The sequence below is a fragment of the Microbulbifer hydrolyticus genome (assembly GCF_009931115.1).
Classification (GTDB): Bacteria; Pseudomonadota; Gammaproteobacteria; order Pseudomonadales; family Cellvibrionaceae; genus Microbulbifer; species Microbulbifer hydrolyticus.
Window position 1 is genome coordinate 2,876,237 of sequence record NZ_CP047491.1, and the last position, 57,000, is coordinate 2,933,236.

Genomic DNA, 57,000 nt, shown 5'->3' on the forward strand with positions numbered 1-57,000 from the left:
CCATCAAGGTCCGCAAACAGTGTGTGCACACCGCTGTCGGTTCCAGCAGGGACTTTCGCATCGATCACGGGACCAAACCCATTACCGGTCCAGAGTTTCACTTTCAGATTACTTTCCTGCCAGGCAATATCCAGAAATCCGTCATTGTTATAGTCAACAAAATTTGCCTTATCACCTTTGACATCAGCAAGGGCTTTCCGATTGGCGAATGGAACCCCCGTCACTGAGATAGAATAAAACCAGCTACCCCCCTCCCCTCTCCATACAAAATCTGTACGACCATCACGGTTAAGGTCCGCGGGCATCCAGATAAATCCTGACTGATTCTTCCCCCAATCTATAGGGGTAGAATGATAACCGAGGTCGTCCGACGTCAACGTTGACAAAGCCCAAGCATAAGACTCCTCCCCAAATTCGGTATGTTTTACCGGAAAGAATAAATCAGCTTGTCCGTTCCCATCAAAATCGATAATTCTTGTTGCCTGCAGGTCAGCGATTTCTTGCGAAAAGTACTCATAATTAAATCGGGTCTCGAGAACTTTGTCAGGGGAGGCCCTGAATTGACTCAATCCGTCTGCTCGGGCCTTTGAATGAAAAATATTGAGCGCCTTTCCATCTGACCTCTTAAGGATAAGGTCTGCACGGCCATCCCCATTTTCATCCGCCAGAATCGACTGCCATCCCCCGGATGTCGGTATTCCGATGCTGGAGTACCCTGCCTGAAAACCCTGACCGGTAAACAGCTTTACCCTCCAGCCATCACTCGTCCGATATATAAGATCAAGTTTTCCGTCACCATCATAATCAAACAGGTTCCAATCTTCTTTTGCTGTTGAACCCATTGACAACCGATAACCTGTCGGCACCCATTTTTCACCATCAGAAAGAGACAAGTTAAGTTCATACAATGCACGGGATCTCCGGACCCAGAGATTATCCATCTTGCCATCGCCGTTGATATCGGCGATGCGGCCATGATTGAATGCTCCGCTAATGGAGGTCGAAACTGTTGCGTAACTTGATGAATTAAACCCATCCTCGTCAGTAACACGCCAATTGAATGCCACCGCCTCCAGGCAGGACCCTCCCACACATTCCTGTATACTGCTTACCCGGCTGACATCCATTCGGGTGCTGTAGGGTGATCTCTTCCTGTAGTTGATGAAGTATGTCCGATACACTTCACCACCACTCTTGACATCAATCTTTGACAGCCTCCTTTTCAAGCCATAGGCGCCCATGACTGCATTTTTTGGAATTGAATCCGGACGCGACTGGTAGTCGAAATGGATACTGGCATCTGCAGCTTGATTGCCACCAAAGGCATATTCAATTTTTTCCAGCCTGAAACCGGCGGTATCGTGCAGGTATTGGTAACGAACCAAATTTTTACCTGTACTGTCATAACGCTCTGACAGAGGGAATAGATGGCTTCCGCCATGGATATTGCCCGCAAAGGAATATTTCGACAGGGCCCCATCTTTACCCTCCACCTCGAAATATGGTGTACCTCCCGATTCCTCACGGAAAGTAAATTTCCTAAAACTGTTTATTTCCGTCTTATAGACAGACCCGTCATCGCCATATTCTCCTGTGCCATCCAGCTGAACAAGCCTTTGCCCGTCAATGCAGAACCTGTCCTTCTTGCCTTTTGGCTTCTCGTCATGTAGCGGAGTACGGTGGCAGTAGACTATTGCTGAAACACCAGACAGGGCCCACCCCAGGCCAAGAACCCCATTTCCACCCAGGCTGGAGTAGCCGAGTGAGAGAGAAGGTGCATGCCCTCCCGATCCCGCGGGAAGCGATATTGGAAGGTTATAGCTTGCGGAGCCGGAGGGCGATACGCTGGCCATGCCCTGGCTTTTCCCCGCAATTGTGACTGGTCTGGTCTCTGGCTCAGTAACTTCAAACTTCTGTGACGGCATGTTGCCATCTGACACGTATGCGATATCAGCAATGAAGCTGCTCCCGGACGGGAATACGATATCGTCCCTGCCGTCCGCATTCACATCTCGGACAATAAACGAATTATTACGATCGGCTATCAACGTTTCAAGTTGACCGGAGAAATGCGAAATAGTAGACGGCACACCGCCACCGTCCACACCGAAAACTATATATGGAACCTCAATAGTGTTGACCAGGCCGCGAATCAAGTAATCTTCTACTCCATCGCCATCAAAGTCGCCGATCAGGTAGTCTTCGCCATATTCCAGCAGAGTAAGGCCATCCAGCTCCTGCTCTGGCAGTAACTTAGAGACCGGATCCCCATGATAGAAAGCGGGAGGATTATAGGGCGCGCCTCCCATCGAATACCCCGGTATGGCAAAGGTTTTATTGGCCGCGCTGATTATCGGTATGGCTATTTCGCCATGTATCAGGACAGGCAGGCCACGACTGTAAAAATAATAGTCAATGACACCATCGTTGCCGTCAAAATCACCCGAAAAAACAGCATAGCCATGGGGATCGAGAGGATATTCACTGGCCTGCGCATATGCACGTGCGCCAAAAATACTGTACATCGCAACCACTACAATGCAGATGCGCAGAACCGCTATCGATATATTTATCACGTGAAAAATCCTTCTCATAAACGATACTTCCCGCCTGGCCAGGGATATCCATCCCTACCGCTTTCGTGCGACCCTAATAGTAAGTAGCGTTATTAAAAATATTTGCAGGTAATCGATATTTCCACCCAGGAACAGGGAAGCACAACCTCCCGGAAAAGTCGAAAACTGAACCTGGTTAGCATTCGAAACTCCCAATGCGGAATTCAAACAACCGAAGGGATACTGTGACTTTTACGAAAGCCTCTCAGCTGTTCAGGCATATAGAGTATCACTCCAGGTACACACGCCAGCCGGAGTTACAATCCTCTGAATCCTGGAAATCGACACGCACAGTTGATCTAGCCAATTTTGCGGCCATCAAAACAGACAGTGATTTTTGAGTATCCGCATTCTGCTCTTTGAATCGTACAAAATTACAACCACATTGATTTTTTTCTGAAACCAGAGAGCCGTAAACCAGGTTACCGCTTGCGGAATCAACCCCCACCAGTCCATTCAGCTGGTTTTCGGTCTGGGTGCAAGTTTCCGCGAACACGACCCTAGACAGCATTAAAACAATAATTGAAACACAAAATTTCATATTTTTCTCCAGGTGGGAAAATCATTGAAGACTGTATAAAAGCAAAATTCGAGCCAGCGCTCGCCCAAGGGTTTTACAACCCCTGGATTGGGCTCGCGTTTATAACATGCCACGTACCGACACAGGATTGCCGTCCAACACTTGTATTCAGAACGGATGTCAGGGATAGGCACCCATAAAAATTTAGCTCTGGACGAAACTGGCAGTGATTATCATAGAGGTGAATGCGCAACTATTCATCTAGCTCCACCTGCCCCTGCAGAAACCAAGTGCAATCCGACATGTTCACTAGCGATAATTGACGTAAATGTAATTCGGGGACTCGCGGTCCGGCCAGGAACATGTGTTCGACCCGACCACGGTTACTGAATGGTTCTGGGAAGCCGCGGATAAAAGTAGCGCATACATCGCGCGCCCTTTCTCTGAACTCAAGGACAATGCCCAGTCAGCACCAGCGGTACTACAGGAAGGTTTGTCATGATGGGCGCCGACCCTGAACATCACATAATCGCCCTGGTGCACCATAATCTGTTCAATTTTTCCCGCGCTGTTTCCGGCAAAACAGAAAGTGGAAAGCAGAAAAAGAACGACAAAAGCAGAAAACCTCACAACCTCCTCCCTGGAAAAATGCCACTGCCCGGAAATCCTGGTTTTACCATAGGTGTATGCAGCCGCACTGAACTCCAACCGGTGAGACCCGCAGAATCCACTGTGCGGGCTTGCAAATACCAGGCGTCCTGCCGCTTCCGGCTCAACTGGACCGAGAGCTTATTCCCCAGGAGTACACAAGCTTAAATTTGCAATTACCGCAGTCGCATAAAAAATTCTTTTAGCGCAGCAGGTTTACGGCGATGCTTACGCAATTCATTTTTGCACATCCGATCCGTGAATTCAGCCGGCAAAAAATGATCCAATCTGATGCCAATTAACTTCGACCGCCGAATTAGGGGAGCAATATACCCGCTTCACAAAACCCGATCTATATATTTTTGCTTTTGGCGCCAACATGGCGCGAAAATTAACACCTCGATCGAATGCGACGGTAGTGCACCATCCCTTCTGTAAATTCGGCTGCACATGATTAGGAGTGTAATCTCCCCATTTTTAACCGCCCTTATAAGTAGAGAACCAACCAACCTGTAGTAGTTGGGCTGGAGGTACACCACCGACAGCTGAGTTCGGCCGCTCGTTATTGTATTGCCACAGCCACTGAGCAGCTAATAGCTGGGCAACTAGGAATGCAAACACCCAAAGCTCGGGTGAGCGAAGCGTACAGCACCGAGTTCGCGGCCACGCCTTTAAGCGGCCAAATGATGCCTTTACTTGTTAAACTCTAATTCGAAATCTTCAAGTAGGTTAGCAGAGCAATATTACTTTGATAGGCCGGGCAATCTGAATCATCTACACTTCCACTTACTTTGGATCCGCTAGCAAAAGCAGTTAAAAATAAAGTAAGTTTTTGCTTTCCGGACTAAGTTGCCCTATCAAATCCAACGTATTCTTCAGCAACTGCACACCCAGGCCTTGGCGTCACCATGCAATCCAACCTCACATGACCATTTCTGTCATCGGCGCCAAAACGAGCGTCCACCACCCGACAATTCTGAAAATCTTTACCGTAAGCACAGATGGATGCAATGGCAAATAAGAAAATAGTCATTATCAAAGCTTTATGAAACACATCTTCGCTCTCGATCTAAAAAAGGGCTTACCAATTATAAGTAGACAGTTCAACTATGTACATTTGCAATCAAACTCAGAAAGGTTGACGCACTCAAACGCGGAGTCTCTACCACTCAGTTACAGAACACTTCGATACTCGATGATACGACTCTTAGCGCTCTCGACACACTCGTGCTGTTCCACGTATAACAGCTCGACTTTGAGCCGACTAAAAAACGATTCCATCGCTGCATTGTCTCAGCCAAGTTCCATCCTGGCCACTACGACGAACCGCCTCCCGGCGAAACTCTTCCGTATATGCTGCCGCCCTCTTCTTACCCATGGTACACCTCCGTGTTAGGCCGAAACCTAACTATTCAGGGTGTCTACTTTCTGTGGGTCACACTGGCAGCTAACGCAGAGAGAACCGCCGCATACAATTTATCCGCGACATTACTTTCAAGAGGTGCACGCACCTCAGCACTGGAACATATCTCGCTTGAAACAGCCCCACTAAGTCCGATGCAGACTGTTTTAGAGCTTTCGCTTACACCTACGTAAGCAACTGAAATCTCATCGCTCACGAGAACAGAGTGAAAACACAATCCTACAGGCATAGTAATCAACGGCTTATTACCAAAAGGTATTTACGCTAATTAATTACGCGCACCCCATTTATCGCCTCCTTACCAACATTACTGCACACACCCGAACCAATAAATACCACTTCCTTGTTCGCCACCATAGCAGCCATCACCAAGCTGATAATTAAATCGCGATTTTCTAGCCCATTGAAAACTTCTACCGCAGATTTACTTGAGCAAGCGGCTGTGTCGCCCAATTCAGGTGATACATTTATCCATGTTCGGTTATGTTGAACTTGAATACTGGTGATTCTGACCTAGTTTGTTGCGCCTGCTGCGCTAAACGCGATCGCCAAACCACTCACAAGCAGTACATTTATTACTAGTTTTAACCTTAATAACACCAACTTTTCTCCTACTCAAATCGAAAGCATTTAGCGTCCGAAAATCTGAATCCAAGCATCCATTCAAACAAGTTTGCGAAACTCCTAACGGCGACATCTAATCTTCAAATCCTACAGCCACAATCTGGGGGCGATTTACCGAACAGCCATCACCGTAAATAGCAAGCTTAACTGGTTTACCAGCAATATATGCGCTAATCAGTATGCTGCGCGACAAATCTGAAGATTCAGAAGGAAGGTGATAACTTGAAACATTGGAGCAACCAGCGGGGTTTGTCTTCGTTGACTGATCCGTTTTTATGTACAACCCCGATCCTGACACCCAGTTCTCAAGAAATGTGATTCGCACTTTACCCGTTCCCTGATTCGCAGCATTTGCCATCACCGAACAAGACAACGCAAAAATACACGCCAACATCTTTACGTACATCATCCAAAACCCCACCCTATCAATGCTAATGAAATATCAAACCGATTGAGCACGGTTAAATGGCCTGACATACCGAATAAGCTCGATCGAAAGTTAAATGCGGAAAATCCAAATCAGGCCTGGTGCTATGAGAGCCGCGCTTTCCGGCAGCCGCTTTAGCGCTACCATGTCAGGCAAAAACCGCTCCTCAATTCAATTTTCGCAGTTTGCGATTTGTATAGATTACCTAACCGTGCCCATGCAACAAAGCCCAAATTTCACACAGCAAGTGGCTCATCTACGGAACATCGACGCCCCGACACACGAAATTCTATTTAAGCATGGGGGCTGGAATGTATAACCCTCGGAGACAGCTAGCGAGATCGCAACTTTGAACATAATTTCACGACGAGGACAGTTGCCCGAGGTTCTCCGAACAGGCAATCTGTCTTGCTTAAACTCACGTTTACTTCCTCCCAGCAGCTAACACAGAGAGGACCCCTGCGTGCATCTTATCCGCAACGATACTTTCAAGAGGTACACGCACCTCTGTACTGGAACAAACGTCGCTTGAAACAGTCCCATCAAGTCCGATGTAGACTGTTTTAGAGCTTTCGCTTACACCTACATGAGCAACTGAAAACACTTCGCTCGCGAGAACAGGGTGAGAAAACAATCCTAAGAGCATTATCATCGAAAGATATCTTGGCGCGCTCATCAATAATCACACTTTCGTTGAAAAAAGAACGTAAGATACATCGCGGAAAAAATAATTTAAAGAATTTTTATTCACACCCGAATAACATACGGAGTTTCGCGCATCACTATGTTAAGCATGCGAATAATTTCTCTAAGTTTAAAACTAAGGTGCAACTCCTAACATACCCAGCACTTCAACAATTTCAATGACAAAAACAGTACACCTGTACCAAATAGAATAAGAAAAGTATGTCTCGGTAAGCCAAAACACGAGCTTGAGCAACCAAAAACTCCTGACACTAGGCCCCCGTAAAATTAAACAGAGCTAATACAATGAACACCAAAGCGAACAAATTCCTAAAAACACGCTTGACTCTATTCGGCTTGCTCTTCAATGCCCTATTTATTTTTCCCGCATTAGCTGAGAAAGGATGGATTGCAACTTCAGTTGAGGTAGTCGAGATCACCAACACCGGGTCGAATGGGAAAAACTTCACCGTAAAGGTTAGTGGTGGAGACAACAACTATCCCTGTGAAAACGGGCAGATCACGTTTCCACTAGCGAATGCGGGCAATACCGGAAACGACATTCATATACACAACAGAGCATTTAGCATGGCTCTTACCGCTCTCACAACAGGAAGTAAAGTTAGCATCTTTAGCTACGAAGATAACTCGGTATGCAATCGTGCGGCTCATATCAAGATAGTAAAACCGTAGGTCTATCAATTTTTTACGGGGGTAAAAGACTGTTATCGCAGACATTTTTGGACCACACCAGCACCAGCCGTGCTTATCCATGTGCCATTTTGCGTATAACAATACTACCTATGTCAGGCCTGCTTCACGCTGATGCCACCTTGCCACGGCGATAGACGCCTACGGCCGCCGCATCGTCGGTTGGGCGGTCTCATCGACACCCGGTGCGGGTTTCACGGTAAAGCCCCTGAAAATGGCCTGGGAGCAGCGGGGTGGCCCACACAGTGTCATGCTCCATTCTGACCAGGGCAGCCTCTATCGGAGCCGCCTGATTCGGCTGCGGCTGTGGCGCGACCAAATGGTGCAAAGTATGAGTCGTCGTGGAAACTGCCGGGACAATGCCCCGACAAAAAGGCTGTTTCGCAGCTTGAAAAGTGAGCGGATCCCACCTCTTGGCTACGATTCAATTGTCAAGGCAAGAGGCCCCGCAGCAGGAAGCGAGCTTTGTAGTGTTAGCAGGGAACTACTTAATTGAAGGGCATGTACTGCCCATTTTTTAGATGTTACGACTGAGTCGGGCGTCGCCGGAAACGACAGGCACAAAAAAACCCGCCGAAGCGGGTTCTTTACGACAAATGGCCCACTACATGGACCACTGCACTACTCATGCAACCTAAAAGCCGTAAATATCAACAGCTTATAGATTTTGAATGGCGGTGAGGGAGGGATTCGAACCCTCGATGCCTTTCGACATACACACTTTCCAGGCGTGCTCCTTCGGCCACTCGGACACCTCACCGAAACTGATTGTTGCGTATTTAGCGGAGTATTTTGCGAGCTCTCCGTCCGCACGCCTGCGGGCTCGTCGGCGTTTTGCCTTGCTAATCAGTAACATAGCGCCCGATCAGCGAGCGCGAACTTTACAGAAAGGCGGCGGCAGGTGCAAGTTTATTTCGGAAATTTTCCCGCCAGTCGCCCTTTCTTTAGCGGTTACTCGCCGGTCCAGTTTGCGAAGAAATCTTCGACCGCCAGCTCTGGCGCGGCTCTCGGCGGCTTCTGCGGGGTGCCCATGTAGATAAAACCACTGATCTCTTCGTTGTCGGCAAGGCCGAGCCCCCTTGCGACAGCGCGGTTCTCGGCGAGCGCGCCGGTACGCCAGTAGGCGCCGACACCCTGGGCGAAGGCTGCCGTCAGCATGGCCTGCACCGCACCGGCGGTAGACATGCGCTGCTCATCAAAGGGCACCTTGGGGTGATCCTGCAGGCGGGTAATGGCCACGATCACCATTGGTGCCCGCAGGGGCATGGCGAGGGTGCGCTCGCGCTGGGTCTCGCTCAGGGGCTCGCCGGTTTCACTGGCTTTGAGGTAGAGCTCGCCCATGCGGGCGCGGGCGTCGCCCTCGACCACCAGGAACCGCCAGGGTCGCAGGTTACCGTGGTCGGCGGCGCGCAGTGCGGCGCGGAAGATAGCCTCGCGCTGCTGACCGTCGGGTGCTGGCTCAGTCAGCCCCCCAATTGATACCCGGTTGTGGAGTGCCTCCAGCGCGTCCATCCATTCTCTCCTGTCTCAGTGATTACTTGCCAACACCCACCATAGGGGCCGGAGAATTCTACCGCAAATACGACAAAGGCCGACCTGGAACGACCGTACAACATAGGATCGTATCCTGATTTACCGTCGCTTTCGTGAAGACTTGAGGGTAAACTTTGCGCCTGTCAGTGATCCAGGCCTCGTTATAATCAAAAAAACTGAAAGGCTCTGGTTGTACGAACAAACGCCAGCCTCCAGGGCAAGCGCCGATACACCAGTAATTGACGGGGACGAGAAGAAAACAAAATGCTCCCGGATCAACACAGTTACCGATAAGACCCAGCGTTCATGCAGACTCAGCCAGAAGAAACCAGCGGCCGCCAGCAAGACTCCAAATACCCGCTCTATTTCCGCGCTCTAATCTGTTTTGCAGCTTCCGGCACGCTGCTCAACAGTATCAACTGGTCGGCGCTCATCACCCAGGCCACGATGTTACAGCTGGCGATGGCCGCGGTGCTGCTGGCGTACATTCCGATTGCCTACCAGATATCCCGCCGCAGCGTTCCGGAGAATGCCGAGCAAGTCCGCCGCTGGCTGTCGTTTACGGATGCACTGCTGATCGGCATGGCCATGGCAATGTCGAATTTCAGCATTCTGCCAAGCCTGCTGTTTCTCACCATGGTGCAGTTCAACGCGCTTACCCAGGGCGGTGGCCGCTGCTGGTTTGAGCACAATACCGCAATGCTGATGGGTGTTGGCGTAGGCTATCTGGTGCACCGCCCCGCTCTGGTGGTGAATGCCGACCTCAACATCAGCGCCGCCAGCCTGATCGGTGTATTTACCTATTTCTGCTGCTACGCCTTTTATACCCACAAACAGATTGCGCGCCTCAAACAAGACAACCAGCAACTGCAAAAAGAACAGCGTATCGCCAACCTGGCGAGCTACAAGCTCTCCCGCTACCTGCCCAAGCGGCTGTGGCGCGCAGTCACCACGGGCAAGGAAAAAGAGATCGTCACCGAACGCAAGCTGCTGACCGTGTTCTTTTCCGACATCAAGGATTTCAGCCAGCTGACCGAGGAGATGGAAGCGGAGACGCTCACCCGCCTGCTGAACACGTACCTGACCGAGATGTCCCGTATCGTCGCCCATTACGGCGGCACCATCGACAAGTTCATCGGTGATGCGGTGATGGTGGTGTTCGGGGACGACCAGAGCAAGGGCCCCAAGTCGGACGCACTGCGCTGTGTCGCCATGGCACTGGCCATGCGCAAGCGGGTACGCGAGATGATGCAGGAGTGGTACGACCAGGGCATCTCACATCCCCTGCAGATTCGCATGGGAATCAATACCGGTTACTGTACCGTCGGCGTTTTCGGTACCGCTGATCATCAGACCTACACGGTCATGGGCACCCACGTGAACCTCGCGGCTCGCCTGGAAAGTGCTGCCGACCCGGGCGAGGTACTGATCAGCCACGAGACCTGGGCCATGATCAAGCAAACTGTTATGTGCCGGGACAAGGGCCACGTCAGCGTGAAGGGCTTCAGCACACCGGTGAAGGTCTACTCTGTGACCGACCTGCGCAAAAACCTGGGTGGACAGCAGAGCTACCTGGAAGAACATGCCCCCGGGTTCGCCATGCACCTGGATCTGGAAAAAGTGCGCAATTACGACAAGGAAAAGGTCCTGCAGGCACTGCAGAAGGCGCAGGCGCGCCTGAAAAGCAAAGTCATTATCTGAGCCGGCGGCGGCCATCCGGCCGCCCCATCAACCGGTACCCGCCCCGGGCACCGCACTCGTCAATCAAACCCCATAAATTCCAGCGAGCGCGACTCCAGCCAGTCGTAAAACGGGTTCCAGCGCAGCCGCAATTGTGTCGAGGCACTGATCGCCAACGCACCGCGCTCTCCGCGCAGGGCGAGATTACCCAACTGCACTCCCGGGCCGGGCCCCGGCGGACGCCCACCATAAATGAAATCCGTCGGTGCGAACGGCAGGGCCACGTGGGAAAGCGAATACACGCCCGGTGGCCACTGCAAGGCCAGTCTCTCCTCGGAGGAATCCACCACACCGGGAGCCCAGTGGCGTGCGACCACTTCGGCGGAGGCGGCATCCGCGTTGGTCACCAGCGTCAAGGTATAGCGCCTGTCCGGCATCTCCCGGATCGCCCGCAACATTTTCGCCGGCTCCCAGGTCAGCAGGGGCTCAATCCCGGCCTGCCGGTTGATATCAAACAGCACCAGCTCGTGCCCACCCGCAGGCAGCAGGTTAAACAGGTTTTGCACCACCGCCGGCGCGTCGACCGTAGCATCAATCAGTGATGAGAAGGAGAGTATTGGGGGCAGCTCCTGCAGGCCGTCGCTGGCCGCCAGCGTGCGGATGCGGCGCTTGATCTCGCCGGTAAGCTGATGGGTGATGGTGCCGCCGTTGACCGCGAAAGAACCGTATTTGAACGGCTCATATTCCAGCGGGTGGATACTTTCCCACTGGAGCTTTTCAATGCCGAGCAGGCGGCCCAGCCGCGCCTGCCACTCCGCCAGTGCGGCAACCCTGGCCACACTGATTTCCGGCGACAGCAGCACCAGACGCGCCGGCTTTGGCAACTCGGGATCATCCAGGGTTTTGAGGGCGTAGTGCACCGCGAGTGCAGCGCCGTTGGAGTAACCGACGATGTGGATGGGCCGCGAACCTCCGTCCCTGGCCAGGTGCTCCATCGCCAACGTGACCGCCGCGGCCATATCCCGCCAGTGCGTCGTCACCAGCCCGGACGGCGCCGTACCGTGACCGGGAATGCGCAGCCCGAGAACCGTAGCGCCGGAAGCGTGCAACCGCTCACCCAGCTGCCGCAGGCTGTAGGGCGCATCGGTAAGCCCGTGCAACAGCAGCACGGAGGCCCGTGCATTGTCGGCCTCCCGGAAAAAACTGCGGTTCCAGTTGTGCGGCCAGCGCCCGGGGTCCGCCAGGCTACCGCGCCGAAAGCGGTTGACCGTAGCCGGCCCCGCCGGCTCGGTACGCCCGTATACCTCTCGCTCCAGCTGGGCGAACAGGCGCTCCTCCAGTTCCAGGTACTGCGAAAAGCTGTTAACCGCGGAGTCGCGGGTAAACTCCTCGCTCAGGCTTGCGGTGTGCCATACCTGCAACTCCGGCTGCCGCTGCAGGTACAAGGCCAGCAGGACCAGTACCGTCGCCAGCCCACCCAACAGTGCAAACCCGATAGGCCCGGCAATTCTTCGCAGAAAGTTTGAATGGCGCACCGGTAACTCCACTCAGCACCAGCCCGGCTGATGCCCCGCCGCCCAGGGAAGACCTGGACAATGTGTGGATATTCCAATGGTTTGTATATCGTACATCCCTGTCTCCCACGAAGCTTGCGCTCGACTGGTATCCCAAACAGTAAAGACCACCGACAACGGTGCTACCGCTTCACCCGCTGCAGAGCCTCGCCCTCACAATGCAATTACTGCCGCGCGTAGCGCGCCGGGAAAACGATTTCACCGATATTGGTGCGCAGCGGATTGATATCCAGCCCGCCGCGACGGGTATAGCGTGCGCATACGGTCAGCTTTTCGAAATCCGCGAGCTTCTGCAGGTCGCAATAAATACGCTCCACACAGTGCTCGTGAAAATCCTGGTGCTCACGGAAGGAAACGATATAAGCCAGCAGTGACTTGCGATCGAGTGCCGGACCACGATATTCCACAGATACCGTCGCCCAGTCAGGCTGACCGGTCACGGGGCAGTTACTCCGCAAGAGATGACTGTAGAGCGTCTCTTCCACCGCCGCGCCCTGCCTTTCTGGCTCGGACGACAGCTTCAGTAACCCCGCATCGGGCTGGTAAATGCGCGCTTCCACGTCCAGCTTATCCACGCAGATCCCCGCAGGCGCTTGCACCGCCAGTGCCGCGTCTTCCACATCAAACAAGGTTACCGCCACATCGCTTCCCGCAGCCGCACTCAAGTCCCTCTCCAGGGTATCGCGTACCACGTCCGCGGAGACAAACTCGGTCTGGTTGAGTGAATTCAGGTACAGCTTGAACGACTTGGATTCGATCATGGACGGGCTGGAGGCGGCAAAGCGGAAGCGGGCTACCGCCACCTGGGGAACCCCTTTGGGGTTCAGCCAGGACAACTCGAAGCCCCACCATTCATCCGCGCCACTGAACGGCAGCGCCTGCTCATCCAGCCCGAGTTGCGCGCGGGACACTGAACGCGGGATCGGGTGCAGCAGTGACGGGTTGTAGGTGGCTTCGTAATGGGTCTCCTGCCCCAGGGGCAGGTTTTGCCAGTCTTCTCGATTCATCTTCAGCTCCAGTATTCAATGCACCGGGTCAGTGGCGCAGGCGCTTGCCGTGACTCATCAGGTGCAGCGCCCAGGCAGACAGCGCGGCGATAAATGCCAGCACACCGGCAAACGCCCAGCCGACGCTGATATCGGACACACCAAGCACCCCGTAGCGGAACGCATTGACCATATACAGGATCGGGTTGAGCTTGGAGAGGCCCTGCCAGAACGGCGACAGCAGGTCGATGGAATAAAACACCCCGCCGAGGTAGGTCAGCGGTGTCAGCACGAAGGTGGGAATAATCGAGATATCGTCAAAACTGTTGGCGAAGATCGCATTGATAAACCCCGCCAGTGCGAACAGTACCGAGGTCAGGAACACAATCAGTACCGTCAGGCCGATATGCTGGATGTCCAGTGAGGTAAATATCAGGGCAATCAGGGTAACCACCAGCCCCACGATCAACCCGCGCGCCACGCCACCCAGCACATAGCCTGCCATCACCACCCAGTTGGGTGTGGGCGACACCAGTAGCTCCTCGACACTGCGCTGGAACTTGGCGCTATAGAAGGAAGACACCACATTGCCGTAGGAGTTGGTAATCACCGCCATCATGATCAGGCCGGGCACCACGAACTCCATATAGGAATAACCGCCCATCTCACCAATGCGGCTGCCGATCAGGGAACCGAAAATCACGAAGTACAGGGACATGGTGATTACCGGCGGCACCAGTGTCTGCGGCCAGATACGGGTAAAGCGGCGTACTTCCCGACGAAAAATGGTGGAGAAGGCTGTCCAGATCAATTGCGCACTCATGGCTTCACCCCCTTGTTTTCACCATCATCCCCGGATTTCTGCTGCTTGTTTTCCGCCAACAGGGAAACAAACAATTCCTCCAACCGGTTAGCCCGGTTGCGCATGCTGGTTACCGCAATATTCTGCGCGGTGAGGAGCGTAAACAGGTCACTCAGGGACTGGCCCTTTTCCACCGTTACCTCCAGGCTGTGCTCGTCCAGCAGCCGCCCATCGAAGCCGCCAAAGTCCGGCGCGTCACTCAGGGATTCCCGAGTGTCGAGGATGAATACTTCCCGGCTCAGGGTTTTGATCAGCGACTTGATCGAGGTGTTCTCGACAATATCGCCCTTATCAATGATCGCAATATTGCGGCACAGGCTCTCCGCCTCTTCCAGGTAGTGGGTGGTCAGGATAATGGTGGTGCCCTGCTGGTTTATTTCCTGCAGAAATTCCCACATGGAGCGGCGCAGTTCGATATCCACGCCGGCCGTGGGCTCGTCGAGAATCAACAGCTTGGGCTCGTGAATCAGCGCACGGGCGATCATCAAACGCCGCTTCATACCACCGGAAAGCATGCGCGCCTGCGTGCTGCGCTTGTCCCACAGCCCCAGCTTGCGCAGGTACTTCTCGGTACGCTCTTCAGCCAGCTTGCGCGGCATGCCGTAAAAGCCACCCTGGGTGCAGACGATGTCGAATACCTTTTCGAACTGACTGAAATTGAATTCCTGGGGCACCACGCCGAGCGTCTGCTTGGCTTTCGGGAAGTCCTTGTCGATATCAATGCCGAAGATCGACACATTGCCGCCGGTCTTGCGCACCAGTGAGCAGAGAATACCGATGGTGGTGGATTTACCGGCACCATTGGGGCCGAGTAGTGCGAAGAAATCCCCCGGCTGCACGTCAAAGCTGATGCCCTTGAGTGCCTGAAAGCCGTTATCGTAGGTTTTTTCGAGATTGCGGATGGAAAGTGCGGCGGTCATTACTTCCTCCAGAAGTCTGGGGCGCATATTCAACGCCCTTACCCCGCATATTGCAACCGCACGAGCTTTGCGGGGTTTCACGCGCCTCGGCGAGGAAAATAACCGGTGGCTGAAAGCAGGCATAAAAAAAGCCGCTCAAATGAGCGGCTTTTTTTATTTGGAGCGGGAAACCGGGTTCGAACCGGCGACCTCAACCTTGGCAAGGTTGCGCTCTACCAACTGAGCTATTCCCGCGAATGTGACCGGACCAGAAATTATAACTTCCGGCCCGGTATTGCAAGATCGTCGTTACGTTGCGACCTTGCAGTATTGGCATCCCCAAGGGGAGTCGAACCCCTGTTACCGCCGTGAAAGGGCGGTGTCCTAGGCCTCTAGACGATGGGGACATAGGAACTGGAGCGGGAAACCGGGTTCGAACCGGCGACCTCAACCTTGGCAAGGTTGCGCTCTACCAACTGAGCTATTCCCGCAATGGCATCCCCAAGGGGAGTCGAACCCCTGTTACCGCCGTGAAAGGGCGGTGTCCTAGGCCTCTAGACGATGGGGACCCAGAATCCTTCTTTTGCCTCGCTGAGTGCTTGTTAAAGTTCAGCAGTGCGTCAGAAGTGGGGCGCATTCTATGGACAGGCCGGGGGGCTGTCAACACCCGATTGAAAACTTTTCTCTAAATTTTTCCTTTCCATACAGGCACTTACATAACTGTCGACAAAATGCCCCAGCGCCCCCGGGATTTTCACGGCAGTTCACCCCGGCACCTGCCCGGCAATTAGGGCGCCACCTTTGTGCGATCCTGTAGCTGGCGCATGAATTCACGGATTCTGGCGGCATTGCTGCCGAAATCGCGCTCCCCGGTGCGGGATGCAGAACGCATATCCACCCGGGTTCCTGCCTCGCCTTTTGCTTCTGCAGCCCCGGGTTTTGCGCCAGGCTTGCTTTCGCCCCCCTTGTCGGGTTTCTTGCCCGATTCGCGCCCAGCGGCGGCGTTTTCAGGCCGGATTCTCACCACAATGTCCTGGGTGATCCCCAGAATGGGGGTCTGCGCCACCGCCTCCAGTCGCCCCTCCCCGGTCTTTACCGCAATGACCCGCCAGCCGAGATCCCGCGCCACCGCCTCGGCGCTGGCAAGCACCTCCTGGGCAGGTGCTGGCAACACCAGAGTCTGGATATCGCTGTAGGCCGGGGCTGCCCGCTGCACGGACGCTGCGGCGTCACCGGGGTAGTCGGGACTGTGATCCCCGCTGTCCCGCAGGGAGAGCAGCAGGTCAAACTGCGGAGGATCCACCAGGTCCGTTGAGATGTCGTACAGCGCCGGGGCATTCAGGTTGTGCTGTCCCACAGTAAACAGCGGTATCGCCACCGGGACCAGCCCCATCACCATCGCCCACAGCGCCGCCGTGCGCGCCTCGCCGTGGCGGCGGATCAGCCCCCACAAAAACACCAGCATGGAGAACAGCGCCACGGCGACCATCGCCAGCCCCAGTGCGCCAAACAGGACAAACACCGAATCCAGGTCCAGCAGCCCCGTGCGCACAGTGACCACACCGAGGCCAATAGCGGCCAGCAGCAGCCACTGGATGCGATACAGCCAGCGGCTCCAGTGCCGAGGGCGACCCGATCGAATCATCTCCATTCTCCACAGCTTTGCCTGGACTCCCTGGGACGCAGCAGTCCAGTACAGTGACCCGGAGTGGTCCGGTCAGTCAGAAGCATCGTCCGGGTCGTGTTTTACCGACAGTGAATTTACACAATAGCGCAAGCCCGTGGCGGTAGGCCCATCGGGGAAGACGTGACCCAGATGGCAACCACAGTTGGAACACAGGATTTCCGTGCGCTGCATTCCCAGGCTCGTGTCCACGCGCTCATCCACCACCCCCTCCTCCGCCAAAGCATCAAAGCTCGGCCAGCCACAGCCTGCGTCGAACTTGGACTCAGCGCTAAACAGGATCTCCCCACAACAACGGCAGCGATACTTGCCATCCTCGAAGGTATCCCAGTACTCGCCAGTAAATGGACGCTCGGTCCCCGCCTTGCGGCAAACGTGAAATTCTTCCTCAGTCAGGCGCTCTCGCCAGTAGTTATCGTCTTTTTCTTTTGACATACTGTTACTCCTTTTTTTTGCCTTATAAGTCGGTACCCAGCGGCATTACCCTGCCCGGCTCAACGCTTAGCGGCAGCACCTCCTCTACCCCTGGTGTTTTTCCCATCGCGCCCGGTTCACAAAACCCGCCCGATGGCCAAACCCGATTCCAAGACTGGTAGTACAGCCTACTAAAAGCCGGCCGCCAGTTAGAAGAATTTGCCTGCTGGGACGTCAAAGCAAGACTATCCAGTTTACTCTTGAAAAGCCTATTTAAAGAACACAGCAATGAAGGATATTCACAAGTCGGAAAAACTCCACGGCGTCTGTTACGAGATTCGCGGCCCCGTCATGGAGCAGGCATCGCGCCTGGAAGAAGAAGGCCACCGGATCATGAAGCTGAACATCGGCAACCCGGCACCCTTCGGCTTCAACGCGCCAGATGAAATCCTCCAGGATGTGATCTACAACCTGTCCCAGGCACAGGGCTATGTGGAGTCAAAGGGGCTGTTTGCCGCGCGCAAGGCAATCATGCACGAGTGCCAGAATCTCGGTATTCCCGGAGTGGAGATCGACGATATCTACCTGGGGAACGGCGTTTCTGAGCTGATCTCCATGTCCACCCAGGCGCTGCTGAACACCGGCGACGAAATGCTGCTGCCGATGCCCAACTACCCGCTGTGGATGGCCGCCACCAACCTGACCGGCGCCAAGCCGGTGCTCTACCGCTGTGATGAACAAGCGGGCTGGCTGCCGGACATCGACGACATCAAATCCAAGATCACCCCGCGCACTCGCGGTATTGTGGTGATCAACCCCAATAACCCAACCGGGGCGGTATACCCGAAGGAACTGCTGGAGCAGATCGTCGAGGTTGCGCGCCAGCACAACCTGGTCATTTTTGCCGACGAGATTTACAGCAAGATCCTGTATGACGACGCGGTGTTTATCCCGATGGCCACCCTCGCCGAAGACGTCCTCTGCCTGAGCTTCAACGGTCTCTCCAAATCCTACCGCCTGGCTGGATTCCGCTCGGGCTGGATGATCGTGAGTGGCGCCAAGCATCGCGCACGCGGATTTATCGAGGGCATGGACATCCTGTCCTCCATGCGCCTGTGCAGCAATGTGCCCGCGATGTTCGCGGTGCAAACTGCCCTTGGCGGTTATCAGAGCATCAAGGACCTGGTGCTGCCCGGCGGCCGCCTGCGCGAGCAGCGCGACCTGGCCCACCGGATGCTGAACGACATTCCCGGCGTCAGCTGCGTAAAGCCCCAGGGTGCCATCTACCTGTTCCCGCGGATTGACCTGAACCAGCACAAGATCGAAAACGACGAGCGCTTCGTACTCGATTTCCTGCGCCAGGAAAAAATCCTGCTGGTACAGGGCAGCGCCTTCCACTGGGACGCACCGGATCACCTGCGGATCGTGTTCCTGCCCCGCGCCGACGACCTGTCCCACGCAATAGACCGCCTGGGTAATTTCCTGGAGCGTTACGCCAAGTAGCTTTGTTTCAAGTAACTGTTTCAAGTAACGGTTTCAAGCTGCCATATTTGAAGTTATCAGCAGGCGACAAGTAGTAAGACAAGTAGTAAAGAGAAGAACTGATGCTGGACGATTTACACATCCACGACTTCTACCGCGATGCCGGGCGGATTCTGCTGGCGCTGTTCCAGCAGTTTCCTGCTCCCGCCACAATATATGTGGAAGATATCGCAGGCCCCGACACCCCGGATGAATTCGGCCTCCACTCTCCCCGCCACCTAGCCTGCCTGGGCGCCATGACCTGGCTCAGGGAGTGCGGCTATATCAACTTTTCCCAACTGGTGCGGCAGGAAGCGGTCGAAGAAGCGTCACTGACACACCACAGTTTTTTACTCCTGGTGAGTCGCGGAGACGATGGCGTCAGCAACGCGGAGAAGTTAAACGAAGCGGTACGCGAGGGATCCTCTCCGCAACTGGCAACGTTGATGGTGGGGTTGATGGGTAAGCTCACCTCTTAAACCTTGCCCGAAGATAATACGTTTCTCATCAAGCAAACAACGCGGCGGGCCGGACAGGAACTTGTGTCTGACGGCGCGAAAAAATATGGCAAACATTTTGGCACCGGAGTCCGCGCATGACTGTTGACGTGGGTCGGGGTGAGCGTATGATTTCCAACACTTTCAAAACCAAACCCTGGCTGGCAATGATGAATTTACATCTGCTACAGAACAAAACGATCATATCGCGACCGCGCACGTGCGCGGCTTTATCGTGGCGGCCAGCGTATGGAAATAAAATGTGAATAGCCCTCTTTCGGGAGGGCACCAGCCCTTCCGGAATTTCGAGTTCGGCAAGAATTTGAAAGCCCGGAAAGTTAATTTCCGGGCTTTTTTATTGCCCGAAAATCATGACTGGAGCAGAAAATGACGAGGCAGATACAGAAACATAGGTCACGGCCAGTAGTATTCCGGTCGTATGACCTGGTGATGCAGCGGCCATTATCGCCCTGCGTTTCAACAAGCCAGTTTCTCAGTAACCCTCCCTAACGTGCCGGCATGCCGGCATCGGATTGCCGGCTGCGTGGAGCATCGAATCCCCGCGTGGTGATCCACGCGGGGATTTTTAGTTTTGGGCCCGGTGTTATCGCCTCGCAACCGCGAGCGGGGAATACCGGGCCCGACACCGAGTTTATCGTTGATGACACGGACTGCGGTTCTGGTTCCAAAGACCAGGCTGGCACGGCTTCCACTGGATCACCGTGTACCGTCCGTCGTACAGGCGATAGGCATTGCTATTTAGCTCAGTTGGATAGAGCAACGAACTTTGACTTCGTCGGTCGTGGGTTCAAATCCCGCAATAGCTCCAAACACTCGACCTAAAATCGATGTTGTTGATGCGACACCTGGGGATCCACTGCATCGGAAGTTTTCCGTTGCACCGTGGGTCATGCCGCCGACAGTGCGCCAGCCAGCTGTGCCGGGCAGGTTGGCTGAGTGGGGATTGGAAGCTGAACAGTCAGCAGACAGGACACCAATCCTCGCCAGCCCACGCCTGCTTTCCATATCCAGTGCAGAATGCGTTCTGTGTGGAAATGGTTCGGCCCAGTTGGCGGCAGCTGCCGGCTGCGGACTGCACGGGTGGACTCCCCTACTTTTAGGAATACGCTCACAAGAGCGCCATGTAACAAGGAGATGTTATGTACCTTTGGAAAACCATTGAAGTCCCGGAAAACATGCGTGCGCTGGTGTTTCAGCGCGGGCGCTTTCGGTGCCTGCTGGATCCCGGCTCGCACCGCTTTGGTCCGCACCTCCACCCGCTGGCCGTAGAACGCTATGAAGTCACAGACCTGCTGATTCCGCGTCCCAAGGTGAAGTATCTGCTGCGCAATCATCCCGAACTGGAGCAACATATCGAATGTATCGAGACCAGCGACAGTGAAGTAGCACTGCTGTATCGGGATGGACGACTGGAGGAGCTGATGCTGCCGGCTCGGGAAATGGCGATCTGGAAAGGCGTCGATCCGGTTGCTGTCGAGAAGATCAATCTTCACGATTCGCTCGCGTTGACTCCTGAGCTGGCCACAGCACTGCGCTTTGATCTGCCGGCATCGCTTGAAAAGAAAGTGCGCCAGCTGATTTATTTCGTAGATGTGCCGGATCATCACCGCGGGCTGCTGCTGGTAAACCGGCAGCTCCACGCTTGGTTGGAGCCGGGCTATTACGCCTATTGGCAACCCGGGCGAAGTATTCAGGTGAATCTGGTTGATCTGCGTATGCAACTGGTGGAAGTGAGTGGCCAGGAAATTCTGACGCGCGACCGGGTATCACTGCGAATCAATCTCTCGGCGAGCTATCGCGTGGTGGATATTGAGAAGGCGGATACAATCACTGCCGACTATACCAGCCATGTTTACCGGGCGCTTCAGCTAGCACTGCGAGAGGCCGTTGGAACGCGCAAGCTCGACGAATTACTCGAGAACAAACGCGCCCTGAACGGTGATATCGAGGAAATTCTGGGTGAAGACCTGAGCGAAATCGGCGTGAAAGTCTGCGATATCGGCGTGAAGGATATTGTCCTGCCCGGCGAGATGAAGACGATTCTCAACCGTGTAGTCGAGGCGCAGAAGGAGGCGGAAGCCAACCTGATTCGTCGACGGGAAGAGACTCAGGCAGTTCGCGCACTGCATAACACCGCGAAGATGATGGAAAGCAACAGCACGCTGATGCGGTTGAAAGAGCTGGAGGCACTGGAGCGTGTAACCGGTAAGATCGAGCGCATTTCTGTCTATGGTGGCCTGGAAGGCCTGATGACGGAGTTCGTAAAGCTGCGCAGCCCGCCGTGTTCCCCGGTATAGCTGGGTGCCGCTAAAATTGGCGGCACCCTTTTTTCACCCGAATTCATTCCCTGCGTTTCTGCGCGAGCATCCCCCCCTCACCGCTACAAATCCGCTTGGCAGTTCGGCGAGCGTCTAACGCCGAAAGCGTACATGCAGCATCTTCAACGCCGCATCCAGATCTTTATCCGGGAAGTCCGGGTTCTGTGGCAATCGTGCAACCACCTCGTATCCTGGGTTTGCGCTGCTGATCATGTCGCGAAACTCTGACTCACTGTGCGCCGGTGAATTCAACACAAATAACAGGTCTGCCTGATCAGCGAGACAGGCTGGTAGTTTTTCCAGCAACTTCGCATAGTTGATTTCTACCTCAAAAGCCCCTTTCTGCCGGGTTGGCGGGTCCACTACCGCCAGCTGAAAGGGACCACTGCGGTCATAACGCTTGAAGTCTCGCAACGCGTCCCGGGCCAGAAACCGAATGCCTTTTGTCGCCAGCTGGTTGTACTGGTGGTTCGCTTGCCCGCGCTTCAGGACGCCTTTGTTCAGGTCGATATTCAGCACCTCCAGCTCGCCCGCCGACCGCGCCACCACCGAGAATGCACAAGTAAAAGCAAACAGGTTCAGCAGCTTGAGGTTTTCTACCTGTCCGGCCTTTTCCTGCACTTGCTGTTCCAGCCACTGGCGACCGGGCTCGATATCGAGGAAGAATCCCACATTCTGACGATCAAAGGTCAGCGGGAACTGCAGCTCACCACGGCGGGCCACCGGAGCTTCGACAGGTTCGCCACACTGCCACTGGATCGGCGCCCTGGGCTGGTACCTGCGCTGCACCGCCAACCCGGTATAGCCGAGCGGTTGCGCCATCGCCCACAGCTGATCTGCGAGATCCGTTTCCCCCTCGTATTCCTCAAACAGGGTTACCAGAATGGCCGGGTGATAACTGTCGACACAGACTCGCTCAAACCCCGGGAAACAGTTTCCGCGGCCGTGGAACAGCCGGCGGCTGTCCAGACGGCTTTTTTCCTCGCGCTCTTCTTCAAGTTTGCTGCGCACAACCTGCAGCAGGGGTTCCCAGTTCAATGTAGTGACCGCCTGTTTTCTATGATTTATGAGGTGATGCAGGAGCGGATGCCGGTGACTGCCCGCTGCCATCTCCGGACAACGGGTACAGGATTTCATCGCGGTAGCCGGTAACCACGGGGATAAATCCACTCCAGGCCTCATCCAGCGACGGGTCTCCGCTATCGACCAGCAACGGCCGTCCACCCAGTTCGGTGATCTTTGTTTTTGTCGCCACCACCATCAGGTTGTCACGCCCCACGGTCTGGAGCACTGAGGGCGTCAACTGTTGATTACCGCGGCCGATCAGATGCCCCTGCCCGCCGATCGCGGTGAGAACAATCCTTACCGGATTGTCCGGGCTAACCGATCGGTGACTGGTGATGGCATCCTGAATCTGTACCGCATTCACGTCCGCGGCCACCAGTGCCCCGTTCCGCCAGAGGTCCACCCCCAGCAAGGTGCCCTCCGCGCCCAGCTCGGACAGCACCGCCAGGGTGGTGGAGCCAGGGCCGAATATATACAGGGTATCGGGATCCTGTTCGTCCATCTCCTCGACTATTTCCGCGGCAATATCGGCCACGGCCAGTTCTTCCACTTCGCGACCGGCGTTTTTTACGGCCTGAAGAAAATGCCCTTCTTCAGGCACCAGCAGTTCACCGTAATAGCGGGTACTGACCCGGCCCTCGCGAAATGATTTTTCGTCGATGTCGCGCACTTCGCGCTGGTGCAGATCCACCAATTCACCGGCCATCAGGCGCCGCAGAACCTCGCCGCCAGCTTTGGGGGAAATGGCAAAGCAGGCCGAATGCATTTTGACGCCTGCGGGAATTCCCAGTACCGGGAAACCGTCGCCGAGCGCATTCACCATATTGCGCGCGGTACCGTCGCCGCCGGCAAACACGATCAGGTCAGCGCCGGCGGCGCGGATGGCTTTTGCCGCGGCCTCGGTATCGTCCGGTGTGGAGCGGCCGGCTTCGGCGGCGCCAACCACCTGCACCGGGAATCCAAGCTCACGCGCCAGGGCTTCGCCCATATCACCGGCAAAGGTGACGATTTCCAGCGCATCGCAAAAGGGCTGCAATGCGTGTAATGCAACCGCAGCACGCTTGTGGGACTGCGGCTCAATGCCCGCTTGCAGCGCGCGCGCCACAGTCTCCGCCCCGTCGCTGCCCTTGAGCCCTGCAGGGCCACCGACCCCGGCCCAGGGGTTGATGATCAGTCCAAGTTTTTTCAGTTTCACTTGAGCCCCAGAATCGCCAGTTGCTTGCGCGTTACTGTATCCAGCTGCGGCGCATCATTGTTGTAGTGCGAGAATTCCAGACGCTTGGGGTATTGCTTGCGCAAAAGGTCGAATGCGACGGCCATGGATTGCTTTCCGGTGCGCGCCTGTTCTGCTGCCGCACGCAGACGCTGGTCGTCGGCGCGCGGATCATAGATGGCGAGCAACAGTGCACGGATTGCGGCGAAATCCCGCTTGCCCGTTGTAACCGGTTGCCTCGCCGGGCTCTCGCTATTGGCACTCGGCGCCGACGGCAGAGACAGAGCCTCGCTCACCGCCTCGCGGATCATGCGCGTACCGGCAAGTTTTCCGTCATGGCTATAGCCCGCAATATGGGGGCTGCCCAGGTCGACCCGGTCCAGCAGGTCGAGGCTGATGTCCGGCTCGTTCTCCCACACATCCAGTACGCAGGTAAACGGGTGGGACTCCTCGAGCAATGACAACAGCGCGGCGTTATCAATGACCGCTCCTCGTCCGGCGCTGATCAACACCGCGCCGGGCTTGATCGCCGCCAACGCTTTCTGATCGATCATGTGGTGACTGGGGTGCGCGCCGTCTTTGACCAGCGGCGCGTGCAGGCAGACCACGTCCTGTTGCAGGACACTCTCCAAATCCGCGGCGTCGGGGTTATCCGTCAACCACGGGTCATAAATCTTGCAGCGGACATTCAATGCGTGCAGTTTTCGCTGCAGCGAGCCACCCACGTTACCGCAGCCGACAATACCGAAACTGCGGCCACGCCAGTCGACATCCAGTGCAGCCAACACACAGAAAACATACTCCACCACGGAATTGGCATTGCAGCCGGGAGCAGCGCTCCAGGAAATGCCCTGCTGTTCCAGCCAGGCGGTATCCAGGTGATCGGTCCCGATGGTGCAGCTGCCCACAAAGCGCACCGGGGTACCTTCGAGTAGCGCCCGGTCAACCCGGGTTACCGAGCGCACCAGCAGGATGTCCGCCTGCGCCAGTTGGGCCCGCGTCAGGTTGCGCCCGGGAACCCGGGTAATGCTTCCCAGGTCCGCAAACCAGGTTTCCAGCCCGGGGATATTTTCATCGGCCACGATAGTCAGCGAGGGCGATACGTTGGCAGTATTTGTCATGGGGTCGCGATACTCAGTTCTGCAGGGCTTTCCAGGGTGCGGCGTATCTTTTTGGCGAGACCGCCAATCCCAAATTCTTCGGCGAGTGCCACCGCCAGCTCCGGCTCCACCGGCTGCGGGACCAGACTGTTGAGCCCGCGCTGAACGTCCTTCAGTGGCACGGTATATTCCAGCTGCGCCAATTGTAGGGCCATGCGGATCTGGTCCGCGTACACAGAGAGTTTCGCGGCAATACCCGCGGCACCCCGAATCTTCAGGGTTGCGACCCTGTCCGTGTTGGCGATCAGGGATTCAACGCTGTCAAACTCCGCCAGCAGGCGTGCGGCGGTCTTGGCACCGATACCCGGGACGCCGGGAATATCGTCAATCGTGTCCCCCACCAGTGCCAGATAGTCGGCAATCTGCCCCGGGCGCACGCCAAACTTGACCTCGATGTCTTCGCGCCCCAGGTGCTGGTCTGCGGCAAAATCCCACAGGCTTGTGGCGCCGCGGTCCAGTAACTGCCCCAGATCCTTGTCACGGGTCACAATAACCGGAGCGCAGGCATGCTCCACACACAGCCGGGTCAGCGTCGCAAGAATATCGTCCGCCTCGAAGCGGTCACTGGCATAGCTTGCGATACCCAGCGCCTCGGCCATTTCACGACAGGCGGCCAGTTGATAGGCCAGCGCCTCGTCGGGCAACGCGCGGCTACATTTGTAGTCCGGGTAAATTTCGTTGCGGAAGCAGCTACCCAGTGATTCATCAAAAGCGCAGGCGATATGCCCGGGCTTGCGCGCCAGCAGGTCCAGCAGAAAATTACTGAATCCGTAGACGGCTTCCGTGCTGTAGCCGGAGCGGCTCTCCCAGTTGGGCGGCAGGGCAAAGTAGTAGCGGAAAATATAGACCGAGGCATCGACCAGGAAGGCTGCGCTCATCCGAGGTCCTCCAGGTGGTAACAATCTATCCGGAACGGATCTCCGCGGCCGAAGTGCACTGCAAGTGCGCGGGCAAAGCGGCTGGCCCGTTCATTGGCCCCCTGCTCACAATATCGCAGGACCTGTAGCCAGATATTGCGCTTGAAGCGGTCGCTCGGGCCGAGACCGGCGTCCAGATTGTCCGCGCTCACTCGAAATCGCATACCGCAGGCCACCGAAAAGATCCACTCCAGCGCCTGGGGCTTCACTTCCACTCGCTCGAACTCGGCCTGCTGCTCCGCACTGCGGCCATCCGGAGCATACCAGTACCCGTAATCCGGCTGCTGACGACGTTCGGCACCGGCCACACACCAGTGTGCGGCCTCATGCAGCGCACTGGCGGGGTAATCCCTGGTGAATTCGACCTGGTGAAACCCGGATTGCCCGCCGGCCGGGCGATAGTAGGGCTCATCAAAACCACCGGCCAGGCGCGTGTTCAGGCCGCCCGGGGCCGCAAAACAGCGGTCAAACACCGTGACTATTTGGTCAGCCATGGGCATGGGCCGGCCGCAGGACGCAGCGCCGTCCGGGCGAGCGCGCTGGTACGGAACTTGCTCGTCATAGATTGTGACTGGCGAGGCTTGAGGCAACTCTGGCTCCTGGCGATACAGTTCGACAAACAGGCACGGTGCATAGGCTCCGGTGCCCGGCTGGCGCGGACTATAACAGCGGGTTCAGGGGGATCAAGGCCGGATCCGGCGCCCCTTCCATTCCGGTTACTGGTGGTATCTGACCGATGTTCACCCCGAGTGTGGCCGACTCACCACAATAGGAGGCAAATCAACACAAAGAACACGCTTCCGCTGGTTGTATTTATGCGGATCAGAATATACCTTTGAACATAGGGATACCGGAAACCGGCTGCTGCTCAGCGCAATCGCCCCGAGAGCATTGAGTGGTTGTTTTCGGTTGCGGTACCGGCTTCCCAGGGAGGCAAAAAGGCACTCCCGGAGTCTGGATTCGGCGAATGGCCGCCCGGCCCTCGCGCAGTATCCCTACGCCGGTTGTACCTCAATAAGTAGTACAAGACCTTCCCGCCCCACTACCGGCCCTGCAAGGAGGTGCGCAATGACCGACCACAGAACCAACAACGTGGTTGACCTCTTCACCGGCAAGCCAATAGAGACTTCAGAGAACCTGCGGTTTATCCGCCTCTCTCCGGAGTTGGATGGCTTGGAAATGCTTTACTCCAACAATTCCAGCGGAACTGACCTCTACAGCCTGAAAATCCTTTGCTGGGGCCTGCGTGCCAACGGCGAGATTGTCGGACTGGTTCCCTGGTTGAACTCCATTGTGGCCTGCCCGGATATCCAGGATCCTCTGGATGGACGGTTTGAGGGCTACTATGACCCGGGTATCGAGGAAATTTTCCACGAGCCTCCCATCCATAAAATCGTCGAGCTGGAGACTGCGGCGGAGTACTTCGAATACGAAAGCAATCAGGCGGATGAGGTTGTCCAGGAGATCCCCGACACCATTGGTACCCACGCGGTATTCATGGATGCCGGCAAGGAAAACCTGACCCTTACCGAGGTGGTGAGCTGGCGCCTTTTCGCCAGCGGTGAGATCCACGGCATGCTGATTGATCACAACAGTGTAGAAACCACACCGGTTCTTCCCGGGGACGATTGCCTGTACCCGGCGCAGGAGTCGGAATGTTTCCGTTACTTCTTCCAACACCACATCGCCAACAAGATCAAATCTGAGGACCCGGAGGCCCTCGCTGCGATCGCGGCGCTTGTCACTTCGCCCTAACAAACTTCCCAAACTTTCAGACACGACAAGGGCGACCAGTGGTCGCCCTTGTTAATTGTGAGAGGATTGTTTGCTCTTTCAGTCTGCTTTCCTGATCCAGTAAACAAACTCATCGTTCTCTTCCGCATGCTGCACCAGCTCGTAACCGAGAAACTGACAGAATTTGGGTACATCCCGCTGAGTGGACGGATCTGTTGCGAACATCTGCAATACTTCTCCAGCCGCGACCTTGCGCACCGCAGCGTGTAGCATCATGACGGGTTCCGGGCACAGCAGGCCGCGGGCATCGAGTGTGTGTTGTGACTTCATAGGCCTATTGTCTGGGATTTACGGCGGCGCGTCATCCGCAATCCGTGCTCCTCTGGCCAGAATTACCGGTCATCGTGAGCAAACGGCCCACCGGTTGACGCCGAAAAAGACTAAACTGCATGCTCCACTAACACCAACCATCTTTGTAACCAAAGATAATTGCCACCAAAAAAACTGTTTCAGTAAGGATGAGAACGCAGTCATGATTTACGTACTGATCGAGCGGGAAGTAGCCGAAGACCTGGAGTCCACCTACGAAGAGGCCGCCCGCCGACTGTTAACCAATGCCTACCAGACTACCGGGTTTGTCGACGGCCACACTTATACCGAACTGGACAACCCCCTGCGCCGCTTCACCCTGTCAAAGTGGAAATCAGTGCTGCACTGGCAGCAGTGGTACAACAGCGAGGAGCGCCGGGATCAGATGGCACAGCTTGCACCAATGCTGCTGCACGAAGAACGCATTACGATTCTCGAGCGCGCATAAATGCTACCGCGCGGTCAGCAGCCGCCTGCCAGTGATGCTGCTGACTGAAACCGCTCGCCTTGCGCGGCTTGAGGTCATGGTCGCCATCCTCCAGCCAGTAAAGCTCGACCGCGGAAGACAGCGCATACCCGGCAACTTCCTCACGATTGCCCAGCTTGTCCCGTGTCCCCTGAACAATCAGCGTGGGGCAAGCCAGATCCCCCAGGTGCTCGGTACGCAGTTTTTCCGGCTTGCCCGGCGGATGGAACGGGTAACCCAGGCACACCGCACCGGCGACCTTCTGCCGTTCAAAATTCTCCTGCGCCAACATACTCGCTACCCGTCCACCCATGGACTTGCCACCGATAAACAGAGGTACCGGCGACAGCTCCGCGCCAGCGCGATCAATCTGCACCTGAAACGCTTCCAGCAAGACATCCATTTTATTCGGCGGCCTGCGCTTGCCCGATGCCCTGCGCTCCTCCATATACGGAAACTCAAAACGCACAACCCCGACGCCCTGTGCCACCAGCATGTCTGCCAGTGACTGCATAAAATCGCTGTCCATGGGTGCCCCGGCACCATGCGCAAACAGATACCAGGCTACTGGCGGCTGTTCCGGGCGGTCTAGCAGCCAACTGCACGACTCGGACATCAGGACGCCCCCTCGCGGGGAATATCTTCCGCGAGGATAAGGTTCACAGTCTCTTCACCGGGCTCAAACCAGATCACGATGGCCTTGCTTTCCAGTTGCCGGCGCAGGCTCGCCACTTTGTCATCCAGGCTCACCTCGCGCTCCCCGTAATCGGTACCGTCACGGGTAGCGTATTCTTCCAGCAGGTTTTGCAGGGTTTCACGGTCTAACTGGTGGTGCGGAATAATCATGGGTACCTACTGCAATGATTTCTCAAAAAAAATGCCCCGGGGGAACCGGGGCATTTTATCGTTACCGGAACGGAAATATCAGGACTGTGGTTTACGGAACCGCAGGGTCATACGGTCACTTTCACCAATCGCCTGGTACTTGTCCTTGTCCTCGTCACCGAGGCGCAGAGAAGGAGGCAGTGTCCACACGCCTTTCGGGTGATCCGCGGTGTCTTTCGGGTTTGCATTGATCTCACTGGTTTCTTCCAGCTCGAAGCCCGCATTCTTTGCCAGTTTGATGACGTAGTCCTGCGTCACATAACCACTCTTCTTCATGTCTTCACGGCTGGTACCCGGCTTGGCCCGATGCTCTACCACCCCCAGAACACCACCCGGCTTCAGCGCCTTGTAAAAGGTGTTGAATGCCGCCTGCTCATTGTTCCCGCCCATCCAGTTGTGCACGTTGCGGAAAGTCAGTACCACGTCTGCGGAACCTTCCGGGGCAATTTCACTATCACCACCCGGTGCAAACTCGGTCAGTTTCACCGCGCCGTAAGTCGCCTTCTCTTTCCTCAGCATTTTCTCAAACGCTTCGCGCGAGCGCTTGAAGTAACCGGCCTTGGAATCTTTCGGGAAGTGTGCCGCGTAAAAAGTGCCCTCCTCCTTCAATGCGGGAGCGAGAATCTCGGTATACCAGCCACCGCCCGGCCAGATTTCCACCACGGTCATGTCCGGCTTTACCTGGAAGAACTCCAGGGTCTCGGCGGGGTGACGGTACTGGTCACGCGCCGCGTAGGCAGGAGTGCGCTGATCCCCTTCAATCGCCTGTTTCAGCGTGTCGGCCTGAGCGGCCCCCACCAGTGATACCGCGCAGGCCATTCCGGCCAACCAATGAACTACTTTCATCCAAAACCCTCCCGTTGATTTTTATTCCTACGACCAGTGATTCAACACTGCTGGCCATTGCTTGTAAAGACTTCGACCAGCCCGTCAAAGTTCCCCGCTCCAATAGGGGAGAACTTTGCCCACCCGGTGTCACACTGGCTACAATTCAGCAATTCAACCGATTTGGCAGCGCCAGTAAGGAAGCCCTCATGCAACAGCACCTCGTCATCTCCATTATCAGCGACGACAAACCCGGGGTAGTGGAAATGCTCTCCGCCGTGGTGGCCGAAAATGGCGGCAACTGGGAAGATAGCCGGATGGCCCACTTCGCCGGAAAGTTCGCCGGCATCCTGCGGGTAAGCGTGGCCGCAGACGACAGCTCAACACTCAAAGAAGCCCTTCAGAACCTCGCCGGTGACGATTTCAAGCTGCAGGTCGAGGACGCCCTTGCCGTCGCCGCAGACAGCCGCCAGACCCTGCAGCTGAAGCTGGTGGGCAATGACCGTCCGGGTATCGTCAAGGAGATCTCCCGTGCACTGGCCGCACGCCGGATCAATATGGAAACCCTGGACACCCGCTACGGCAGCACGCCCTGGAGCGGTGAGCCCCTGTTTACCGCCGAGTGCACCATCAGTGTTGCCGAAGATGTCAGCATTGACGGCCTGTACGATGAGCTCGACGAGATCGCCGACGAACTCGGAGTCGAGATCGACTGCGAAGAAACCTCCGCCGCGCTATAATCCCCCGCCAATTTGCGGCGCGGGCGTCAGGAATCGCTCCGTCGCTAACAAACGTCAGTGGCGGTGGCCTCCCGGCGACAGTCTTGCGAGACGTGCCTTGCCCCGACTGTGGCGACCCTGCACCGGCATCCATGCCGTTGCAGGCCTCGCAGGACAGGCAGCGGGATCGCCACCTCCGCGTTAAACGCCGCGACGCCTGAAACGTTCAATTCGGACCCTATCGGACCCGAGCAGTACCCATGTTCAAAATCGTGCTCTACCAGCCGGAAATTGCTCCCAATACCGGCAATATCATCCGCCTGTGCGCCAACACCGGGGCCGAGCTGCATCTGATCGAACCCCTGGGCTTCGCTATGGACGACAAGCGCCTGCGTCGGGCGGGACTGGACTACGCCGAATACAGCCGCGTGGTACGCCACCGCGACTGGGAGGCATTCGTGGAGTCGGAGCAACCCAAGCGGGTGCTGGCGCTCTCCACCAAAGGCAGCCGCGCGCACTCGGAGATTGAATTCCGTGCCGACGACGCCATTGTCTTCGGCCCCGAGACCCGCGGCCTGCCCGCCGAGTTTCTTGCCCAGACGGGCCAGGACCACACCCTGCGCATTCCCATGTGCGCCAACAGCCGCAGCATTAACCTTTCCAATGCCGCGGCCATCGTTATCTATGAGGCCTGGCGACAGCTGGGCTATATCAACGCCCAAGACTGAATCAACGCCCAATAACTTTATGCGCGCACCTATCGGACTTTTTTACGGCTCAAGTACCTGTTACACCGAAATGGCGGCAGAAAAAATCCGCGACCGCCTCGGCGAGGAGTGGATCGACCTGCACAATGTGGCGGAAGACGATATCGCCCAGATGCAGGACTACGACTTTCTGATTCTTGGAATCCCCACGTGGGACTATGGCGAGCTGCAGGAAGACTGGGAAAACTGCTGGGATCAGCTGGCACAACTGGATCTGAGCGGGAAGACGGTTGCACTGTATGGCCTGGGTGACCAGGAGGGCTACCCCCAGTGGTACCAGGATGCCCTCGGGTACCTGCACGCGCAGGTGGTTGCCGTCGGCGCCAAAGCCGTGGGTTACTGGCCCGCAGACGGCTACCAGTTTGAGGAATCAAAGGGCCTCACGCCCGACGGCAGCCAGTTTGTGGGCCTCGCCCTGGACGAGGAAAATGAATTCGACCGCAGTGACGAACGCCTCGACCAGTGGTGTGCGCAGGTAATGCGGGAATTCGGGCTCAAATGACCAGCCTCCATGCCTGAGCAAAAACCGGACGCGGTTCACCACGCCCAGCTGGAATGGCGCGAGAATGGTCAGCCCGTATCCAGCACGTTTGACGACATCTACTTCTCCACTGCTTCCGGACTGGAGGAGACTCGCCACGTATTTCTTGCCGAGAATGACCTGCCGGAACGCTGGTCAAAGCTCCAGCACGGGGCACGTTTCACCATTGGTGAAACCGGCTTTGGTACCGGGCTCAATTTTCTCGCCGCCTGGCAACTGTGGCGACAGACCGCCCCGGCGAGTGCGCAACTGCATTTTGTCAGCGTGGAAAAGTATCCCCTGCGCCCTGACGACCTGGCCCGCGCGCTGGCGATGTGGCCGGAGCTGCACGACCTGAGCCGGGAGCTGCTCGAAAGCTACCCGCCCCTTCTCGCGGCCGGTGTGCACCGGTTGTCGTTTTCCGGCGGTATTCACCTGACGCTCATCATTGACGAAGCGAGCCGCGGGTTTGAGCGATTGTTGCTGGACGACCCTGGACGGGACCGTGTAATCGACGCCTGGTTCCTGGACGGGTTTGCGCCGTCAAAGAACCCGGAGATGTGGAGCGAAGAGTTATTCCAGGCCATTGCCAGCCTGAGCGCACCGCAGGCCACCTTCGCAACCTTTACCTGCGCGGGCATCGTCAAACGCGGGCTCAAGTCTGTGGGCTTTGCACTGCAGAAAGTCCCGGGGTTCGGCCGCAAACGGGAAATGCTGCGCGGCGAATACTCATTGCCTTTGGCGCAGACGCCGCACAGGCACCACGCCACGCCCTGGCACCTGCCCCAATCTCAGCCCCAATCTCAGCCCCTGTCGCAGTCTCAGGTACAGCCACAGCGCCAAGGACCACAAACCGTCGCCGTGGTCGGCGCGGGCATCGCCGGCGCCACTACCGCCCGGACACTGGCTGAGCGAGGATTGAAAGTCACGGTATTCGAGAAGGGGGAATCCCCCGGCAGCGGAGCCTCGGGCAACGACCAGGGAATTCTCTACGCGAAACTCTCGCCCAAACCCGGCCCCAACGGCGATTTCAACCTGCTCGCACTTCAGTTTGCCCAGAACTTTTACCCCAGACTTTGCCCGCAGGCCGTCCATTTCGATGGCTTGCTGCAACTGGCACAGTCGGAGAAAGAGCGGCAATTGCAGCAGCAGGTCGTCGAGCGACTTTCACTGAACGGCGACTCAAAGCTCGCGCAGCCCGTCACCGCGAGCCAGGCCAGCGCGCTCGCCGGTGTCGACCTGACAGCACCGGGGCTCTATTTCCCCGATGCCGGCTGGTTGCGCCCGAGGCAGGTGTGCAGCACCCTGCTACAACACCCCAATATTCAAACCCACTTTGCCACCACGATTCACAACGCCACTTACGCCGATCAGCAGTGGCAACTGGAAACCTCGGAAAAGACAGCGCAGCCGGGGTTCGATGCCCTGATACTCTGCTCCGCCAATTTCAACCGCCACTTTCCGCAGACCGCTCCCCTGCCCCTGCAGCCGATACGCGGCCAGGTATCGTTTGCCGCAATCACCGAGGCGTCGAAAAAGCTGAAACTGGCCCTGTGCGGCGAAGGCTACATTGCCCCCGCCAACAGCCGCGACAGCCAGACAACCCAGAGTTTCGGTGCCACCTTCAAGCTGAAGCAGACCGATACCGGAATCCGCGCTGAAGAACACCAAGAGAACCTGCAGACACTGGCCTCCCTGCTTCCCGACATCGCAGGCTCGTTCAGCGGCCAGACGCTACAGGGTCGAGCCGCCCTGCGCGCCGCCACCCCGGACTACCTGCCCATGGCCGGCCCGGTAGCGGACTGGGAGCATCTGGAAGACACCTACCATTCGCTGCGCAAAAACCGCAAACAGCTGATCGATCGCCGCACCCCCTACCAGCCACATCTTTATGTACTGGCCGGGCTCGGATCGCGGGGATTTACCTACGCACCATTGGCGGCGGAAGTGTTGGCAGGCTGGATAGTCGGGGAAGTGATGCCGGTATCTGAAGAGCTGGTGAAGGCGCTGCACCCTATGCGTTTCGCCATCCGGGCGCTTGGCAAGAACCGGTCGATTACGGATTGATTCTGCCCGCTTACCCCCGCCAGCAAGTATTCAACCTGGCGGCCGCAACAGCGGTCCACTACCAGAACCACAGGCCACGATCGACTTCATGGCGGCCTCTACCGTCACATGGGGCAGGATCTCCACACACTCCGGCGGCAGGTGATAGACAAAGCCGGACGTGGGCACCGGTGCGGTGGGCACATATACCGTGTAATCCCCGTTTGCATGCTGCGACGTCACGATTGCCGTCACCGACAGCGGGTTGCCCGCACCGTGGATACGCGCCCGCGCCACCGGCCCAGACAACACCCCCTCACTACCGGCACCGCCGATAAACTGCAGCACAAGATCCTTGATCGTGCTGTACCCCGGTGCCAGCTTGCCCAACCAGTGGTCCAGATGCCGGTGCGCCCAGCGGCCCACACTGGTTTTCACCAGCAGGCCAATCAGAAAGCACAACCCCAGAATCAGCCCTATCACCACAAGGCGCGCGAAGTTATCCTTGAACTGGGTATGTGCCTGCATCCATTCGGTGGCCGGCGCCACCATCTCGCTGATCTGGCCAAACAGCCATTGAAACAGCATGACAAAAATGGCAATCGGCAACACCACCGCCAGGCCACCGAGCAGGGTCAGCGTGACAAATGTTTTTATTCGGGTCATAACTTATTACTGCACTGATCTGGATATCGTTGAACAGGGAAATAGACAATTCGCCATGCGAGCCGTATTGAGATCCGCAATCGGGCCGGCAATCCACGCCGCTTTCACCACACTGCTACTGTTTTCCAGCCAAAGCCTCGCCATCGAGCCCGGCGAATACAAACTATTGGAAAGCAAACCGCGGCCCGGCGATCACTTTACCCAGGGCCTCTACTTCGATGGCGAGCGCTGGCTGGAAAGCAGCGGGCTGTACGGCCGTTCCTGGCTCGCGGAGTATACCGACCCCGGCGCTAATCCTGTAAGGCGCAAATGGCTCGCGGGCAATCGCTTTGCGGAAGGTCTCGCAGTTTTGGGCGACAGGCTATACCTGCTGACCTATCGCGCCGGCGAGGCACAGGTCTACAACCGCTCAAACTTCAGCCTGGAAAATGTACTGAGCTATCAAGGAGAAGGCTGGGGCCTGACCAGCGATGGCCGGCAACTGATCATGAGCAATGGCAGTGACACGCTGACCTTCCGCGATCCGGACACCTTCGAGGTTATCCGGCGGCTGCCCGTCACAGGCGGTGGGGAGCGCTGGTCGCACCTGAACGAACTGGAATACGTGCATGGCCTGATCTGGGCCAATATCTGGAAGGACCCGCGAATCATCGCCATAGATCCGGATAATGGTGAAGTAAAAGGAATACTGAATCTGGAAAAACTGCAACAGGACAGCCTGCAGGGCCGCCGGCACGTGGATGCCGTGGCCAATGGCATTGCCTGGGACCGGGCCCGCAACGGGCTCTGGGTTACCGGAAAGTACTGGCCCAAACTCTATCTGATACGCCCCGACGGGCTGGGCTTTTGAGCACAGTTTGAGCGCAGGGTAGGCCAGCCAGGGGCCGGCGAGGTGCGCTACCGGTCAATTGCGGTAATAGTCGATCACGGTCAGAAAACCGCCACTGCGAATGGACTCCAGCGCCCGCCCTCTGACCTGCAACCGATAACCGCGGTGCTGGCGTTCTACGGTCACCCCGTCCACCCCCTCAACGCCGTCGAACAGCATGGCATTGTCGCCGCCCGCGCCACGCCACTGGACCCCTTCGATACTGCGCATACCCGGCAGTTCGATGGTTACCGCCTGCAAATCTCCCGGCAGCTCCCGCATCTCCATCCGGGCGATGCCGGTAGACGTCGCCAGTGAGTAGTTCAGCTGGTTGGCCGGGGCGGGGTTCCAGCCCAGGTGGGTGTCTTTCACTGCGGATTGCGCAAGGTTGCTCGGGTTGATGGGCTCAGGCGTTTGGGAAACGCAACCGGCAAGGGCCAAGATCACGCTGGAAAACAACATGCTCAGTAACAGTACAGACTTCAATGTCATTGCGCGCATAGCTTTATCCCTGTCTATGTCTGCGGTGGTGGGATTATAGACGAACATCACCTTTTCGTGAGGCAACAGGCGCCAACAATTGGACAGCAGCACTCGGGTACTAGTTCGCCGCGGTCATCGCCACGGGGGTATACTCCCGCCCATGACTGACTCAACCGCCCCCCTGGCGAGCGCGCCCTCCAACGCCCGCAGCCCGCACTACATCCTCGAACACACTTTTGGCTACACCGGGTTCCGGGGTGACCAGCAGGACATTATCGAAACCCTGGTCAACGGTGAGGACGCACTGGTGCTGATGCCCACCGGTGGCGGCAAATCCCTGTGCTACCAGATACCTGCGCTGGCGCGCGCGGGCTGCGGGATCGTGATTTCCCCGCTGATCGCCCTTATGCAGGACCAGGTGGAAGCCCTGCGCGCCGCCGGTGTGGCCGCGGCCTTCCTGAACTCTTCGCTGGATTTCCGCGAAGCACAGAACATCGAAGACCAGCTGTTGCGCGGAGATCTGGAGCTTCTCTACCTGGCTCCCGAACGGTTACTGCAGCCCCGCACCCTGGAACTGCTGGAACAGGCGCAGATCGCCCTGTTCGCCATCGACGAAGCCCACTGCGTAAGCCAGTGGGGGCACGACTTCCGCGCCGATTACCTGCAGCTCTCGTGCCTGCACCAGCGTTTTCCCGCGGTCCCCCGGGTCGCCCTGACCGCGACCGCCGACCAGCGCACGCGCCTCGAGATTGCCCAGCGCCTGGACCTGGCGGGTGCGCGCCACTTCGTCAGCAGCTTTGACCGCCCCAACATCCAGTACCGTATTGCCCCCAAGAACAACCCCAAGCGCCAGTTACTTCAGTTCCTGAGCGGCGAGCAACAGGGCAATGCCGGGGTCATTTACTGCCTCTCCCGCAACAAGGTGGAGTCCACCGCGCAGTGGCTCCGGCAACAGGGGTTCAACGCCCTGCCCTATCACGCCGGTCTCTCCGCCGAAATGCGCGCAGACCACCAGCGGCGATTCCTGCGGGACGAGGGCATTGTCATGGTCGCCACCATTGCCTTTGGAATGGGGATCGACAAGCCGGATGTGCGTTTTGTGGCGCACCTGGACCTGCCCAAGAGCATCGAAGCCTACTATCAGGAAACCGGCCGCGCCGGGCGCGATGGCGAACCGGCCACCGCCCTGCTGCTGTATGGCCTGGAAGATGTGGTCAAACTCAGCCAGATGGCCGCCACCTCAGACGGCAGCGAGGAGCACAAGCGCCAGGAGCGGCAGCGCCTGGACGCGATGCTGGGGCTGTGTGAAATCACCAGTTGCCGCCGCAAGGCCCTGCTGCGCTATTTCAACGAGGAGCTTGCGGCGGATTGCGGCAACTGCGACACCTGCCTGGAGCCGCCCGCCACCTGGGACGCCAGTGAGGCCACCCGCAAGCTGATGTCCTGCATATACCGCACCGGCCAGCGTTTCGGCGCTGCCCATGTGATCGATGTACTGCGAGGTGCCGACACCGAGAAAATTCGCCAGTTCAACCACAACCAGCTCTCCACCTACGGTATCGGCGACGATCTCAGCGGCAATGAATGGCGAGCGGTCACCCGACAGCTGGTGGTACGCGGCTACCTGCGAGTCAACGCCGAGGCCTTCAACGCCCTGCAACTCACCGAACAGTGCCGCCCGGTCCTGCGTGGCGAGGAACACCTGCAGCTGCGCACCTTGCCCAAGGCGCCGGCCAAAACGGCGAGAGACACCGGCGGATCACGGTCCCGGGCACCGGTGGAGGTCGCGGCCGAGGATATCCCCCTGTGGGATGCTCTGCGCGCGCTGCGCAAGTCCCTGGCGGAAGAGCGCGGCGTTCCCCCCTATGTGGTGTTCCACGATGCCACCCTGCGCGAAATGCTCTCCGCGCGCCCGCGCACCGACACGGAGATGCTGGCGATTTCCGGCATAGGCGACAGCAAACTGGCGCGCTTCGGCGAGCCATTTCTCGACCTGCTGCGGGAATTCGACGGCGAGAGCCATCCGCCAGGCTGACTTCATCCGGTTAATATATTTAACACTCGTCAATCAATCGCTCATCGGGCAGCTAAAAATGAACGTTATACACCCCGAATAGGCTCCAACAAGCCAATAACCGAATTATTATTCAACTATTGTAAAGTTTATTGATCGCCCCTAAACTCGCTTCAACTCAACGAGTTCCACAATAACTGCCCCGCAATAAACACAGTTGAAGTCACGAGGTGAACCATGGCTGATCTCGACAGCCTCGCAGGCCTGAGCCCCGCAGAGCTCGAAGCCCACTGGATGCCATTTACCGGCAACCGCCATTTCAAATCCGATCCGCGCCTGTTCGTCGCGGCGGAAGGCATGCACTACACCACGGCCGACGGCCGCTCCGTACTGGATGCCTTCTCCGGCCTCTGGTGCAGCAACCTGGGCCATGGCCGCAAGGAAATTGCCGATGCGGTAGCCAGCCAGCTCACCGGCCTCGATTACTCCCCTGCGTTCCAGTTTGGCCATCCGACGGCGTTCAAACTGGCCAAGCGCCTGGCCGACATGGCACCGGGTGATCTGAACCGGGTGTTTTTCTGCAACTCCGGATCGGAAGCGGCAGATACGGCCCTGAAAATTGCCCGCGCCTACTGGCGCGCTAAAGGCCGCCCGGAAAAGATCCGCCTTGTAGGACGTGCCCAGGGCTACCATGGCGTCAACTTCGGCGGCATCTCGGTCGGCGGCATGGTTGGCAACCGCAAGACCTTTGGCCCGGCCCTGGACGTGGACCACTTGCCACATACCCTGCTGCCAGAAAATGCATTTTCCCGCGGGCTGCCAGAGCACGGTGGCGAGGCCATGGCGAACCGCCTGCTGGACATCATCAACCTGCAGGGGGCAGAGAATATTGCCGCCGTGATGATCGAGCCTTTTGCCGGCTCTGCCGGGGTGATCCTTCCGCCCAAAGGCTACCTGAAAAAGCTGCGTGAGCTGTGCACCGCACACGATATCCTGCTGATTTTTGACGAAGTCATTACCGGTTTTGGCCGCACGGGCTCGGCCTTTGCGGCGCAGGAATTCGACGTGCAGCCGGACATCATCACCACAGCGAAAGGCATCACCAACGGCGCGATCCCCATGGGTGCGGTTTTCGCCAGCGACACCATTTATGAAACCTTTATGCAGGGGCCCGAACATATTCCGGAGCTGGCCCACGGCTACACCTACTCTGCGCATCCGGTCGCCTGTGCTGCGGCCATGGCGACACTGGATATTTACCAGGACGAAAAGCTGTTCAACCGCGTCAGGGAAATGGCACCCTACTTTGAAGAGGCGCTACACAGCCTGGGCTCCGAGTCCCATGTTGTCGATATTCGCAACTACGGCCTCGCCGGTGCCATTCAGCTAGAGTCTCGCCCAGGTGAGCCGGGCAAGCGTGCGATGGAAGTGGTACTGGAAGCCTATCGTCGCGGTATTTTGCTGCGCTGGACCGGTGACACCATTGCCGTTGCCCCACCGTTTATAATCGAACGCAACCAGGTTACCCAGATTGCGGAAACCCTGCGAGATATCCTGCAGGAAGTCCAATAGCCATTTTGATGGCGCAGTGACGGTGCCCCGCGCAGCGGCACCGTCACCACAAATAAATGTACTGAATTCGAGCTGGGAGAAATCCCACGGGAGAGAAACCATGAACACCGTCGGCCACCTGATCAACGGCGAAATGCATACCGGCGATGATCGCCACCAGGACATCGTCAACCCATCGACCAACAAAGTCGAAGGCAAAGTCGCGCTGGCCAGCAAGGCCACTGTGGAAGAAGCCATTGCCGTCGCTCAGGCCGCCTACCCGGCCTGGCGCAACACGCCGCCGATCAAGCGCGCGCGTATTATGTTCCGCCTCAAGGAACTGCTGGAGCAGAATGCTGACAAGATCTGCGAACTGATTACCCGCGAGCACGGCAAAGTTCTGAACGATGCCATGGGCGAACTGCAGCGCGGTATCGAAAATGTGGAGTACGCGTGCAGCGTGCCGGAACTGCTGAAAGGCGAACACAGTAAAAATGTGGGTCCGGCGATCGATTCCTGGAGCGAATTCCAGCCGCTCGGCGTCTGCGCCGGTATCACGCCGTTCAACTTCCCGGCCATGGTTCCCCTGTGGATGTGGCCGATGGCGGTTGCCTGCGGTAATACCTTTATTCTCAAGCCTTCCGAGCGTGACCCGAGTTCCGCACTGCTGATCGCGCAACTGGCACAGGAAGCCGGCCTGCCGGCGGGCGTTCTGAATGTCGTTAACGGCGATAAAGAAGCGGTGGATACGCTGCTGTCTGACAATCGGGTTCACGCGGTCAGCTTTGTCGGCTCCACCCCGATCGCCAAGTATGTATATGAAACCGGCTGCAGCAATGGCAAGCGGGTGCAGGCGTTTGGCGGCGCCAAGAACCACGCGATCGTGATGCCGGATGCCGATCTCGACAACGCGGTCAGCGCACTGATGGGAGCCGCCTATGGTTCCTGCGGCGAGCGATGCATGGCCATTTCTGTCGCTGTGGCGGTGGGCGATGCCACCGCCGATGCTCTGGTTGAAAAACTGAAAGCGCAGATTGCCAACCTCAAGGTTGGCGACGGCATGGACAACAGCAACGACATGGGACCGGTAGTGACCCGTGCGCAGCTGGAAAAAATCGAAGGTTATATTGCCAAGGGCGTGGAAGAAGGCGCGGACCTGGTTGTCGATGGCCGCGGCCTCACGGTTCCCGGTTTCGAAAACGGAAATTACCTGGGCGCCAGCCTGTTCGACCGGGTGAAGGAAGGCATGGTCATCCATAGCGACGAAATCTTCGGCCCGGTGCTGTGCGTAATGCGCGTGGACACCATGCAGGAAGCCATGGACATCATCAACGCTCACCAGTACGGCAACGGCACCTGCATCTTCACCCGCGACGGGGAAGCCGCTCGCTACTTTGCCGACAACATCCTGGTTGGCATGGTCGGCGTCAATGTGCCGCTGCCGGTGCCGGTGGCCTATCACAGCTTCGGCGGCTGGAAGCAGTCCCTGTTCGGCGACCTGCACGCCTACGGCCCGGACTCCGTACGCTTCTACTCCAAGCGCAAAACCATCACCCAGCGCTGGCCTGCCAGTGGTGTGCGTGAAGGAGCGCAATTCACCTTCCCCAGCAACGGCTGATCGCCAACGCTGTACTGCACTGCAAGCCGGTGCCCGAGTCGTCTCGGGCACCGGCTTTGTTGTTTTTACGCCCCCGCCCCAAGCGTCTCGCCACTATTGACCGCGGATAACCTGCCGGCACTGCAATACCCGTTGGTAGAATCCCGCCTCTAGAGATCCATTCGGGCCGAATACCCATGAAAAAAATAACCCTGACCCTGCTCGTATCCGTGGCCGGTCTGACCCTTGTATTCGCGCTTCTCGCACCCATGCTGCTGGGCTTTCCCGTCACCCAGCTGGGTAATGCGGTAGGCGTCGCCACCGGTATGGGGGCGAAGCTTGCCTGCTCCGGGCGCTACATCTCCGGCTTCAGCGAGACCCGCAACCTGGACGACCTCGCCTCTTACTCCCCCGCCAATCGCCTGCTCGACCTGCATTACGACAACGATATCCAGCGCGTTACCGCCACGTTGCTCGGCATGGGGAAGACCAGCGCGACTTTTCGACCAGGGCTTGGGTGCGCCCTCGATATTGGCGACACCGCGGCCCTGGACCGGGTTGCCGTCGCGCCGATTCCGGAGTCGAGCGGCGCCTGGCCTACAGGAGACCGCGCAACCCACATCGACCCTGAGCTGCAGCGCACCCTCGACCGCATCATGGCGCAAGACAACCAGGCTGGCCGCAACACCCGCGCGCTGCTGGTGGTACGCAATGGACAACTGGTGGCGGAGTCCTATGCCGAAGGTATCTCGGCAGAAACGCCACTCCTCGGCTGGTCCATGGGCAAGAGTCTTACGGCGATGATGGTGGCCCGGTATCAGGCACTGGAACCTCAACTGAAGGTCACCTCCCCCGTGTTTCCCCAGTGGTCGGATGACCGCCGCCAGATCACTTTGGAAAACCTGCTACAGATGTCGTCCGGGCTGGATTTTGATGAAACCTATGCTCCCGGCAGCGATGCCACCCGCATGCTTTTCAATGCCCATAGCGCGTCGGATGTCGCCATGCAAAGCACTCTCGCGCACACGCCTGGCGAGCACTTTTCCTACTCTTCCGGCACCACGAACCTGCTGGCCCGCTGGTTGTACGAACAACTGGGCGCAACCCCGCAGGCCAACCTGGAGTTTTTCCGCGAGCAAATCCTTGCGCCCCTGGGCATGCGCCACACAACCTTCGAGGTGGATGCCAGCGGTGTATTTGTTGGCAGCTCCTACATATATGCCTCCGCCCGCGACTGGGCCCGTCTCGGCCTGCTGATGCTGGATGACGGGCAGTGGAACGGAGAGCAGCTGCTCCCGGAGGGGTGGGTTGCCACAGCCAGCAGCCCCAACCAGAGTGCCAACGACCCGGCTTATGGCTACCAGTTCTGGCTGAACCGTGGCGGTGAATCTGCGCGCTTCCCGGAGCTGCCCGAAGACAGCTACTTTATGCTGGGCAACCGCAAACAGGTGGTGATGGTGTCTCCCTCCACCAGCACCGTGATCGTGCGTCTGGGCTGGAGTGCGGGAGACTATCCGACCGGAAGAAATTTCGCGCAGCTGCTGCCACTCGAGTAGGAATCGGGAAAAGCAGTCGGCGCCGAAGCAACGCGCCCACAGGACACTTCGCAAAGGCTTTACCCGGTAGCGACGCCGCCACCGGGCTCGCCAAAAACTATCGTGGCAGTTGTTGCTCGATCACCTGTACCGCCTGCTCCGAGATCCCCAGCTTCTCCGCCAGATCCTCAAGATATTGCTTCTCCTGGGCATTGTCCGGGTTGATGGTCATGGCAGACACCAGATAGAGATTGAACGCAGTCGCCGGGTCGCTCGCAGCGGATACCACGTCATCCATGCTCACCGGCTGAGTCAGAAACTCCCGAAAGGACTCCAGAGTAGGAGCCTCCAGTTGCCCTTCCAGCGCCTTGAGGATATTGCGCTGCTCGGCTTCGTCGATTTTCCCATCCGCCTGGGCCGCGGCTACCATCGCCTTGAGCATGGCATCGGCCTGGTCCTCATCACCGTCGGCATCCGCATCCGCCGTGTTCACAAACCCGAACAGGCCACCCTTGCCCCGAGGCAAAGGATTTTGCCAGTTACCGGGGTTACTCTGTGGACCCTGCGGGCCCTGTTGCCCGAACTTGCCGCCGGCGCGGCCAAAAATCTGCCCGAGAATATCGCCAAGGCCACCGCCCGCACCGCCACCCAAGCCGCCGCCAGCACTTCCTCCCATCCCGCCGGCGCCGCCGGATTGCTGCATCTGCGAGAAAATTCGACGCGCGATTTCCATCAGTACGGCGGCGCCCCCGGCACCAGCCCCGGCGGGGACTGCGCTGCCGAAAATATCGCCCCCCGGTTTCGCTCCGCCTCCGGGTCCATTCGCTCCGGGGCTCAGTCCGCCCGGCTGGCCCGCGCGTGCGAGAATATCGTCCAGGTTGGGGCCACCACCACCGACCGACTGATCGGGGGGCGGTACCTTGCTGAAATCCGGGCGATGAAAGTCAGGAGGCGGGGTACCGGGCGCCGGGGCCGGCTGCTGACGGATCTTTTTGTTTAACATCGACATTCCGGCGCCGATTAACGCGCCCAGAAGCAGTTTCTTGTTCATACACTTGCGGCCTCTGCCAGTATCAGAATCAGCCCAAACTGTAGGGTCCGGATTTTGCCCCCACCAGCAGCCTGCCAGGCAATCGGGACTGCAAGGCGGCGGCAGAGCCGTTACAATCGCCCCGGATTTCACGCTGACCGTGGCGAACCGAACCCTAAAGCGCTATTAAGGAACCCCATGATTCTTGCCCTGCTCGCGATACTTGCCGGATTTGTGCTGCTGATGTGGAGCGCTGACCGCTTCGTCGAAGGTGCCGCTGCGACGGCCAAACACGCCGGGATGCCTTCGCTACTAATCGGGATGGTGATTGTTGGGTTCGGCACTTCCGCGCCAGAGATGGTGGTATCCGCCATGGCGGCGCTGGATGGCAGCCCGGGGCTGGCACTGGGCAACGCCTACGGCTCCAACATTGCCAATACGGGGCTGATTCTCGGCGCCACCGCCATCATGATCCCGCTCACTGTCAACAGTAAGATCGTCCGCAAGGAGCTTCCGCTGCTGCTGGTGCTCACCTGTGTGACCGCCGCTTTCTTCTGGAACGGGGGACTGAGCCGCACCGAGTCCGTGATCCTGCTGGCAGGTTTCTTTGGCCTGATCGGCTGGTCCATTTACTCCGCGTTACGCGGCAAGGGTGACGCCATCGAAGGCGAGATGGAAAGCCAGCTGGAAGAACACGACATGCCACTGGGCAAGGCGCTGTTCTGGGTGGTGGCAGGGCTGATCCTGCTGATCGTCAGTTCGCGCTTGCTGGTTTGGGGCGCGGTCACCATTGCGCAACAGCTCGGTGTGAGTGATCTGATTATCGGCCTCACCATCGTCGCACTCGGCACCTCGTTGCCGGAGCTGGCGGCCACCGTTGTCGCCGCACGCAAGGGCGAACACGACATCGCCATCGGCAATGTGGTGGGCTCCAACATGTTCAACCTGCTGGCGGTTGTAGGCATTGCGGGCGCCATTGCACCCATGCCCAGCGTGCCCCCGGAACTGATTACCCGGGATTGGCCAATGGTAATGGGGTTGACCATCGCCCTGTTTATCTTCGGCTACGGATTTCGCACACGGCACGGACGTATCAACCGGTTTGAAGGCGCAGCATTACTCGCCGCCTACCTGCTTTACACCGGTTACCTGATTTACGAAATTACCAGCAAGGCGCTTTGAGGCGGGCCGCGCAATCGCTTCTCAGGCGAAGGGTTATCGCCGCTCCAGCCGGCGGATACGTGCGCGGAGCTGCTCGATCTCTTCCAGCAGCTCCAGCGCCAGCGCCGCACCGGCGTGATTGACGCCGAGGTCCCGCTCCAGGCGCACCACGCGCCTGACCCTCTGCACGCAGATTCCACTGAATCTCAATGGGTCAGTACTCCCATGCGGCTCGATCACGCCCTCCTCCATCAGCGCCATTATCTGCTCTGCTGACAGCGCGCAGGCGATGCACAGTTCACGCAGTGTCAGCTGGCTGTTCTCGTCCAGTATCACTGCGGTCGTTTCGGTGTATTCATTCTCAGGCGGCATATGCTCGCACTCCCGCTTCTGACCTATGCCCCGCCACGTGGGTCAAATGTGAAGGCATCGCGAAACTGACGGTAGGCAGCCCGCTCTGCATCGGTGTTCGCCGGTGGCGTGACAATGTCCAGCACAACGTACAAATCCCCTGGTACTTTTGCCGGCAAGCCCCGACCTTTGAGGCGCAGCTTGCTGCCACTTTTACTGTTGGCGGGCAGCGTCAGGTTTACCGAGCCATCCGGCGTCTTCACCAGCACCTTGGCGCCGAGTGCGGCTTCCCAAGGTGCCACGGGAAGATCCAGATAAACCGTCTTGCCCTCGGTGCTGAAGCGCGGGTGCCGGTTGAAGACAATTTCAAGGAACAGGTCTCCCGCCTTGCCCTCGCCCATTCCGGGCTCGCCCTGACCAGCCAGCCGGATCTGCTGCCCTTCGGTCACGCCTTTGGGAATGGTGACATTGAGCTTGCGCTCCTTCACCACCGGGTGACCACTCGGATCGAGCTCCGAGTGCTTTAGAGTTATCTGACGCTTGCTACCGGCATAACTGTCCTCGATATCAATGGCGATCCGGGCATAGGTGTTCTCACCCTGCGCATGGAATTGCTGGCCACCACGGTGAAACCCGCCACGACGGAAGCCTCCGCGCCCGAACAGCTCCTCAAAGAAATCACTGAAGGCTTCCGGGTCCGCCTCGGTGTATCCGCCGCCGTGGAATTCAAACCCCTGATCCCAGTCGGGTGGCGGCTTGAAGTCCTGCCCACTATTCCAGTTCTTGCCGAGCTGGTCGTAAGCGGCGCGCTTTTCCGGATCCTTGAGGACCTCATAGGCTTCATTGACTTCCTTGAAGCGATTTTCAGCGTCCTCTTCCTTGCTCACATCGGGATGAAATTTACGCGCCAGCTTGCGATAGGCACGCTTGATTTCATCCTGTGCGGCACTGCGCTCGACGCCCAGTATCTGGTAGTAATCACGATATTCCATACGGAACCCGGTGCACCCTGCAATACGTATACAGCGACCATGAAAAAGGCACCCGAAGGTGCCTTTCCGTTCTTCCCTGAACGTTACTCTTTAATCACGCACCGCGATTAGAAAGAGTAACCAACACCCAGGTTAAATATCCAGGGGCTGAAGTCCACATCGTTCACTGTGGCACTGCGGGTAATGGATGGGTCATTAGACAGCGCATCTTTGTAGTAAACATTGAAGTCGGTGTCTGTATCGATATACAGAACCGCAGCGTTTACCAGGAACGCACTGTCACGACCAAAGCGGAAATCCACACCTACCTGGCCAGTGAAGCCCCAGGAGTGCCCCAGGCCCAGGCTCGCGTCGGTGGCGAGCACATCATTGTTGATCAACAGATCGTTGTAGCCACGTGAGAAGCCTTCATCACTGAAGTCGGTGTAGTTCACACCGATACCAACATAAGGCTGACCCAGGCAGTCGCGGCTCAGCGGATACCAGTTCAGATAGGCGTTGGAGTAAGAAGCTTCGAAGCTGCCAATATCGTAGCCGTCAATATCATAGATGATATCATCAACGCGAACACGATCCAGATCCATATCGTGATCGGTAGCACCGATGTACATCAATTCCACACCCCAGTGCTCTACCGGCAGCCAGGCGCCGGAGATGTTCCAGGTAGTGTCACTATCGATATCAAACTCCTCTTTGACCCAACCCTCAGTGAGGCGCAGATTGTCATCACTGTCATTTGGATCTACCCAGCTGGCGCCGGCGCGGATAACAAAATCACCATCACTCCACATATCTGCCGCGGCGTGTTGTGCACTAAGCAGAGCGGCTACAGCGATTGCAAGCGGTGTCAGAACGCGTGTCTTTTTCATTGAGAACTCCATCGTATTCGGCAAATTAAACAGCAATTAACCCAATCACTTGTCAGTCTAGACACGGAAACAACCAGCTGTAGAAAAAACAACCAAAAAAAATCTTCAACCGTGGAACTTTTGCGCGTTTGTGACGCCACACACCTCTATAAAAAAAATTCTCCCGCCGGGCGTAAAAATCCTCGCATCAAAAAAGCAGTACCGGAATAAATATTTTCACGCCACATCTGAAGATTGGTACGCCAAACTTGTCCACAGAGATGACTTTTCGCGCCAGCCCTGTGGAAAACCCAAACTTAAAAAAATCTAAATAGGAAATTTTCCGTCAGCTATTCAGGCGACATTCAGCTTTAAAAGCCGGATCGAACCCTGCGTAAAGAAATGTTCAGACGCGCAAAATCGGGAGGACTTCGATTGGTTAATCTGAGAAAAAATTCCCAAGGAACAGTGAGAAAAACCGCCGGAAAGAAACTGCAACAAGAAACAACCAGTGAGAAAGAACCGGGGAAATACAACCAGCGAACACGCACTCGCTGACATCCTTCTCTATTGGTGCTTCTATATTGGCGCGCAACGAACACGCCCCTCCACAGTTGTTTTGACCTGCGAGCTCAGGAGTGCTCCGTCGCTCGCAACCACTACCAGTTCAGGGAGGACGGCAGCCTGGGTGAAGACAGTAACCTGGAAAACTTCTGCCAGCGGGCATTGCTCAAGTCCGCATCCTGCTCAACGTATTGTTTCACCAGCGCCTTGCCCCAGTTGTAATTGATCACATAGGCACCGTAGGTATCCACAAATCTGACGCGCTGCGCGGCCTTCTCCGGGCTCATGGCGGTGTATTTCTGAAAACGCGCAACAGCCTCGTCACGATCGATTTTGCCATCGATATATTCCCGCGCGACGATGTTTTCCGCGAATTTCAACTCAGCCAACAGTGACAACACGCGCTGATATTTTTCTGCGGTGGCCGGATCCAGGCCAGCAAGGGGGTACAGAGCCTCTTGCTCGAAGCGGGTTTTCTCTCCATCAGGGAAGGCAAGCTCGATACCATAGTTGGCACTTCCCTCCGCAATCAGTGACTGCGGGCTGAACAGTGGATAGACGCTGTACTCCAGCCAACCCTGATCCTTTACCAGCTTCTGCTCCAGCAGCGCATTGTAGGTATGGTGCCCTGGGTAACCTTCGTGACAACCCAGGTCTACCGCGCGGTCAATATAAATGGGCAGCTCCGAGTTGATCTGGATCAGACTGTGGGCATTGCCCTGATACCAGTTATAACCGCTCCAGGGCTTGTCCTGCACATACTCCAGCTTGAAGCTTTCATTATCCGGCAACTCTATATGCGCCAATGTGCGTTTCTTGCACTCTGCAATGGCGGCGTTGAATACGGACTCCAGCTTGCCTTCCGGGATCCGATATTGCTCCTGAAACTGTTGCACCCGTATATGCAGCGGCTCACTCCCCGGCAGCTCCTCTTCAAGCTGGGCCAGTACCGGATCAAACTCCGCATACTCCTGCACTGGTGGCTCTGTGTCGTAAAGTGCTTTGGCCTCGCGTTGGAAGTCACGAAAGCTGGCGTCGGCGATATGGTGGGCGTGCGCGGCAACCGCTTTTAATTGGGTTTTTAGGTAATGCGTGCGCAGGGTCTGTAAATCCCCGGCAGGCTCGATGGTCTGTGGTAGACGGGCCAGCAGCATTTCCGCACGGCTCGCCAGTTCTGCCGGTGAAGCCTTATCCGCTTCGGCTTCCGCCTTCAGGTCTGCCGGGCCGTAGTAGGCATCCACGTAACTCTTGTCGTGATTACCCAGGGTGAGCACCAGGCGTACGTAATCCCGCGCCAGCTGATCCAAGGCAGGGTCTTCGCTGTCCTCCTGCGCCGCGGTTTCCTCCGGCGACAGCACCTCTGACGCTGCGCTGTCGCTCTCGGGTTCCTGCGCCTTTCTGCTTTCACAGCCCATCAGAGTTACCACCGCCAAACTGTAAACAACAGCGATTGAAATTATTTGTTTCACGACAGTCCCTTTGGATTTATTTGTTTATCGCCTGCAGCAAGCTCTCTACCGACAATCACATGCGGAAAATGGGCAGTAGTCAACTATAGACGGCTTACGGTACCACAGCGATTTCCGGCGGCAAGCGGGCCAGTGCCTGCTTGAGCCAGTCGAGAAAAAGCTGGACCTTGCGTGTCCGGTGCATATCACGATGCGTCACAAGCCAGAGGTTGGTGCGCCACTCCGGAGGTGGGTCGATCAATCGCTGCAAGCCCGGCCTCGACTCGGCACACCAGCTGTGCAGCGCTGCAATCCCCAAACCACAGCGCGCGGCATCTTCGAACCCGGAGAATTCGTTACAACGGAATACGACCTGCTCCTCCGGTACCTGGCGGGCGATCCAGTCCAGGCTGGGAATAAAGTCGTACGCGTCGATGGGCGCGATAAAGCGGTGGCCCTGCAGGTTCTTGCGGCTTTTAAACGGGCCGCACTCCTTCAAATACGACGCCGAGGCGTACAGCGCACTCTGCAGGGAAGCGCCCGGCTGAACCACGTAATCCGGCTCTGTGGGTTTGGCCCCCGGCCGGATTCCGATATGCGCCTCGCCATGCTCCAGGCGCAGATGACGCCGGTCTGCAACCAGCTGCAGGCGCACCTGTGGGTTTTGCGACCGGAACTCACGGAAAATCGGCATCAGCAACGGGATCAGGGTATTCACCGTGGTAATTATCAGGGTCCCCTGCAGGGCTTCATCCACCCCCTGAATCCTCCCCACCATCAGGTCCAGCTGGTCCTGCATGTTCTCGGCCGCGTTCATCAGCATTTGCCCCGCCTCGGTAGCCACATAGCCGCGGGGATGGCGGATGAACAGGCGGGTCTCAAGGGCCTTTTCCAGCGCATCTATGCGCCGCAGTACCGTGGAGTGGGAAACATCCAGTTCCAGCGCAGCCCCCGACAAGGTGCCCGCCCTGGCCACTGCCAGTGCATAGTGGAGATTGTTCCAATCTTTGACCGAATTCCGCGCCATCAGCCCTTCCACCCTCTCTATAAAGCACGCTGCAAGCCATTGGACCCTGCGCGCAACAGACCCTGCGCGCAACAACGGACAATCGTACTTCTGTGCAAATATGCACAGAAGCATTGCAGAATCTCTATTTTTGTTCCAGCAGTGTTTCCCCACAATGGCTGCCATTCACAGCCAAGTCATGTCCAGGCCGCAAAAATGAGAACGCGGGCCCGGGCACAGAAATACCGAGAGGACGCTACTCATGAGCATGAACCAGAGCCCCCGCCTGCTGGCGTTCGCCGGCAGCCTGCGCAAAGATTCCTACAACCGCCAGCTGGCAGCGGCCGCTGCACAGATGGCTCGGCAAGCCGGCGCAGAAGTTATTGAGGTGAACCTGCGGGACTATCCGCTGCCCGTGTTCGATGAAGACGTCGAAGCGGCAGGTGTGCCGCAGAAGGTGGCCGAGCTGAAGGATCTTTTCTCCACCGCCGACGGTCTGCTGATCGCAAGCCCCGAGTACAATGGCTCGGTGACTGCTGCGTTGAAGAACCTGATCGACTGGGTATCCCGCCCGGATGCCAGCTACGGCCGGGCAGAACTGTTCCAGGGCCGCCGCGCCGCTCTCTTCGCCACATCACCCGGTGGACTGGGGGGAATGCGCGGCCTCAATCACCTGCGGGATATATTGCAGCCTCTGGGCACCTGGATAACGCCAACCATGCTGGCCGTGCCGGGATCCATGAACGTTTTCAACGAAGAAGGCGAGATGATTGATGAGGCAATGGCTGCACAACTGCAAACCGTGGTGCTGCAAACACTGAATGCCATTGCCCTGGAGAAGGCTACTGCTTGATGCAGCCGGAGCCGTACACCTCTGTGATTAAGGGCCCGCTACTGATCCGGGCCCAGTTTCCAGAAGCGTTGCATTTTGAGGAACAGGAAAGACGCGGTCCAGGTAATCAGCACCAGGCCGGTAAGTGCCTCCAGGCCTACGGTAAAACGCAGTGCACCAAAAGGCTCGATATCGCCCAGCCCCAGCGACGTATAGGTAGTGAAGGAAAAGTAGGCGCTGTCAAGCAGACTTCCAGTGAAGTTTCCCTCGAGGGTGCCAAAGTGCGGCGAGTGATACATATACATATATCCGAGTGCGAACATCCAGATTTCGACCACGTGTGCGACCAGCGCCCCAAATACGCCGATCAGCACACTCACGTTGCGCCGCACGCTCAACCTCCGCCCCAAAAAGAACAGGAAGTTCAGCGCTTCGTGGTGAATCACTACCGCCAGAGCCACCAACAGCGAATTGATCACGAAAGCCAATAGCATATCTAGCGCCGCTTCTGAAAAAATTCCCGGACCAGGGTGCCGGCCTCCTCCGCCAGAACGCCCCCCTCTACCTCTATTTTGTGATTGAAAAAAGTCTGCTCCGCCAGCTTCAGCTGGCTGGCAACCACGCCCGCACGGGGCTCGGCAGCACCGTACACGAGCCGCGCAATACGTGCGTGAATCAAGGTGCCGAAGCACATCGTACAGGGCTCGATTGTCACATACAGCGTGGCGCCAGGTAGCCGGTAATTGTTCTGGCGTGCTGCAGCATCGCGCAGCGCGTTCACTTCCGCATGCGCACTGGGGTCGGAGGCAGAAATGGGCCGATTGAACCCCTCGCCGATGACCTCACCATCGAGCACTACCAGCGCCCCAACCGGCACTTCGCCCAATGCGGCCCCTTTGGCAGCGAGCGAAAGCGCCTGCTGCATAAACATAAAATCCCGCGGCGTTGCCACTATCGTGATTCCCGTCCTGATTCCTGTCCAGAGTCTGTGTTTGTCTTTTCCGTACCGAAAGCCGGTTGTTCAACTTTCCTGAAACTGCGTAGCAGGAAGTCCGCTTCCAGCGTCAATGTATCCTGCTGTTCCAGCTGCTGGCGAGCATCCGGCCGCCCCTTCCAGGCAAACGGGGTCATGGAGAGAAAGTCCCGTACCTGTTCATTCTTGTCGATATCCAATGCAAATTCACAGCGTAACTCACTCACCATTTCCAGGCCCGGCAACAATTCCGACAGGGATACCGGCAACTCGTGGCGCTGCGGGCTTTCATACAGCCTGCCCTTGAGACTCCACAGGTGGTCCGGCCCTGGCGACACGTCCAGCAGGAGCCCTCCCGGTTTCAAAACCCGCAGCAGTTCTTCTGCTGGCCCGGGAGCAAATACACGTAAAATGGCATCGACACTGTCATCCGCTACCGGAAGGTGGTAGCTGCTGGCCACCGCAAAATGTGCGTCCGGCTGTTTTTTCGCTGCAAGGCGCACACCGGCCTTGGCAATATCGATGCCGGCTATGCCAGAAGCCGTCCAGCCATTCTCTGCAAGCCTGCGCGTGTAATAGCCTTCGCCGCACCCCACATCCAACAACCGGCCTTGACCCACCGCATTACCCGACAGCTGTGCGCAGATAGCTTCCGCCAAAGGTTCGTAGCAGCCGGCTTCGAGAAAGCGTCGCCGGGCATTGAGCATGTCAGCGGAATCGCCCGGCTCCCGGCTGCGCTTTTGCTGTACCGGTAACAGGTTTACGTATCCTTCTTTGGCCCGGTCAAAACTGTGGCCGCTGGCACAACGCCAGCTCTGGGCCTGCAATTCCAGAGGCTGCTTGCAATGGGGACACTGCCAAATCATGCGTTTTCGCTAATTTCCTGCTGCTGTCGTAACGTGGGCTTGTCGAGGATCAGCTCTGCTGCTTTCTCCGCGATCGCAATCACCGGTGCATTGGTGTTGCCGCTGATAAGGGTCGGCATTATGGAGGCATCGACCACACGCAGTCCATTCACGCCGCGAACGCGCAGATGGCTATCCACTACCGCCATTTCGTCCTGCCCCATTTTGCAGGTTCCTACCGGGTGATAAATGGTCTCCGCATTCTGACGAATAAAATTGGCTATCTCGTCGCGCTGACGAATTGCTTCGCCAGGTAACCACCAACGTTTGTGCAGGGTTTTAAGAGAGGCCTTCTCGATAATGTCCCGGGCCATTTCAAATCCCTCTACCAGCACCTGCAAATCGTCCGGGTGCGAGAGGTAATTCGGCTGAATCAGCGGCAGCGCTTTGGGGTCGCGGGAAGCCAGGGTGATGGTTCCGCGGCTTTTTGGCCTGAGCGCACACGCGTGCAGGGAGTAGCCATTGCCGGGCTTCTTGGTCATTCCGTGGTTGAAAAGCGGCGTAGCACTCAGGTGAAACTGGATATCCGGAAAGTCCGCGGCCAGGCTGGAGCTTGCGAACCCACCCGCCTCGGCCACATTGTTGGTCAGCATACCGCGATTCAACAGCAGGTATTCCGGCAGCCGCAGCGCAGCCTTGAGCTTCGGCCACAGCGCATCGTTAAAACCCACCGCCCGGTTAGTTTCTACCACCTGGGTAATATCCAGATGGTCCTGTAAATTCTGCCCTACGCCAGGCAGGTGACACTGGGGAACAATACCCAGCTTTTTCAACTCGTCCTGCGGGCCTATCCCGGAAAGCATCAGCAACTGTGGAGACTGTATCGCGCCCGCACACAGGATGACCTCCTTGTTGGCGACGATGCGCTGCCCGTTGCGCAAAGTGACAGCAGCTACCCGGTCGCCCTTGAGCTCAAGTCCGGCGGCCGCAGCGCTGGTGAAAATACTCAGGTTGGGCCGGTTCTTTACCGGGTAGAGGTAAGCGGTGGCGGCCGAACAGCGCCGGCCAAATTTCTGCGTAACCTGGTAAAAATCAACACCGTTCTGGTGGTGACCGTTAAAGTCATGGTTGATTCGGTGCCCAGCCTCGACCGCGGCACTTACAAATGCCTGCCCGGCCGCCGACTTCCATTTCAGGTCAGATACGGCCAGTGGCCCATAGCCACTGTGATAGGCATCGCTTCCACGCTGGTTCCCTTCTGCGAGTAGGAAGTACGGCAACATTCCCGACCAGCCCCAGCCGGGGTTTCCCGCCTGCTCCCAGGCATCGTAGTCGCCGGGGTTTCCGCGGGTATAGATCATTGCATTGATGGCACTGCTACCACCGAGTACTCGGCCGCGAGGCCAGAATAGGCGACGATTATCGAGGTTCGCCTGGGGCTCGGTATAGTGGTGCAGATTGAAGCGCTTGCCGGGAAGCAGGTAACCGATGCCGACCGGCATCTGGATAAGGAGATTGTGATCGGAGGGGCCGGCCTCCAGCAGGCAGACACGGTTCTGCTCATCCTGGCTGAGGCGATTGGCCAACACGCATCCGGCAGAGCCGCCCCCCACGATCACATAGTCGTACACCTTGGTCTTTGCCATGCCCAGCTCCCGCCCTTTTCAATGTTGTTATGGATTCGTACCGAGCAATCCGGCTCAGGTCAATACCCAGAACATTGTAGACCGGGGGCGCGAAGGGGCTCTCGGGAGCCCCGGGCAAGTCAGGTTGGGGTCGTCAGGGCTACCCCTTGGAGGAATCCAGCGACACCGCGCGACCGGCGCGCTTGCCATCGGCACTGCGCGCGCGCAGGGACTCGACATCTTGCGGGGCAATATCGTCGGTCAGGGGCTTCCAGCTCTCGCCATCGAAGTACTCCAGCGCCAAGCCGGGGTAAGGCAGTGCGGTTTTCACACTGTCGCCATCGGCCACAGCACCGGGTACCGGTACTCGGTAACCGATTCCTGCCCGATCCAGTTTCAGCAACTCCTTGTTACCCAGCGCGGCGGAGAAATCCAGCCAGTCCCGGGCCAGGGCCTGTTTGTCGACAAAAGTGGTCTCGCCAGAAAACGTCTGGCCTTCCTGAATCGGCAGCTCCCAGGCGGCCTTGTGCCAGGCGCGCTCAGCCAGTGCCAGAAGACGCGGAAACACCTGGTACTCCACCGCTTCATCGGTGCGCACCACTTCACTCCAAAGCTGCCCCTGCAGACCTCGCACGCTGCCGGCAAACTCCGCGGATGGAGAGGTAGCGGCCCAGCTGTGGCCGTCGCGATTGGGGTAGAGCTCTGCCAGCTGTGCGGTATTCAGCGGCGCATAACTGAACGTTTTACGGGTATCGGTATAGCGGGATGCCCAGTAGTAGCCACGCTCTTTAGGATCTACCTCTTGCGGCATATCGAAGTAGAGGTAATCGGAGTGTGATTGAACCAGGTCAAACCCGGTCTCTGCAAAGTGCACACTTTCGTCACCACCGCCCCAGAACAGGGGCGCCCAGGAATTGACGTAGTTGTTTTCTGTCGCCAGTTCCTCGTCGGCATCATTGATTTTCTTTACCCCGTCATTCCACGCAGCCATGGTGGGAATACCGGCGTCCGCCACCAGCCTGCTCACACGCTTGGCATAAAGCTCGCCCAGCTCATCGATGGCCTTCACTTCACCATTGGCAATCAGCTTTTGACACTGGGGAGAGTTGGTCCACGGCTTGTTGCGCTGCTCTGCCACTACATCGCCCTTTGCCGGGTTTTCACCCGGGCCCACTTCAAATGAGGCCGTCGCGAGAATATTCACTGCTTCATCGCCGCCGAAGTGCCAGCTTTTCAATGCCTGACCGGCGGAATCGTGCATGGCTTTGACTTCCCGGATCAGTTTGCCGACAAAGTTGTAGGTCGAGTCCACGCAGGGGTTTATATAGCTGTCGTCATAAAACTGAACCGACAGGTACTGGGTATCGTCTTGCGGGTCGATGAGTCGGTAGGCTTCCGCGGCAGCCGGGTCTGCGTCTTTCAGCTTGCGATACCGCGCTTCCATCGCCACCACCGCAGAGCGGGCGTGCGCCGGCATATCGAATTCTGGTACCACCTCGATCTGACGGTCGGCGGCATAACGCAGAATCTCTACATAATCGTTCACGCTGTAAAAGCCGCTGCCAAAGTTGTCCGCCTTGGGCCCGGAACCAAGCTGGGGCAACAGACAGCGGTTTTCTTCAAGGTCAAAGCAGCGCTGGCTGCCGATTTCGGTCAGCTCCGGCAGTCCCGGGATTTCCAGCCGCCAGCCCTCGTCATCAGAAAGGTGGAATTGGAACTTGTTGAGTTTATAGGCCGCCATCTGGTCGAGCAGCTTGAGCACCACTTCTTTACTGTGGAAGTTGCGCCCCACGTCCAGGAAGAACCCGCGGTGAGGGAAGCGTGGTGCATCTTCTACAACCACTAACGGCAGGCTATTACTTTTCAGGTCAGTCGCCGCCAACAGAGACTGGACACCGTAAAAGGCGCCACTTTCATCAACTCCCGTCACTTGCGCACCATCCGCGCCAACAGACAATCGATAGGCTCCCGCAGGCTGCCCCTCAAACCCGGACGCATCAATGCTGACCGCGACCGGGTAAGCATCGGGCCCTCTGGCCGCCAGGCCCAGGGTTTCAATTCTCTGTTCCAGCGCTGCCACACTACCCTGCCCCAGCCCTTTTGCCTGTAGAGCGAGGCCGTGAGCCAGCTCTACCGGCGCACCCTGCTGTACTTTTGCCGACAACGGTTTCGGGATGATTCGTCCCCGCCAGTCGTTTCCGGTGTCGCCGATCGATTCAGAATCGCCGGTAAAACGCTCAAAGCGGCTGGCGGCGGTGGCAAGAGTGTTGGCATCGTTTGCCAC

Annotated in this window: 50 protein-coding genes, 6 tRNA genes and 2 pseudogenes (2 of these 58 only partly in view); 20 read left to right on the top strand and 38 right to left on the bottom strand. The window is 57.4% G+C overall.

All coding sequences use genetic code 11. The features are described 5' to 3' along the window. The 4 genes and pseudogenes from GTQ55_RS12260 to GTQ55_RS12280 form a co-directional block, all read right to left on the bottom strand. On the bottom strand, positions 1-2,594 hold the 5' portion of the coding sequence (locus GTQ55_RS12260) for an FG-GAP-like repeat-containing protein (RefSeq protein WP_161859000.1). Its footprint begins 4,321 nt before the window's first position; 2,594 of the gene's 6,915 nt are visible here — the first part of the coding sequence; its start codon is at positions 2,592-2,594; its stop codon lies off the left edge, out of view. A gap of 250 nt (positions 2,595-2,844) precedes the next feature. Beyond that, positions 2,845-3,156, bottom strand: coding sequence for a hypothetical protein (locus GTQ55_RS12265; RefSeq protein ID WP_161859001.1), 312 nt, complete (start codon positions 3,154-3,156; stop codon positions 2,845-2,847). Between the two features lie 1,104 nt (positions 3,157-4,260). Then, a pseudogene (locus GTQ55_RS18145) lies at positions 4,261-4,386 on the bottom strand (integrase core domain-containing protein); the annotation flags it as partial. A 1,517-nt stretch (positions 4,387-5,903) separates the two neighbouring features. Continuing rightward, positions 5,904-6,239, bottom strand: coding sequence for a hypothetical protein (locus tag GTQ55_RS12280; RefSeq protein WP_161859003.1), 336 nt, complete (start codon positions 6,237-6,239; stop codon positions 5,904-5,906). Positions 6,240-7,247: 1,008 nt separating this feature from the next. On the opposite strand from GTQ55_RS12280, the gene GTQ55_RS12285 reads away from it, so the two are divergent. Both GTQ55_RS12285 and GTQ55_RS18135 read left to right on the top strand, forming a co-directional pair. Beyond that, positions 7,248-7,634: a DUF5992 family protein gene (locus GTQ55_RS12285; RefSeq protein ID WP_161859004.1), complete on the top strand. Its 387-nt coding sequence runs from the start codon at positions 7,248-7,250 to the stop codon at positions 7,632-7,634. Between the two features lie 136 nt (positions 7,635-7,770). Next, positions 7,771-8,073: pseudogene (locus GTQ55_RS18135) on the top strand (DDE-type integrase/transposase/recombinase); the annotation flags it as partial. 251 nt (positions 8,074-8,324) lie between these two features. Here the strand turns inward: GTQ55_RS18135 and GTQ55_RS12295 are convergent. Together GTQ55_RS12295 and GTQ55_RS12300 are read right to left on the bottom strand one after the other, a co-directional pair. After that, positions 8,325-8,412: transfer RNA gene (locus GTQ55_RS12295), tRNA-Ser, on the bottom strand. Positions 8,413-8,603: 191 nt separating this feature from the next. Continuing rightward, positions 8,604-9,164: a nitroreductase family protein gene (locus GTQ55_RS12300; protein WP_161859005.1), complete on the bottom strand. Its 561-nt coding sequence runs from the start codon at positions 9,162-9,164 to the stop codon at positions 8,604-8,606. 327 nt (positions 9,165-9,491) lie between these two features. Here GTQ55_RS12300 and GTQ55_RS12305 point away from each other — a divergent pair, with 327 nt between their 5' ends. Further along, entirely contained in the window at positions 9,492-10,886 is a 1,395-nt protein-coding gene (locus GTQ55_RS12305; RefSeq protein ID WP_161859006.1) for an adenylate/guanylate cyclase domain-containing protein, read from the top strand. 59 nt (positions 10,887-10,945) lie between these two features. Here GTQ55_RS12305 and GTQ55_RS12310 read toward each other — a convergent pair whose 3' ends face one another. The 10 genes from GTQ55_RS12310 to msrB form a co-directional block, all read right to left on the bottom strand. Next, positions 10,946-12,400, bottom strand: a complete 1,455-nt coding sequence (locus tag GTQ55_RS12310) for an alpha/beta hydrolase (RefSeq protein WP_161859007.1) — start codon at positions 12,398-12,400, stop codon at positions 10,946-10,948. 203 nt (positions 12,401-12,603) lie between these two features. Continuing rightward, the gene (gene queF, locus GTQ55_RS12315; RefSeq protein WP_161859008.1) at positions 12,604-13,446 is read right to left on the bottom strand and encodes an NADPH-dependent 7-cyano-7-deazaguanine reductase QueF; all 843 of its coding nucleotides are present in this window, start codon (positions 13,444-13,446) and stop codon (positions 12,604-12,606) included. Between the two features lie 28 nt (positions 13,447-13,474). Continuing rightward, a complete protein-coding gene (locus GTQ55_RS12320) occupies positions 13,475-14,248 on the bottom strand; it encodes an ABC transporter permease (RefSeq protein WP_161859009.1) in 774 nt (257 codons plus the stop codon). Further along, positions 14,245-15,207 (bottom strand): ABC transporter ATP-binding protein, encoded by a 963-nt coding sequence (locus tag GTQ55_RS12325; RefSeq protein WP_161860145.1) that lies wholly within the window; start codon positions 15,205-15,207, stop codon positions 14,245-14,247. The genes GTQ55_RS12320 and GTQ55_RS12325 overlap by 4 nt, the downstream gene beginning before the upstream one ends. 158 nt (positions 15,208-15,365) lie before the next feature. After that, positions 15,366-15,441: transfer RNA gene (locus tag GTQ55_RS12330), tRNA-Gly, on the bottom strand. A gap of 76 nt (positions 15,442-15,517) precedes the next feature. Continuing rightward, positions 15,518-15,593, bottom strand: a tRNA-Glu gene (locus GTQ55_RS12335). Positions 15,594-15,601: 8 nt separating this feature from the next. Next, positions 15,602-15,677, bottom strand: a tRNA-Gly gene (locus GTQ55_RS12340). Positions 15,678-15,679: 2 nt separating this feature from the next. Beyond that, positions 15,680-15,755: transfer RNA gene (locus tag GTQ55_RS12345), tRNA-Glu, on the bottom strand. A 218-nt stretch (positions 15,756-15,973) separates the two neighbouring features. Then, entirely contained in the window at positions 15,974-16,831 is an 858-nt protein-coding gene (locus tag GTQ55_RS12350; protein WP_161859010.1) for a DUF1499 domain-containing protein, read from the bottom strand. A 72-nt stretch (positions 16,832-16,903) separates the two neighbouring features. After that, a complete protein-coding gene (msrB, locus tag GTQ55_RS12355) occupies positions 16,904-17,305 on the bottom strand; it encodes a peptide-methionine (R)-S-oxide reductase MsrB (RefSeq protein WP_161859011.1) in 402 nt (133 codons plus the stop codon). Between the two features lie 267 nt (positions 17,306-17,572). Here msrB and GTQ55_RS12360 point away from each other — a divergent pair, with 267 nt between their 5' ends. The 4 genes from GTQ55_RS12360 (at position 17,573) to GTQ55_RS12375 (ending at position 21,620) form a co-directional block, all read left to right on the top strand. Further along, positions 17,573-18,787 (top strand): pyridoxal phosphate-dependent aminotransferase, encoded by a 1,215-nt coding sequence (locus tag GTQ55_RS12360; protein ID WP_161859012.1) that lies wholly within the window; start codon positions 17,573-17,575, stop codon positions 18,785-18,787. Positions 18,788-18,888: 101 nt separating this feature from the next. Then, positions 18,889-19,284: a hypothetical protein gene (locus tag GTQ55_RS12365; protein ID WP_161859013.1), complete on the top strand. Its 396-nt coding sequence runs from the start codon at positions 18,889-18,891 to the stop codon at positions 19,282-19,284. 772 nt (positions 19,285-20,056) lie between these two features. Beyond that, positions 20,057-20,131 (top strand) — tRNA-Gln (locus GTQ55_RS12370). A 331-nt stretch (positions 20,132-20,462) separates the two neighbouring features. Further along, positions 20,463-21,620 carry a slipin family protein gene (locus GTQ55_RS12375; RefSeq protein ID WP_161859014.1) on the top strand — a complete coding sequence of 386 codons (1,158 nt, stop codon included), beginning with the start codon at positions 20,463-20,465 and terminating at the stop codon, positions 21,618-21,620. Between the two features lie 114 nt (positions 21,621-21,734). Here GTQ55_RS12375 and GTQ55_RS12380 read toward each other — a convergent pair whose 3' ends face one another. The 5 genes from GTQ55_RS12380 to GTQ55_RS12400 are packed head-to-tail and all read right to left on the bottom strand — an operon-like array spanning position 21,735 to position 26,490. Continuing rightward, entirely contained in the window at positions 21,735-22,679 is a 945-nt protein-coding gene (locus GTQ55_RS12380; RefSeq protein WP_161859015.1) for a class I SAM-dependent methyltransferase, read from the bottom strand. Between the two features lie 19 nt (positions 22,680-22,698). After that, positions 22,699-23,901 (bottom strand): ATP-NAD kinase family protein, encoded by a 1,203-nt coding sequence (locus GTQ55_RS12385; protein ID WP_161859016.1) that lies wholly within the window; start codon positions 23,899-23,901, stop codon positions 22,699-22,701. After that, entirely contained in the window at positions 23,898-25,040 is a 1,143-nt protein-coding gene (locus GTQ55_RS12390) for a 4-phosphoerythronate dehydrogenase (protein ID WP_161859017.1), read from the bottom strand. The genes GTQ55_RS12385 and GTQ55_RS12390 overlap by 4 nt, the downstream gene beginning before the upstream one ends. Continuing rightward, complete coding sequence (locus GTQ55_RS12395) at positions 25,037-25,957, bottom strand: 5'-3' exonuclease (protein WP_161859018.1); 921 nt, start codon at positions 25,955-25,957, stop codon at positions 25,037-25,039. Before GTQ55_RS12395 ends, GTQ55_RS12390 begins: the two co-directional genes overlap by 4 nt. Then, complete coding sequence (locus GTQ55_RS12400) at positions 25,954-26,490, bottom strand: elongation factor P hydroxylase (protein ID WP_161859019.1); 537 nt, start codon at positions 26,488-26,490, stop codon at positions 25,954-25,956. The genes GTQ55_RS12395 and GTQ55_RS12400 overlap by 4 nt, the downstream gene beginning before the upstream one ends. Before the next feature lie 574 nt (positions 26,491-27,064). Here GTQ55_RS12400 and GTQ55_RS12405 point away from each other — a divergent pair. Continuing rightward, a complete protein-coding gene (locus GTQ55_RS12405; RefSeq protein WP_078083938.1) occupies positions 27,065-27,751 on the top strand; it encodes a hypothetical protein in 687 nt (228 codons plus the stop codon). A gap of 78 nt (positions 27,752-27,829) precedes the next feature. Here GTQ55_RS12405 and tusA read toward each other — a convergent pair whose 3' ends face one another. After that, on the bottom strand, positions 27,830-28,060 hold the full coding sequence (gene tusA, locus GTQ55_RS12410) for a sulfurtransferase TusA (RefSeq protein ID WP_161859020.1): 231 nt from the start codon (positions 28,058-28,060) through the stop codon (positions 27,830-27,832). Between the two features lie 202 nt (positions 28,061-28,262). On the opposite strand from tusA, the gene GTQ55_RS12415 reads away from it, so the two are divergent. Continuing rightward, positions 28,263-28,547 (top strand): antibiotic biosynthesis monooxygenase family protein, encoded by a 285-nt coding sequence (locus GTQ55_RS12415; protein ID WP_161859021.1) that lies wholly within the window; start codon positions 28,263-28,265, stop codon positions 28,545-28,547. On the opposite strand, the gene GTQ55_RS12420 is transcribed toward GTQ55_RS12415, so the two are convergent. The 3 genes from GTQ55_RS12420 to GTQ55_RS12430 all read right to left on the bottom strand — a co-directional run bounded on the left by GTQ55_RS12420 (position 28,525) and on the right by GTQ55_RS12430 (position 30,296). After that, entirely contained in the window at positions 28,525-29,181 is a 657-nt protein-coding gene (locus tag GTQ55_RS12420; protein ID WP_161859022.1) for an alpha/beta family hydrolase, read from the bottom strand. The two genes, GTQ55_RS12415 and GTQ55_RS12420, sit on opposite strands and share 23 nt — an antisense overlap. Next, the gene (locus GTQ55_RS12425; RefSeq protein WP_161859023.1) at positions 29,181-29,411 is read right to left on the bottom strand and encodes a YheU family protein; all 231 of its coding nucleotides are present in this window, start codon (positions 29,409-29,411) and stop codon (positions 29,181-29,183) included. The genes GTQ55_RS12420 and GTQ55_RS12425 overlap by 1 nt, the downstream gene beginning before the upstream one ends. Before the next feature lie 78 nt (positions 29,412-29,489). Then, positions 29,490-30,296 carry a class I SAM-dependent methyltransferase gene (locus GTQ55_RS12430; protein ID WP_161859024.1) on the bottom strand — a complete coding sequence of 269 codons (807 nt, stop codon included), beginning with the start codon at positions 30,294-30,296 and terminating at the stop codon, positions 29,490-29,492. A 188-nt stretch (positions 30,297-30,484) separates the two neighbouring features. Between GTQ55_RS12430 and GTQ55_RS12435 the strand changes: the two genes are divergently transcribed. The 4 genes from GTQ55_RS12435 to mnmC all read left to right on the top strand — a co-directional run bounded on the left by GTQ55_RS12435 (position 30,485) and on the right by mnmC (position 34,348). Beyond that, entirely contained in the window at positions 30,485-31,015 is a 531-nt protein-coding gene (locus tag GTQ55_RS12435) for a glycine cleavage system transcriptional repressor (RefSeq protein WP_161859025.1), read from the top strand. Positions 31,016-31,254: 239 nt separating this feature from the next. Further along, positions 31,255-31,722: a tRNA (uridine(34)/cytosine(34)/5-carboxymethylaminomethyluridine(34)-2'-O)-methyltransferase TrmL gene (gene trmL, locus GTQ55_RS12440; RefSeq protein WP_161859026.1), complete on the top strand. Its 468-nt coding sequence runs from the start codon at positions 31,255-31,257 to the stop codon at positions 31,720-31,722. A gap of 19 nt (positions 31,723-31,741) precedes the next feature. Next, positions 31,742-32,263 (top strand): flavodoxin FldB, encoded by a 522-nt coding sequence (gene fldB, locus GTQ55_RS12445; RefSeq protein ID WP_161859027.1) that lies wholly within the window; start codon positions 31,742-31,744, stop codon positions 32,261-32,263. 9 nt (positions 32,264-32,272) lie between these two features. Next, positions 32,273-34,348 (top strand): bifunctional tRNA (5-methylaminomethyl-2-thiouridine)(34)-methyltransferase MnmC2/FAD-dependent 5-carboxymethylaminomethyl-2-thiouridine(34) oxidoreductase MnmC1, encoded by a 2,076-nt coding sequence (mnmC, locus tag GTQ55_RS12450; protein WP_161859028.1) that lies wholly within the window; start codon positions 32,273-32,275, stop codon positions 34,346-34,348. A 30-nt stretch (positions 34,349-34,378) separates the two neighbouring features. On the opposite strand, the gene GTQ55_RS12455 is transcribed toward mnmC, so the two are convergent. Beyond that, the gene (locus GTQ55_RS12455) at positions 34,379-34,993 is read right to left on the bottom strand and encodes a DUF502 domain-containing protein (RefSeq protein WP_161859029.1); all 615 of its coding nucleotides are present in this window, start codon (positions 34,991-34,993) and stop codon (positions 34,379-34,381) included. A 55-nt stretch (positions 34,994-35,048) separates the two neighbouring features. Here GTQ55_RS12455 and GTQ55_RS12460 point away from each other — a divergent pair, with 55 nt between their 5' ends. Further along, positions 35,049-35,843, top strand: coding sequence for a glutaminyl-peptide cyclotransferase (locus tag GTQ55_RS12460; protein ID WP_161859030.1), 795 nt, complete (start codon positions 35,049-35,051; stop codon positions 35,841-35,843). 54 nt (positions 35,844-35,897) lie between these two features. Here GTQ55_RS12460 and GTQ55_RS12465 read toward each other — a convergent pair whose 3' ends face one another. After that, entirely contained in the window at positions 35,898-36,353 is a 456-nt protein-coding gene (locus GTQ55_RS12465) for a hypothetical protein (RefSeq protein WP_161859031.1), read from the bottom strand. Positions 36,354-36,504: 151 nt separating this feature from the next. On the opposite strand from GTQ55_RS12465, the gene recQ reads away from it, so the two are divergent. The 4 genes from recQ to GTQ55_RS12485 all read left to right on the top strand — a co-directional run bounded on the left by recQ (position 36,505) and on the right by GTQ55_RS12485 (position 43,062). Beyond that, positions 36,505-38,379: a DNA helicase RecQ gene (gene recQ, locus GTQ55_RS12470; protein ID WP_161859032.1), complete on the top strand. Its 1,875-nt coding sequence runs from the start codon at positions 36,505-36,507 to the stop codon at positions 38,377-38,379. Between the two features lie 216 nt (positions 38,380-38,595). Further along, complete coding sequence (gene aptA, locus GTQ55_RS12475; RefSeq protein ID WP_161859033.1) at positions 38,596-39,930, top strand: omega-aminotransferase AptA; 1,335 nt, start codon at positions 38,596-38,598, stop codon at positions 39,928-39,930. A gap of 100 nt (positions 39,931-40,030) precedes the next feature. Then, entirely contained in the window at positions 40,031-41,527 is a 1,497-nt protein-coding gene (locus GTQ55_RS12480) for a CoA-acylating methylmalonate-semialdehyde dehydrogenase (RefSeq protein ID WP_161859034.1), read from the top strand. Positions 41,528-41,703: 176 nt separating this feature from the next. After that, on the top strand, positions 41,704-43,062 hold the full coding sequence (locus tag GTQ55_RS12485; RefSeq protein WP_161859035.1) for a serine hydrolase domain-containing protein: 1,359 nt from the start codon (positions 41,704-41,706) through the stop codon (positions 43,060-43,062). Between the two features lie 97 nt (positions 43,063-43,159). On the opposite strand, the gene GTQ55_RS12490 is transcribed toward GTQ55_RS12485, so the two are convergent. After that, on the bottom strand, positions 43,160-44,092 hold the full coding sequence (locus GTQ55_RS12490) for a tellurite resistance TerB family protein (RefSeq protein WP_237567662.1): 933 nt from the start codon (positions 44,090-44,092) through the stop codon (positions 43,160-43,162). A gap of 177 nt (positions 44,093-44,269) precedes the next feature. On the opposite strand from GTQ55_RS12490, the gene GTQ55_RS12495 reads away from it, so the two are divergent. Then, positions 44,270-45,253 carry a calcium/sodium antiporter gene (locus GTQ55_RS12495; RefSeq protein ID WP_161859037.1) on the top strand — a complete coding sequence of 328 codons (984 nt, stop codon included), beginning with the start codon at positions 44,270-44,272 and terminating at the stop codon, positions 45,251-45,253. Between the two features lie 33 nt (positions 45,254-45,286). On the opposite strand, the gene GTQ55_RS12500 is transcribed toward GTQ55_RS12495, so the two are convergent. From GTQ55_RS12500 to GTQ55_RS12520, 5 genes are all read right to left on the bottom strand, one after another. Next, positions 45,287-45,604: a chaperone modulator CbpM gene (locus GTQ55_RS12500; RefSeq protein ID WP_161859038.1), complete on the bottom strand. Its 318-nt coding sequence runs from the start codon at positions 45,602-45,604 to the stop codon at positions 45,287-45,289. A gap of 23 nt (positions 45,605-45,627) precedes the next feature. Then, complete coding sequence (locus GTQ55_RS12505; protein ID WP_161859039.1) at positions 45,628-46,575, bottom strand: DnaJ C-terminal domain-containing protein; 948 nt, start codon at positions 46,573-46,575, stop codon at positions 45,628-45,630. A gap of 107 nt (positions 46,576-46,682) precedes the next feature. Continuing rightward, entirely contained in the window at positions 46,683-47,444 is a 762-nt protein-coding gene (locus tag GTQ55_RS12510; protein WP_161859040.1) for an OmpW/AlkL family protein, read from the bottom strand. Positions 47,445-48,082: 638 nt separating this feature from the next. Next, a complete protein-coding gene (locus GTQ55_RS12515) occupies positions 48,083-49,456 on the bottom strand; it encodes a hypothetical protein (protein WP_237567663.1) in 1,374 nt (457 codons plus the stop codon). A 94-nt stretch (positions 49,457-49,550) separates the two neighbouring features. Next, positions 49,551-50,462, bottom strand: a complete 912-nt coding sequence (locus tag GTQ55_RS12520) for a LysR family transcriptional regulator (protein ID WP_161859041.1) — start codon at positions 50,460-50,462, stop codon at positions 49,551-49,553. Positions 50,463-50,703: 241 nt separating this feature from the next. Between GTQ55_RS12520 and GTQ55_RS12525 the strand changes: the two genes are divergently transcribed. Further along, complete coding sequence (locus GTQ55_RS12525) at positions 50,704-51,294, top strand: NADPH-dependent FMN reductase (RefSeq protein ID WP_202620617.1); 591 nt, start codon at positions 50,704-50,706, stop codon at positions 51,292-51,294. A gap of 38 nt (positions 51,295-51,332) precedes the next feature. On the opposite strand, the gene GTQ55_RS12530 is transcribed toward GTQ55_RS12525, so the two are convergent. The 5 genes from GTQ55_RS12530 to GTQ55_RS12550 all read right to left on the bottom strand — a co-directional run. Then, complete coding sequence (locus GTQ55_RS12530; RefSeq protein WP_161859042.1) at positions 51,333-51,767, bottom strand: ion channel; 435 nt, start codon at positions 51,765-51,767, stop codon at positions 51,333-51,335. 2 nt (positions 51,768-51,769) lie between these two features. Beyond that, a complete protein-coding gene (tadA, locus tag GTQ55_RS12535) occupies positions 51,770-52,204 on the bottom strand; it encodes a tRNA adenosine(34) deaminase TadA (protein ID WP_161860148.1) in 435 nt (144 codons plus the stop codon). A gap of 20 nt (positions 52,205-52,224) precedes the next feature. After that, positions 52,225-53,112, bottom strand: coding sequence for a 23S rRNA (guanine(745)-N(1))-methyltransferase (rlmA, locus tag GTQ55_RS12540; protein ID WP_161859043.1), 888 nt, complete (start codon positions 53,110-53,112; stop codon positions 52,225-52,227). Further along, on the bottom strand, positions 53,109-54,737 hold the full coding sequence (locus tag GTQ55_RS12545; RefSeq protein WP_161859044.1) for a GMC family oxidoreductase: 1,629 nt from the start codon (positions 54,735-54,737) through the stop codon (positions 53,109-53,111). Before GTQ55_RS12545 ends, rlmA begins: the two co-directional genes overlap by 4 nt. Before the next feature lie 139 nt (positions 54,738-54,876). Beyond that, positions 54,877-57,000, bottom strand: the 3' portion of a protein-coding gene (locus GTQ55_RS12550; RefSeq protein WP_161859045.1) for a family 20 glycosylhydrolase. Its footprint extends 600 nt past the window's final position; 2,124 of the gene's 2,724 nt are visible here — the last part of the coding sequence; the start codon falls outside the window, past its right edge; it ends in the stop codon at positions 54,877-54,879.

Bases quoted from the DNA above. Each gene is read 5' to 3' on its own strand.
- GTQ55_RS12455 (WP_161859029.1), bottom strand. From the start codon at position 34,993: ATGACCCGAATAAAAACATTTGTCACGCTGACCCTGCTCGGTGGCCTG.
- GTQ55_RS12510 (WP_161859040.1), bottom strand. From the start codon at position 47,444: ATGAAAAAGACACGCGTTCTGACACCGCTTGCAATCGCTGTAGCCGCT.
- GTQ55_RS12390 (WP_161859017.1), bottom strand. From the start codon at position 25,040: ATGACAAATACTGCCAACGTATCGCCCTCGCTGACTATCGTGGCCGAT.
- GTQ55_RS12420 (WP_161859022.1), bottom strand. From the start codon at position 29,181: ATGTCCGAGTCGTGCAGTTGGCTGCTAGACCGCCCGGAACAGCCGCCA.
- GTQ55_RS12280 (WP_161859003.1), bottom strand. From the start codon at position 6,239: ATGATGTACGTAAAGATGTTGGCGTGTATTTTTGCGTTGTCTTGTTCG.
- GTQ55_RS12305 (WP_161859006.1), top strand. From the start codon at position 9,492: ATGCAGACTCAGCCAGAAGAAACCAGCGGCCGCCAGCAAGACTCCAAA.
- GTQ55_RS12265 (WP_161859001.1), bottom strand. From the start codon at position 3,156: ATGAAATTTTGTGTTTCAATTATTGTTTTAATGCTGTCTAGGGTCGTG.
- GTQ55_RS12400 (WP_161859019.1), bottom strand. From the start codon at position 26,490: ATGGCTGACCAAATAGTCACGGTGTTTGACCGCTGTTTTGCGGCCCCG.
- GTQ55_RS12415 (WP_161859021.1), top strand. From the start codon at position 28,263: ATGATTTACGTACTGATCGAGCGGGAAGTAGCCGAAGACCTGGAGTCC.
- GTQ55_RS12460 (WP_161859030.1), top strand. From the start codon at position 35,049: ATGCGAGCCGTATTGAGATCCGCAATCGGGCCGGCAATCCACGCCGCT.
- GTQ55_RS12395 (WP_161859018.1), bottom strand. From the start codon at position 25,957: ATGAGCGCAGCCTTCCTGGTCGATGCCTCGGTCTATATTTTCCGCTAC.
- msrB (WP_161859011.1), bottom strand. From the start codon at position 17,305: ATGTCAAAAGAAAAAGACGATAACTACTGGCGAGAGCGCCTGACTGAG.
- GTQ55_RS12530 (WP_161859042.1), bottom strand. From the start codon at position 51,767: ATGCTATTGGCTTTCGTGATCAATTCGCTGTTGGTGGCTCTGGCGGTA.
- GTQ55_RS12545 (WP_161859044.1), bottom strand. From the start codon at position 54,737: ATGGCAAAGACCAAGGTGTACGACTATGTGATCGTGGGGGGCGGCTCT.
- GTQ55_RS12520 (WP_161859041.1), bottom strand. From the start codon at position 50,462: ATGGCGCGGAATTCGGTCAAAGATTGGAACAATCTCCACTATGCACTG.
- fldB (WP_161859027.1), top strand. From the start codon at position 31,742: ATGCGCGCACCTATCGGACTTTTTTACGGCTCAAGTACCTGTTACACC.
- tusA (WP_161859020.1), bottom strand. From the start codon at position 28,060: ATGAAGTCACAACACACACTCGATGCCCGCGGCCTGCTGTGCCCGGAA.
- GTQ55_RS12375 (WP_161859014.1), top strand. From the start codon at position 20,463: ATGTACCTTTGGAAAACCATTGAAGTCCCGGAAAACATGCGTGCGCTG.
- GTQ55_RS12465 (WP_161859031.1), bottom strand. From the start codon at position 36,353: ATGACATTGAAGTCTGTACTGTTACTGAGCATGTTGTTTTCCAGCGTG.
- GTQ55_RS12405 (WP_078083938.1), top strand. From the start codon at position 27,065: ATGACCGACCACAGAACCAACAACGTGGTTGACCTCTTCACCGGCAAG.
- queF (WP_161859008.1), bottom strand. From the start codon at position 13,446: ATGAATCGAGAAGACTGGCAAAACCTGCCCCTGGGGCAGGAGACCCAT.
- GTQ55_RS12285 (WP_161859004.1), top strand. From the start codon at position 7,248: ATGAACACCAAAGCGAACAAATTCCTAAAAACACGCTTGACTCTATTC.
- GTQ55_RS12365 (WP_161859013.1), top strand. From the start codon at position 18,889: ATGCTGGACGATTTACACATCCACGACTTCTACCGCGATGCCGGGCGG.
- aptA (WP_161859033.1), top strand. From the start codon at position 38,596: ATGGCTGATCTCGACAGCCTCGCAGGCCTGAGCCCCGCAGAGCTCGAA.
- GTQ55_RS12325 (WP_161860145.1), bottom strand. From the start codon at position 15,207: ATGACCGCCGCACTTTCCATCCGCAATCTCGAAAAAACCTACGATAAC.
- recQ (WP_161859032.1), top strand. From the start codon at position 36,505: ATGACTGACTCAACCGCCCCCCTGGCGAGCGCGCCCTCCAACGCCCGC.
- GTQ55_RS12525 (WP_202620617.1), top strand. From the start codon at position 50,704: ATGAGCATGAACCAGAGCCCCCGCCTGCTGGCGTTCGCCGGCAGCCTG.
- GTQ55_RS12430 (WP_161859024.1), bottom strand. From the start codon at position 30,296: ATGAAAGTAGTTCATTGGTTGGCCGGAATGGCCTGCGCGGTATCACTG.
- GTQ55_RS12500 (WP_161859038.1), bottom strand. From the start codon at position 45,604: ATGCCGCCTGAGAATGAATACACCGAAACGACCGCAGTGATACTGGAC.
- GTQ55_RS12435 (WP_161859025.1), top strand. From the start codon at position 30,485: ATGCAACAGCACCTCGTCATCTCCATTATCAGCGACGACAAACCCGGG.
- trmL (WP_161859026.1), top strand. From the start codon at position 31,255: ATGTTCAAAATCGTGCTCTACCAGCCGGAAATTGCTCCCAATACCGGC.
- GTQ55_RS12360 (WP_161859012.1), top strand. From the start codon at position 17,573: ATGAAGGATATTCACAAGTCGGAAAAACTCCACGGCGTCTGTTACGAG.
- GTQ55_RS12320 (WP_161859009.1), bottom strand. From the start codon at position 14,248: ATGAGTGCGCAATTGATCTGGACAGCCTTCTCCACCATTTTTCGTCGG.
- GTQ55_RS12480 (WP_161859034.1), top strand. From the start codon at position 40,031: ATGAACACCGTCGGCCACCTGATCAACGGCGAAATGCATACCGGCGAT.
- GTQ55_RS12485 (WP_161859035.1), top strand. From the start codon at position 41,704: ATGAAAAAAATAACCCTGACCCTGCTCGTATCCGTGGCCGGTCTGACC.
- tadA (WP_161860148.1), bottom strand. From the start codon at position 52,204: ATGTTTATGCAGCAGGCGCTTTCGCTCGCTGCCAAAGGGGCCGCATTG.
- mnmC (WP_161859028.1), top strand. From the start codon at position 32,273: ATGCCTGAGCAAAAACCGGACGCGGTTCACCACGCCCAGCTGGAATGG.
- GTQ55_RS12300 (WP_161859005.1), bottom strand. From the start codon at position 9,164: ATGGACGCGCTGGAGGCACTCCACAACCGGGTATCAATTGGGGGGCTG.
- GTQ55_RS12505 (WP_161859039.1), bottom strand. From the start codon at position 46,575: ATGGAATATCGTGATTACTACCAGATACTGGGCGTCGAGCGCAGTGCC.
- GTQ55_RS12350 (WP_161859010.1), bottom strand. From the start codon at position 16,831: ATGATTCGATCGGGTCGCCCTCGGCACTGGAGCCGCTGGCTGTATCGC.
- rlmA (WP_161859043.1), bottom strand. From the start codon at position 53,112: ATGATTTGGCAGTGTCCCCATTGCAAGCAGCCTCTGGAATTGCAGGCC.
- GTQ55_RS12495 (WP_161859037.1), top strand. From the start codon at position 44,270: ATGATTCTTGCCCTGCTCGCGATACTTGCCGGATTTGTGCTGCTGATG.
- GTQ55_RS12490 (WP_237567662.1), bottom strand. From the start codon at position 44,092: ATGAACAAGAAACTGCTTCTGGGCGCGTTAATCGGCGCCGGAATGTCG.
- GTQ55_RS12425 (WP_161859023.1), bottom strand. From the start codon at position 29,411: ATGATTATTCCGCACCACCAGTTAGACCGTGAAACCCTGCAAAACCTG.